Source organism: Fredinandcohnia quinoae (genome assembly GCF_022427965.1).
GTDB classification, from domain to species: domain Bacteria; phylum Bacillota; class Bacilli; order Bacillales; family Bacillaceae_L; genus Ferdinandcohnia; species Ferdinandcohnia quinoae.
On sequence record NZ_JAKTTI010000008.1, the window covers coordinates 57,672 to 115,342 of the forward strand.

General features: G+C 37.4%; 49 protein-coding genes (1 of these 49 only partly in view). 40 read left to right on the forward strand and 9 right to left on the reverse strand.

From position 1 onward, the window contains the following. The 6 genes from MJG50_RS07550 to MJG50_RS07575 form a co-directional block, all read left to right on the forward strand. Positions 1-882, forward strand: the 3' portion of a protein-coding gene (locus tag MJG50_RS07550; protein ID WP_240254221.1) for a rod shape-determining protein. Its footprint begins 120 nt before the window's first position; the window shows 882 of its 1,002 coding nt (coding positions 121-1,002); its start codon lies beyond the left edge, outside the window; the stop codon is at positions 880-882. A gap of 160 nt (positions 883-1,042) precedes the next feature. After that, on the forward strand, positions 1,043-1,870 hold the full coding sequence (locus MJG50_RS07555; RefSeq protein WP_240254222.1) for a flagellar hook-basal body protein: 828 nt from the start codon (positions 1,043-1,045) through the stop codon (positions 1,868-1,870). A 56-nt stretch (positions 1,871-1,926) separates the two neighbouring features. After that, positions 1,927-2,775: a flagellar hook-basal body protein gene (locus MJG50_RS07560; RefSeq protein WP_240254223.1), complete on the forward strand. Its 849-nt coding sequence runs from the start codon at positions 1,927-1,929 to the stop codon at positions 2,773-2,775. A 49-nt stretch (positions 2,776-2,824) separates the two neighbouring features. After that, positions 2,825-3,118 carry a DNA-directed RNA polymerase subunit beta gene (locus tag MJG50_RS07565; RefSeq protein ID WP_240254224.1) on the forward strand — a complete coding sequence of 98 codons (294 nt, stop codon included), beginning with the start codon at positions 2,825-2,827 and terminating at the stop codon, positions 3,116-3,118. 83 nt (positions 3,119-3,201) lie between these two features. Next, entirely contained in the window at positions 3,202-3,636 is a 435-nt protein-coding gene (gene fabZ, locus MJG50_RS07570; RefSeq protein WP_240254225.1) for a 3-hydroxyacyl-ACP dehydratase FabZ, read from the forward strand. Positions 3,637-3,785: 149 nt separating this feature from the next. Next, positions 3,786-4,145, forward strand: coding sequence for a hypothetical protein (locus MJG50_RS07575; protein ID WP_240254226.1), 360 nt, complete (start codon positions 3,786-3,788; stop codon positions 4,143-4,145). A 50-nt stretch (positions 4,146-4,195) separates the two neighbouring features. Here the strand turns inward: MJG50_RS07575 and MJG50_RS07580 are convergent, their stop codons facing one another. Together MJG50_RS07580 and MJG50_RS07585 are read right to left on the reverse strand one after the other, a co-directional pair. Beyond that, positions 4,196-4,636 (reverse strand): YwpF-like family protein, encoded by a 441-nt coding sequence (locus MJG50_RS07580; RefSeq protein ID WP_240254227.1) that lies wholly within the window; start codon positions 4,634-4,636, stop codon positions 4,196-4,198. A gap of 106 nt (positions 4,637-4,742) precedes the next feature. After that, a complete protein-coding gene (locus MJG50_RS07585) occupies positions 4,743-5,159 on the reverse strand; it encodes a helix-turn-helix domain-containing protein (protein ID WP_240254228.1) in 417 nt (138 codons plus the stop codon). A gap of 411 nt (positions 5,160-5,570) precedes the next feature. On the opposite strand from MJG50_RS07585, the gene MJG50_RS07590 reads away from it, so the two are divergent. The 3 genes from MJG50_RS07590 to MJG50_RS07600 all read left to right on the forward strand — a co-directional run bounded on the left by MJG50_RS07590 (position 5,571) and on the right by MJG50_RS07600 (position 6,973). Continuing rightward, entirely contained in the window at positions 5,571-6,086 is a 516-nt protein-coding gene (locus tag MJG50_RS07590; RefSeq protein WP_240254230.1) for a hypothetical protein, read from the forward strand. Positions 6,087-6,425: 339 nt separating this feature from the next. Beyond that, positions 6,426-6,767: a single-stranded DNA-binding protein gene (gene ssb, locus MJG50_RS07595; RefSeq protein ID WP_240254232.1), complete on the forward strand. Its 342-nt coding sequence runs from the start codon at positions 6,426-6,428 to the stop codon at positions 6,765-6,767. Positions 6,768-6,784: 17 nt separating this feature from the next. Next, positions 6,785-6,973 (forward strand): hypothetical protein, encoded by a 189-nt coding sequence (locus MJG50_RS07600; protein ID WP_240254234.1) that lies wholly within the window; start codon positions 6,785-6,787, stop codon positions 6,971-6,973. A gap of 297 nt (positions 6,974-7,270) precedes the next feature. Here MJG50_RS07600 and MJG50_RS22135 read toward each other — a convergent pair whose 3' ends face one another. Genes MJG50_RS22135 through MJG50_RS07610 form a run of 3 tightly spaced genes read right to left on the reverse strand, consistent with a single transcriptional unit; the run spans position 7,271 to position 11,832 of the window. Then, a complete protein-coding gene (locus tag MJG50_RS22135) occupies positions 7,271-7,399 on the reverse strand; it encodes a hypothetical protein (protein WP_275695536.1) in 129 nt (42 codons plus the stop codon). A gap of 22 nt (positions 7,400-7,421) precedes the next feature. Next, positions 7,422-10,178, reverse strand: a complete 2,757-nt coding sequence (locus tag MJG50_RS07605) for a DEAD/DEAH box helicase (protein ID WP_431307266.1) — start codon at positions 10,176-10,178, stop codon at positions 7,422-7,424. A gap of 28 nt (positions 10,179-10,206) precedes the next feature. Next, complete coding sequence (locus MJG50_RS07610) at positions 10,207-11,832, reverse strand: SWIM zinc finger family protein (protein WP_240254238.1); 1,626 nt, start codon at positions 11,830-11,832, stop codon at positions 10,207-10,209. A gap of 303 nt (positions 11,833-12,135) precedes the next feature. On the opposite strand from MJG50_RS07610, the gene MJG50_RS22445 reads away from it, so the two are divergent. The 3 genes from MJG50_RS22445 to MJG50_RS07620 all read left to right on the forward strand — a co-directional run bounded on the left by MJG50_RS22445 (position 12,136) and on the right by MJG50_RS07620 (position 14,987). After that, complete coding sequence (locus MJG50_RS22445; protein ID WP_490374914.1) at positions 12,136-12,237, forward strand: YwzD family small protein; 102 nt, start codon at positions 12,136-12,138, stop codon at positions 12,235-12,237. A 259-nt stretch (positions 12,238-12,496) separates the two neighbouring features. Further along, a complete protein-coding gene (locus MJG50_RS07615) occupies positions 12,497-14,362 on the forward strand; it encodes a GAF domain-containing sensor histidine kinase (protein WP_240254240.1) in 1,866 nt (621 codons plus the stop codon). Then, positions 14,337-14,987, forward strand: a complete 651-nt coding sequence (locus tag MJG50_RS07620) for a response regulator (protein ID WP_240254242.1) — start codon at positions 14,337-14,339, stop codon at positions 14,985-14,987. Before MJG50_RS07615 ends, MJG50_RS07620 begins: the two co-directional genes overlap by 26 nt. 175 nt (positions 14,988-15,162) lie before the next feature. Here the strand turns inward: MJG50_RS07620 and MJG50_RS07625 are convergent, their stop codons facing one another. Next, positions 15,163-15,624, reverse strand: a complete 462-nt coding sequence (locus MJG50_RS07625) for a hypothetical protein (RefSeq protein ID WP_240254244.1) — start codon at positions 15,622-15,624, stop codon at positions 15,163-15,165. A 545-nt stretch (positions 15,625-16,169) separates the two neighbouring features. Here MJG50_RS07625 and MJG50_RS07630 point away from each other — a divergent pair. Beyond that, the gene (locus MJG50_RS07630; protein ID WP_240254246.1) at positions 16,170-16,712 is read left to right on the forward strand and encodes a glycerol-3-phosphate responsive antiterminator; all 543 of its coding nucleotides are present in this window, start codon (positions 16,170-16,172) and stop codon (positions 16,710-16,712) included. Positions 16,713-16,788: 76 nt separating this feature from the next. On the opposite strand, the gene MJG50_RS07635 is transcribed toward MJG50_RS07630, so the two are convergent. Both MJG50_RS07635 and gloA2 read right to left on the reverse strand, forming a co-directional pair. Then, complete coding sequence (locus tag MJG50_RS07635; protein ID WP_240254248.1) at positions 16,789-19,524, reverse strand: EAL domain-containing protein; 2,736 nt, start codon at positions 19,522-19,524, stop codon at positions 16,789-16,791. Positions 19,525-19,701: 177 nt separating this feature from the next. Further along, positions 19,702-20,088, reverse strand: coding sequence for an SMU1112c/YaeR family gloxylase I-like metalloprotein (gene gloA2, locus MJG50_RS07640; protein WP_240254250.1), 387 nt, complete (start codon positions 20,086-20,088; stop codon positions 19,702-19,704). 482 nt (positions 20,089-20,570) lie between these two features. On the opposite strand from gloA2, the gene MJG50_RS07645 reads away from it, so the two are divergent. The 3 genes from MJG50_RS07645 (at position 20,571) to MJG50_RS07655 (ending at position 21,277) form a co-directional block, all read left to right on the forward strand. Continuing rightward, positions 20,571-20,789, forward strand: coding sequence for a DUF1659 domain-containing protein (locus MJG50_RS07645; protein WP_240254252.1), 219 nt, complete (start codon positions 20,571-20,573; stop codon positions 20,787-20,789). A gap of 34 nt (positions 20,790-20,823) precedes the next feature. Next, a complete protein-coding gene (locus tag MJG50_RS07650) occupies positions 20,824-21,042 on the forward strand; it encodes a DUF2922 domain-containing protein (RefSeq protein ID WP_240254254.1) in 219 nt (72 codons plus the stop codon). Between the two features lie 70 nt (positions 21,043-21,112). Then, positions 21,113-21,277 (forward strand): YvrJ family protein, encoded by a 165-nt coding sequence (locus tag MJG50_RS07655; RefSeq protein ID WP_240254256.1) that lies wholly within the window; start codon positions 21,113-21,115, stop codon positions 21,275-21,277. A 166-nt stretch (positions 21,278-21,443) separates the two neighbouring features. Here MJG50_RS07655 and MJG50_RS07660 read toward each other — a convergent pair whose 3' ends face one another. After that, a complete protein-coding gene (locus MJG50_RS07660; RefSeq protein WP_240254258.1) occupies positions 21,444-21,833 on the reverse strand; it encodes a VOC family protein in 390 nt (129 codons plus the stop codon). A gap of 119 nt (positions 21,834-21,952) precedes the next feature. On the opposite strand from MJG50_RS07660, the gene MJG50_RS07665 reads away from it, so the two are divergent. The 24 genes from MJG50_RS07665 (at position 21,953) to MJG50_RS07780 (ending at position 57,315) form a co-directional block, all read left to right on the forward strand. Next, on the forward strand, positions 21,953-26,266 hold the full coding sequence (locus MJG50_RS07665) for a LysM peptidoglycan-binding domain-containing protein (RefSeq protein WP_240254260.1): 4,314 nt from the start codon (positions 21,953-21,955) through the stop codon (positions 26,264-26,266). Positions 26,267-26,466: 200 nt separating this feature from the next. Beyond that, positions 26,467-26,871: a hypothetical protein gene (locus tag MJG50_RS07670; RefSeq protein ID WP_240254262.1), complete on the forward strand. Its 405-nt coding sequence runs from the start codon at positions 26,467-26,469 to the stop codon at positions 26,869-26,871. 167 nt (positions 26,872-27,038) lie between these two features. Beyond that, on the forward strand, positions 27,039-27,179 hold the full coding sequence (locus MJG50_RS07675; protein WP_240254264.1) for a YwzD family small protein: 141 nt from the start codon (positions 27,039-27,041) through the stop codon (positions 27,177-27,179). Between the two features lie 420 nt (positions 27,180-27,599). After that, positions 27,600-29,168 carry a glutathione ABC transporter substrate-binding protein gene (locus MJG50_RS07680; RefSeq protein WP_240254266.1) on the forward strand — a complete coding sequence of 523 codons (1,569 nt, stop codon included), beginning with the start codon at positions 27,600-27,602 and terminating at the stop codon, positions 29,166-29,168. Between the two features lie 80 nt (positions 29,169-29,248). Then, on the forward strand, positions 29,249-30,172 hold the full coding sequence (nikB, locus tag MJG50_RS07685; RefSeq protein ID WP_240254268.1) for a nickel ABC transporter permease: 924 nt from the start codon (positions 29,249-29,251) through the stop codon (positions 30,170-30,172). 12 nt (positions 30,173-30,184) lie between these two features. Next, positions 30,185-31,084 carry an ABC transporter permease gene (locus MJG50_RS07690; protein ID WP_240254270.1) on the forward strand — a complete coding sequence of 300 codons (900 nt, stop codon included), beginning with the start codon at positions 30,185-30,187 and terminating at the stop codon, positions 31,082-31,084. Between the two features lie 16 nt (positions 31,085-31,100). Continuing rightward, positions 31,101-32,090 (forward strand): ABC transporter ATP-binding protein, encoded by a 990-nt coding sequence (locus tag MJG50_RS07695; protein WP_240254271.1) that lies wholly within the window; start codon positions 31,101-31,103, stop codon positions 32,088-32,090. Continuing rightward, the gene (locus MJG50_RS07700; protein ID WP_345893219.1) at positions 32,083-33,051 is read left to right on the forward strand and encodes an ABC transporter ATP-binding protein; all 969 of its coding nucleotides are present in this window, start codon (positions 32,083-32,085) and stop codon (positions 33,049-33,051) included. The genes MJG50_RS07695 and MJG50_RS07700 overlap by 8 nt, the downstream gene beginning before the upstream one ends. A 34-nt stretch (positions 33,052-33,085) precedes the next feature. After that, the gene (locus MJG50_RS07705) at positions 33,086-33,958 is read left to right on the forward strand and encodes a sugar phosphate isomerase/epimerase family protein (protein WP_240254273.1); all 873 of its coding nucleotides are present in this window, start codon (positions 33,086-33,088) and stop codon (positions 33,956-33,958) included. Between the two features lie 30 nt (positions 33,959-33,988). Continuing rightward, the gene (locus MJG50_RS07710; RefSeq protein ID WP_240254275.1) at positions 33,989-35,047 is read left to right on the forward strand and encodes a Gfo/Idh/MocA family protein; all 1,059 of its coding nucleotides are present in this window, start codon (positions 33,989-33,991) and stop codon (positions 35,045-35,047) included. Positions 35,048-35,240: 193 nt separating this feature from the next. Beyond that, a complete protein-coding gene (locus tag MJG50_RS07715; RefSeq protein WP_240254277.1) occupies positions 35,241-36,395 on the forward strand; it encodes an ROK family transcriptional regulator in 1,155 nt (384 codons plus the stop codon). Between the two features lie 36 nt (positions 36,396-36,431). Then, on the forward strand, positions 36,432-37,457 hold the full coding sequence (locus tag MJG50_RS07720) for an asparaginase (RefSeq protein WP_240254279.1): 1,026 nt from the start codon (positions 36,432-36,434) through the stop codon (positions 37,455-37,457). Between the two features lie 192 nt (positions 37,458-37,649). Continuing rightward, entirely contained in the window at positions 37,650-38,591 is a 942-nt protein-coding gene (locus MJG50_RS07725) for an ROK family protein (protein WP_240254281.1), read from the forward strand. Then, positions 38,591-41,302 carry an alpha-mannosidase gene (locus tag MJG50_RS07730; RefSeq protein WP_240254283.1) on the forward strand — a complete coding sequence of 904 codons (2,712 nt, stop codon included), beginning with the start codon at positions 38,591-38,593 and terminating at the stop codon, positions 41,300-41,302. Before MJG50_RS07725 ends, MJG50_RS07730 begins: the two co-directional genes overlap by 1 nt. A gap of 5 nt (positions 41,303-41,307) precedes the next feature. Then, positions 41,308-42,636 (forward strand): glycoside hydrolase family 125 protein, encoded by a 1,329-nt coding sequence (locus MJG50_RS07735; protein WP_240254285.1) that lies wholly within the window; start codon positions 41,308-41,310, stop codon positions 42,634-42,636. 62 nt (positions 42,637-42,698) lie between these two features. Beyond that, entirely contained in the window at positions 42,699-45,356 is a 2,658-nt protein-coding gene (locus MJG50_RS07740) for an endo-beta-N-acetylglucosaminidase (RefSeq protein ID WP_240254287.1), read from the forward strand. 69 nt (positions 45,357-45,425) lie between these two features. Then, a complete protein-coding gene (locus MJG50_RS07745) occupies positions 45,426-46,070 on the forward strand; it encodes a YesL family protein (protein ID WP_240254289.1) in 645 nt (214 codons plus the stop codon). A gap of 56 nt (positions 46,071-46,126) precedes the next feature. Then, complete coding sequence (locus tag MJG50_RS07750) at positions 46,127-49,249, forward strand: alpha-mannosidase (RefSeq protein ID WP_240254291.1); 3,123 nt, start codon at positions 46,127-46,129, stop codon at positions 49,247-49,249. A gap of 92 nt (positions 49,250-49,341) precedes the next feature. After that, the gene (locus MJG50_RS07755; protein WP_240254292.1) at positions 49,342-51,162 is read left to right on the forward strand and encodes a sensor histidine kinase; all 1,821 of its coding nucleotides are present in this window, start codon (positions 49,342-49,344) and stop codon (positions 51,160-51,162) included. Next, the gene (locus MJG50_RS07760; protein ID WP_240254301.1) at positions 51,155-52,663 is read left to right on the forward strand and encodes a response regulator transcription factor; all 1,509 of its coding nucleotides are present in this window, start codon (positions 51,155-51,157) and stop codon (positions 52,661-52,663) included. The genes MJG50_RS07755 and MJG50_RS07760 overlap by 8 nt, the downstream gene beginning before the upstream one ends. A 214-nt stretch (positions 52,664-52,877) precedes the next feature. Beyond that, positions 52,878-53,759: an ABC transporter permease gene (locus MJG50_RS07765; RefSeq protein WP_240254325.1), complete on the forward strand. Its 882-nt coding sequence runs from the start codon at positions 52,878-52,880 to the stop codon at positions 53,757-53,759. 168 nt (positions 53,760-53,927) lie between these two features. Continuing rightward, complete coding sequence (locus tag MJG50_RS07770; RefSeq protein ID WP_240254327.1) at positions 53,928-54,782, forward strand: carbohydrate ABC transporter permease; 855 nt, start codon at positions 53,928-53,930, stop codon at positions 54,780-54,782. A gap of 37 nt (positions 54,783-54,819) precedes the next feature. Next, complete coding sequence (locus tag MJG50_RS07775; RefSeq protein ID WP_240254303.1) at positions 54,820-56,268, forward strand: ABC transporter substrate-binding protein; 1,449 nt, start codon at positions 54,820-54,822, stop codon at positions 56,266-56,268. 147 nt (positions 56,269-56,415) lie between these two features. Beyond that, positions 56,416-57,315, forward strand: coding sequence for an ROK family protein (locus MJG50_RS07780; protein WP_240254305.1), 900 nt, complete (start codon positions 56,416-56,418; stop codon positions 57,313-57,315). Positions 57,316-57,671: the final 356 nt, after the last annotated feature.

Sequence of the window (57,671 nt, forward strand, 5' to 3'; positions counted from 1 at the left end):
GTTCTAGCTGTTGGTGAAGAAGCTAGAAGAATGGTCGGACGTACACCGGGGAATATTGTCGCAATTCGACCACTTAAAGATGGAGTTATTGCAGATTTCGATGTTACTGAATCGATGTTAAAATATTTTATTAATAAGCTTAACGTAAAAGGATTTCTTTCTAAACCACGTATTCTTATTTGTTGCCCAACAAATATTACTTCTGTTGAGCAAAAGGCGATTAAGGAAGCTGCAGAAAAAAGTGGAGGAAAGAAAATATATTTAGAAGAAGAACCAAAGGTTGCTGCAATCGGTGCAGGAATGGATATTTTCCAACCAAGTGGAAATATGGTTGTTGATATTGGTGGGGGAACTACGGATATTGCTGTATTATCTATGGGTGATATCGTTACAGCATCCTCTATAAAAATGGCTGGAGACAAGTTTGACTCCGAGATATTGAACTATATTAAGCGCGAATACAAGCTACTGATTGGTGAGAGAACTGCTGAAGATATTAAAGTGAAAGTAGCAACTGTATTTCCGAATTCACGCCATGAGGAAATCGATATCCGTGGCCGAGATATGGTAACGGGTTTACCTCGTACACTAACGATTAAATCAGAGGAAATTGAGAAGGCACTACGTGAGCCGGTATATGCAATTGTACAAGCTTCAAAAGGAGTTCTTGAGAGAACACCTCCTGAGCTTTCCGCTGATATTATCGACCGTGGCGTCATTTTAACGGGTGGTGGTGCATTGTTACACGGAATGGATCAACTTCTTGCGGAAGAATTGCGAGTTCCTGTACTTATTGCAGAGAACCCAATGGAATGTGTAGCGGTTGGAACAGGTATCATGTTGGAAAATCTAGATAGATTACCACGTAGAAAGCTTGTATAAGGTATTTTTAAAATAAAAAGCTAAGGACCCCTATTCGAGGAGGTCCTTTAACAACATTTTCTAGATGAAAAAGCTGTAAGAAGCTTTTATAATAGAAGTAATAATGACTTGAATTGAGTGTGAAATGCTAAGGTGCATTTGAGATAATGAGGTGGTTTGATTGTTACGAGGTTTTTATTCTGCTGCTGCGGGGATGATTGCACAGCAAAGACGTACTGAAATGTTATCAAATAATATAGCGAATGCGAGTACACCAGGTTTCAAAGCAGATCAAGGTACTTTACGTGCTTTCCCTGAAATGCTTATGCAGAGAATGGAGGCAGTCAAGAGTGGTAGTAAACTTGCCACGTCTACTCCAATTGGGGGACTGAATACTGGCGTCTACATGCAAGAAACGATTCCATTGTACAAACAAGGTGATATTCGTGAAACCGGACGTAACACAGATATTGCATTAATCGATGGGAATTTGCCAATAAATGAGCAGACAAATAAACAAGGCTCATTATTTTTTACAGTGCAAAATGCTGACGGTGATGTTAGATATACGAGAAATGGTAATTTTACCATGGACCCAGCTGGGTACTTAACAACGAATGAAGGCTACTATGTTCTTGATGCTACTGGTAATCGTATTCCACTCCAAAGTGATCAATTTCAAGTTTCAGGAGATGGAACGATTGTTGAAAATGGAACACCTATTGCACGGATAAATATCGCTTATTCAGATAATCCGTATGAGCTTGTGAAGGAAGGCAATGGCCTGTATCGAACAAATGATAATAATGAACTTCCAGATGCGCTTGATGTCCCGGAAGTTAGTTACTCGATGAAACAAGGCTTCATTGAAGGTTCTAATGTAGATGTAGCGCAGTCAATGACAGATATGATGACGGCATACAGAGCATTTGAGGCCAATCAGAAAATTTTACAAGCATATGATAAAAGCATGGATAAAGCAGTTAACGAGATTGGTAGACTTCGATAATAGAGGGCTAGCTTCTAATGGCTAGACATAATGATTTTTGAGAAAGGGGGATGTGTATGCGTACGATGATTACCGCAACGAATACAATGAGCCAGCTACAAAAACAAATGGATACAATTGGTAATAACCTAGCGAATTTGAATACAACAGGTTATAAGCGCCGTGAAGTGAATTTTAGTGAACTCTTATATCAGCAATTTAACAATCAACCTTTTCCAGAACAAGAGGTAGGCAGACTGACTCCTAATGGAATAAGACAAGGAGTTGGTGCGAAACTTGGACATACAAATATTTCGATGACTCAAGGAAGTATTAAAACAACAGATCGCCCACTTGATATTGCATTTACAAAGGAAGGTCAATTCCTTCAAGTGATGGTAGAAGAAAATGGTGTCCAAACTCCACATTTTACTAGGGATGGTGCTCTTTATTTGTCCCCATTAGCAGATGGCTCTAATCAAGTTGGATTAGTGAACAGTAGTGGTAATCCGGTACTAGATGAAGATGGAGATCCAATTACCTTTTTTGATAATTTTAAAGAAGTGAATATATCACCAAATGGGGTTATATCTGTTATTCCGTCGCAAGCTGGACTTCCTAATCAGGTGTATAATCTTTCAGTTGTTGAAGTACATCGACCACAGCTTCTAGAATCTGTAGGCGGGAACTTATTTGCACTTCCAAATTTGAATGAATTAGGTGTGGCAGCAGATGAAGTATTTACCTCACTACAAGGTAACTTACGCGGGCAGGTTGGTATGCAACAGGGTGCACTAGAGCAATCTAACGTTGATATGTCCACTGAAATGTCTGATTTGCTAATGGCTCAACGTTCGTACCAATTTAATGCAAAATCCATTTCTATTTCGGATCAAATGATGGGACTTGTGAATGGTATACGTTAAAGCTTCCTTAGCCATTTGAAAATCTTTAACAGATAGGAGAATTCTCTCTATGACGAGTGATCTTAACAATACACAAGTGAAATCGCGCGCTGACTTTCGAAAAGCCCGCAAAGAAGAACAACCGGAGAAAAAGCAAAAAAGAAAGCGTGGCAGAAAAATTAGAATACGTATCTTACCAATATGGCTTCGGTTAATTATTGTTGCAATTCTTCTAGCGGCTAGCGTAATCGGTGGTGTAATTGTAGGCTACGGAGTTATAGGGGACGGCAAAACAAGTGATGCGCTGAATAAATCAACTTGGCAGCATATCATTGATTTGGTAAAGAAAGATACAAAAGAATAAATGAAGCAATGCCACAGTTTATTTGCTGTGGTTTTTTTCTATATTATAATAAAGGTAAGACATACATAGGAGGAAATTGGACAATGCTTGATATAAATGAAATCAAAGAAATCATTCCACATCGTTACCCATTTTTACTTGTTGACCGCATTCTTGAAATTGAAGAGGGAAAACGAGCTGTTGGGCTTAAAAACGTTTCAGCTAATGAGGAATTCTTCAATGGCCACTTCCCTGATTATCCAGTCATGCCAGGCGTATTAATCGTTGAGGCATTGGCACAGGTTGGTGCAGTTGCAATGCTGAAAAAGGATGAGAATAAAGGCCGTCTTGCATTCTTTGCCGGAATTGATAATTGTCGGTTCAAAAAGCAAGTGAAACCAGGTGACCAACTGCAACTTGAAGTTGAAATCATCCGACTACGCGGATCGCTAGGAAAAGGCAAGGGGATTGCAACTGTTGACGGTGAACTTGTCTGTGAAACGGAAATTATGTTTGCGCTAGGTGAAAAAACAGAATAATACCTTATGTAAAACCGGGCCGGCCAAATCGTCCCGGTTATTATCATCACCAAAAATAGTTAAGATAGATTTTTTAGTTTGGGGAAAGATAAGCAAAGACCGGCAAATGTGTGGGTCAAATCTGAAAAAAGAAGAAAGGAGTAATGGAATTGAATAACAAATGGTATCTAAAGTTAATGGGGTCGTTTCTTGCGATCATGCTAATTTCTGGATGTAACACAGATGACCAGGATCCACCACCAGAGGATGATGGAATAGAAACACCTGGGGATACGAATGATAATAATGACGATCTAGATGTTACACCAGAAGAGGATGTTGTCCCTGATGATGAGAATAATGATGGTGATCTAGATATCGGTAATGATAATGACAACAATAATGGTACTAATAATGGTACAAACGGTACTAATGGTACCAACGGAACAAATGGTACCATGAATCCTGGGACTGATACCGGTACTGGTACAGGAACAGATCTAAATAACGATGATGATGATAATAAATGATATGAAAAAGGCAGGGGTTTATAGCACCTGCCTTTTTCCATATGTAAAAATTACCGTTGACTAACTTTATTCTTCTTTTCCTGCATTTTTTGCCTAAATTCCACTAGTAGCCGCTCGCCATGGAATCCTTTTTCAATTAATTCATCTAGGACAATTTCAGCCATATTTGTTCTGCTTGAAACTAATGTTCCTTCAAACAAAATGCTAGCAGTGTTCTCCATCAATTTAATCATCCTCACTTTTCCGACCACTGAAGCCGGGTCGTTGGTTTCCTTTGTAATGGTAACTTGGAGATTGAGGGTTTCCTCTTTTTGAAGGTGTTTTTCAAATGAATCTTTATACACTTTATCTACGTATGCCTCTACAATCCAACGATTTTCTCCATCCTCTTTATTGATGATTAACCCATCAATAAGAGGTATGTTCTCGAATCGACTTGGTTGCTCATCTTGATGTAAAACTGCAAGTGAAACAAGCTTAAATGTCTTCATCATATCCCCTTCTCACACGCATTTATTCCGAAGCTTTTAGGAAGATTATAGCACAGTTGACTTTGTTTTCTACAGAAATAGTGAATTTCGGTAATTCTTATTATGATCAATGAGATAATGTTTGAATCGTATAAATGAGAACATTTTCAAGTTTCTTTCGATCACTAGGTTTGAAGGTAGAAAGCTCTTTTAGCACCTGTACCATACGTGGATTTTGAATTAAATAATCAATAACATCAGTAATTTCCTCATTACCCTCATTCAAGAAGGATTGATATTTCTGTTTAAATTCTAAAATATATGCCTGAGAAAAAATATTTACGCCGACAAGCTGGTCGAGTGTGACTTGAAAAAGATTACTTAATTGGAGGAGATCAATAATTGAAGGTGTTGTGTCCCCTGATTCCCATTTTGAAATATTTGAGCGGGAGATATTTAAATGCCCACTAAGCTCTTCTTGAGTCCAGCCATTTTTTTCTCGATAAAATTTAATATTTTTAGCTAAGGTTATCATACTCTCCATTGTGTCACCAACATTCTTATTTTTGATTTATGTTCAATCCCTTTGAACAATGATTATTAATAAAAATGGTATAGGAGCTATAAATAACTAAGTGTTCAAAATAGGAACAAAGACATAAAAGTTATATCAACGAACAAAAATAACCGAAATAGCGATAAATGAGCTAAAAATCATAAAAAGATGTGATGAATGTTACACATTATATGCATTGATATAGGTAGAAAAATTCATTTTATATATTACTATTGTGGAAATATAACTATTGATAAATATGTAAGGGAAATAAAGGGAAACAGAGATAATCATTGATAATCTACACAATTTGCCAATATTTGTTGAAATTTGCCTTTTCTTAATTTCCATTTAATTCCCTATACTATTGGTAGTTTGAATGAGAGAAGGGGGAAGCGAATGGAACCGTACTATTTATCTGAATTAAGTTATGATGAAGTCAATAAATATCGAAAGAGAGATTATAGGCCATTAACTTGGTATAAAGTAATAATCAAAGAATACTCTTCTGATTACACCACGACACCCTTCTATGATGTTCTTAACATGTCTGACAAAAGCCAGAACCCACAAAGTAATGATGTTAGTGAGGTGATGGATGTACAACTGCTATCCCTTTCTGCATTAGCGAATAGTGAAGTTCCAATTCATTTGAAATTTTTGAAAAGGGATAAACAAAACTTACTCATCCTAAAAATTAATCCTGTAAAATATTTTTTTTATATATCTTTGTTAGAATGGAATGAGAAACAACAGGAATATAAGAAGGTTAAAAAGGCAAGAGTAACTGAAAATAATATGGCCTCTTTGAATGACCCTTCTATTATTGACTTACTTCAACGGATTTATATAGGATTTGGAGGGAACTTAGGGTTCCTTATCATGCCACCTTATCGGAAAAAAGATTTAGTATAGCGTTGATAACCTCTACTTTGTAAAAGGTAGGGGTTTTAATTTGGATCTGTAGAAATTAATGATGATTAAAAAAATATTAAAAGTTGATTAAAATAGTCAGCATCTCAAATAAAGTAATCTAATAATCTCATTTCTTAATGGGAAAAAGGCAATTATTGTGGTGAAAAACTGCTCAAAACTAATTATTCCTGATTTTACCTTATTTTTTTGATGAAGTATGATAAGCATGACGGGTGATAAAGTAAAAACTTTCCATTCGTATAGTGCAACGGAGGTTATTCATCCAAATGTTTGGCGAATGCCAAGTAATCTAGCAATTTCAACAAAGGAGGAAGGAATATGATTAACCAAGTTATTTTGGTAGGAAGATTAACAAGGGATCCGGAATTACGTTATACCCAGGATGGGCAAGCAGTTGCAAATGTAACATTAGCGGTTAGTAGAAATTTCAAAAATGCAGGAGGAGAATTTGACGCTGATTTCGTAAATTGTACACTATGGCGAAAAACGGCAGAAAATACAGCAAATTATTGTAGAAAGGGATCCATTTTAGGAGTTACTGGACGAATTCAGACACGTAATTATCAAAACAATGATGGTAAACGAGTATATGTAACAGAGGTATTAGCCGATTCAGTAAAATTTATGGGTGGAAAGCCGCGCGAATTAGTAGAAAACTAATAAGGGGAGACATTCAGGTGAATAGTGAAGAACTAATAAGGTTTGAAGAAAAAATTAATAATCTAGCAAAAGGAATTGCGATGCACCTTGAAACACTTCAAGGACAAATCGGAGAAAAGTTTGAACAATATGATAAAAATTATACAGAAAAATTTATGAAAATTGACAGTTTATTAGAAGAAAAAGTTGTCCCAAGGGTTGAATAGAGTAAAACCTCCCCAGGAATAAACATCCCACTATCAACTACTCCTCGAAATAATTGATGCCGCAATGATCCTATCAAAATAAAGCCTCAATAGACAGAAGGATACCCCGAGATATTCTACATCATTCACCAATCATGGCTACAACATGGTTGGTGTTTTTTAGCTAACCAGAATTTCATCTGCGTCTTTGTCCTGAAGAACACTCCAATCGGTAGAGTTTCATTTATACTTTCATTATAGAACGAATGTTCGTAAAAATCAACAAAAAAGGGTAAAAGGGGATAGTCCCCTTTACCCCTATTTCTTCAACTTTTCTTCCACAAGCTGATAAAGCTTTTGCCATGGCTCTGTTTTGTCCTTGTGCTTCTCATCAGCGACAAATTTCTTTGTTCGCTTTTTCCTCTGACTAGCAATTTTTTCAGCCACGCGTTACAACTCCTTTCGTTACTTAGAATGACCCGAGTAGGTCTTTCAGTTCGGTTGTGGAGAGTTCAGTGATCCAGTTTTCACTTTGGATGATCTCATCATTAAGTGATTGTTTCTTTTCGAGCATTTCATCAATCTTTTCTTCTAGTGTCCCTGTGGAAATCAATTTATGCACGTGAACAAATCGCTTTTGACCAATTCGATAGGCACGGTCTGTCGCTTGATTTTCAACAGCGGGATTCCACCAACGATCATAGTGGATGACATGATTTGCTTCGGTGAGATTTAACCCTGTACCTCCAGCCTTCAGTGATAGGATTAGAATTGAGTACTTTCGATCTTGAAAGTTATCAATCATCTCGTCACGCTGTGCTTTTGAAACACTGCCATTTAAGAAAAGGACATCCTCGTTAAATCGATCAGCCAACGTATCGCGAATCATCTCACCCATTTGAATGTATTGGGTAAAAATCAAACAACTTTCATTCTGTTCACGTATATGATCAACAAGTTCAAGGAGCTTCTCCATTTTATTCGAACGTTCCCCGATATCCCTCGGTTGATCTTCCTTCAAATAAAGTGCTGGATGGTCGCAAACCTGTTTTAACTTACTGAGCATTTTTAAAATAAGACCTTTACGCTGTATGCCAGCAAGCTGCTCTACCTGCTCCAATGTATCCTTGACGAGCTGCTCATATAAGGACGCTTGCTCAACAGTTAAAGGACAATATTCCTTTTGCTCAAGCTTATCTGGTAAATTCAAGGCAACATCTTTATCGTTCTTTGTTCGTCTTAACAAGAATGGTCGAATCAAACGTTGAACCTCAGCAATTTTGTCCTCATCCCGATCCTTTTCGATCGGCGTTACATAGCGTTTTTGAAATTGCCCCAGACTCCCCAAATAACCACCATTAATATAATCAAAAATGGACCATAGCTCAGTTAAGCGATTTTCCATCGGTGTTCCAGTTAATGCAATATGGTGGTCCCCTTTTAACTTACGAATGGTGCGGGACTGCTTTGTTTGCGCGTTTTTAATATTTTGCGCTTCATCTAAACAGATTGTTCCCCAATCAAAAGTAGAAATTTCTTCTTCATCAAGATGAGATAATCCATATGATGTTAATACAATATCCGCGTTCGCTGCTTGTTGTGTAAATTCTTCTCCTTTATAACGTCCAGAACCGTAATGAAGGTGCACACGTAAAGTAGGCGAGAATTTCTCCAACTCCTTTTGCCAATTCCCTAATACCGAAGTTGGACAAATAATAAGTGCAGTCTTCGCACTACTTTCTTTAATAGCTAGAAAATAGGCAATCATTTGAATCGTCTTTCCAAGCCCCATATCATCAGCTAAACAAGCACCAAAGCCGAACCTTCGTAAAAATAATAACCAATCAACACCCTGCTGCTGATACGGTCTTAGTTCACCCTTAAAGCTTCCGGGAATAACTGCTTTCGGAATTTCTTTAACGTCTGTTAATTGGGTAATCATTTGTGATAGATGGCGGTTTAGCTCTATTTGAATCCCTGCAAACGGTCGTGAAGATTCCGTTTCTTCTTCTGAAGACTGTTCACTAAGAGCAAGCAGCTCCTGTTCTAACACATCTCGGACATGCAAGCCATCCTTGTTTGCCTTTTGTAAAATCGACTGTACCTGTTTAATAAACGCAGGGTCAAGCTTGATCCACCTACCACGAATGTTAACAAGTCTTCTTTGTTGATTCACAAGGTCGAGAAATTCCTCTTCCGATAAATCAACACCATTTGTCGAAAAGCGCCAATCAAAATTGATGAGCGATTGCAATCCAACGAATGACTGCCTTTTACCACCTACAGAGGTTTTTACCCTTGCTTTAACAGCGAGTTGAGCATCCTTTATCGCTTGCCACCATGCAGGTAGTAATATTTCGACACCAGCATCAACCAGGAGTGAACTAGCATCCGTTAAAAACTCCCACGCCTGCTGTTCTGTTAATTCATTTATTATTCCTTCTTCACCCTTTAGCCAAGGAACAAGCTTACACCACATTAGTTGGTCTTGCTCCACCTTTTCGGCAAACAGTTCCCACTTTTTCGGACATATCCCATGGTAGATGTGCGAATCATCTTGAACTTCTTTATTTCGCAAAATCGTTTCAAGCTTCCAAGTACCATTATCAAGTTCAGGCTCATCAATGCGTAAAACGACATCAAAAGGAGTAAGATCTTTTTTCCAGCCAATTCGTTCCAACCAATTATTTTCATCCACGACAGACGTGGTTGCAGTGCTTTTAATGAGTGGGAATGCTTCGACAACCTCATTCCAAATTTCAGATAATGAATGGTCACGCTCGAACCAGTCGGAAAGAGCAGCTGAGAACCAGTCTTGAGTTAAACCACTAATCTCTACTCCGATTGGTTTCCAGCCAAACCTACCTTGACTCCATTCATGAAAATCGGGCATGAATTGCCCTGATTCAATGTATGGTAGTAAGGGTGTTGCAATCTCTCGAAATGTGCCTGCAACTTCATCTAATTCGCATCGAAGCAATGAATTTTCAGGCGATTGAGCAAAAAAAGTAAATGCTTGCCATGGTGACAGCAGTAGTGCTGGAAGTTTATCAACCATTACCTCTTTGAGAAAGGTTCCGTAGAATGAAGCCTCATGCCATGCAAGTACATTTTGTTTCCATTCTTGTACATCAAGAGGGGTTCCTTGCTCATCTGTACACCAAATGTAAAACCCTTTTTCCTCATCCCAAACTGAATGGATGACGAGTGTATCTGTTAACATCATTTATCACCAACTTTTTCGCACTAGATCCTTATTCCTTCACAATTAATGAAGCCCGCAAAAGCTCCTCTTGAAAGGCACGCAGTCTTTTTTTTGATGCAGCAAGCGTCGTAATATACGACTCCCATACATCTTCCTTTTTTAATCGTTTGTACTGAGTACGGACCCTCTTCAAATATTTAACTGCCTTTTTATAACTAGCTCGATTTTTTAACTCAATTGCATTCATGATGGCATGATGGTAAAAAGGCAATAGGGCTTGGCGATCATTTTCCTCGACAAGCTTAATATCATAGCGATCACACTCACCAATTTCATAGCCAGCTAACATTTGAAGCTCGACCCATTTTCGATAATCCTCAGCCTCTATTAAATAATCCGAATACTCCATGTAGCTATAAGGGATCAGTTGTTTCATCGCAGCTACATAGGGTGAATCATCATGCTCTATTGCATATCCCGATATTTCTTTTAAGTATGAACGAGTCATACGTCTTCGTCCTTCATGATTTGGAATCCCGCTAATATATGGAGGAATATTTTTAAGAGTATACTCTATCCAAAGGCGCGCCCTTTTCCACTCCTTTGTATCAGTTAAATAACCAATCCACCAAAAACTATAGGGGACAACTTGATAACTTAGTTTTTCCATTGTAGCTATTGCGTTCATATCATCCTTTTGCAAAAAGTGTAGATGAGCAACAGCAATTTTTTCCTCATCTGAACAAATTTTTGAAGATTCACGTTCAGATAAATAGGTTTCTTCCTGTTCAACCAACTTCTTATGATGTAAGAGGGTTGCCCAAATTAGTCGATACATTTGCAGCCGTTCAAATTGAAATGGAGTATCGGTGGTGGTAAGTAAGCTATTCCTTATTGGTTCTATGCTTTCCTCGATAAGAGAGTCCAATGAAAATGGCAAGGAAACTCGATTCAATTGATTGCAATTTTCAAAAATAATGTCAGTAAAATTATGGAAATATGGTTTTACATATGTTTCGATTTGGTAATTTTTCAATTGTAAGTCGTTAATTAATTCGATTATTTTATTCATACAAAAAAGAGCAGAGTGTAGAAGAAATATCTTTTTTAACTCAACCGCAAGTGGTGCTTTCCTTTTTAGGACTTGAAAAAAGGAATGATAAATGGTTGAAAAAAAGAAATGATTTTTAGCTGGGTAACTCCTTTCGAATGTTGAAAATTCTTTGTTAAAAAAGTCAATCCAGCTTTGGAGTGAAATCTCTGTATATTCTTTCTGACGATCCTTAATTTTAGTAATTGCTAATGTTTTTGGAGTACTTATCATTGGTTTGTTTCCTGCTTTCCACTCCTCAAGCAACGAACCAATCCTGTCCACACTTGAATACATATAGAAGAATACAGCCATCTTGTGCCGACAGAAATCCTGAGAAGGGCATGTACAAGTACTCATATCTAAAAAATCAAGATCAAGTGTGACATCTACAGGGATGATATCCTGTACTCTACCATCAACCTTGTGGTCATTCTGGCTTACATTGTACACGCTTCCTTGGCGATATAGTAATAATCCCTTTTTTATTAAATTCCGATCTTCTTCAGTCTCATATGTAATAATGCTCTTCAACTTTTCAGCAAAATGAAGAACTAGTTCTTTAGATAGGTCATTATGGAGCAATGATCATCACCTCAAAGGTTATTCATATTAAAGCAGAGTCTATTTTTATCCATCCTTTTATTATAGCGCAAAATCGAAAAAAATCGGTTATAGAATAGAAGTTTTCATCAATTTCAAAATAATTTTTAAAAATATACGTTTAGACAGTCTCTTTTAGCAGGGACTTAACGTAATTCTATAGTAGTTGCTGTTCAGTGGTAATGATTACGTTAAAAAATTCGTCTTCGAGGTGAATAATACTTGGATTTAAAACATTCTAATAAAAATAATATCCAAATTGATTTGAATCAAATTCGAAAAATAATGATTCGGGCATATATGATAGGAGAAAACAGTACACAAATAAATACGAAACAATTCATTAACGATATAGCTAATGACATCAAAAACGTCCGAAGTAACTAATACAAATGTAGACCTCTCCTGAACAAGTAAATATACTACTTTTGTAATATAGAAATAATAATTTTGTTGCATGGAAAAAATGTAATAATTTTGACATAATTGTCACCACAAACATTTTCAAAAGTGTTTGTGAAGCCCGGTATTGGTCAGTGCTCATAAATCATTCGACCAGTCTGGGTATTTCTATACCAATAGGTTGTTATTTTTCCACGGTAAATATATGATTGATTTGACTGAATGTTATGAATAGGGGGAAGAGATGAATATTCCAGTTGTATCTTCTCAGAGGCGAGAGGATTATGCGAAGTATTATATGACCATCATTTCAGTAATTGGTTGGGGAATTATTATTGGCGCATTTTTTTATGTGGATAAGCCTAGCAATTTTACGGAGCTGTTGCTTTTAACGGTCTTTTTATTTATTTGTGAATTTTATCCTATACCAGTATTACGAGGATTCACAACTATTACCTTTCCGCTAATCTTTGTATTGTATATCATGTTTGGACTTTCATACCCGATCATCATATACGCGGGAGTTGTTGTCCTTGTAAATATCATCCATCATCGACCATTAAGGACATTAATATTCAATCCAGCCCAGTTAGCAATCAGCTTTTTCCTAGCAGAATTTTTTGTTTATCGTACAAATTTAGGTGGAATAACCGTTTTTCAATCAACAATAATTGAAGGTATTTCAGACTTCACACTTCTATTAATCTTATTTTATATATTCAATAATGTAATAGTTGATGTTGTTTTACTTCTTAGACCACAACCATTTACATTTGCTATTTGGAAAGAGAAAACATTAGTAGAGTTAAACAGTGCAATTTTTTCATTTATATATGGAATTATGATATTTATACTCGAAAATCAAAATTCCAATAGACTAGATGCATTTTATCTTTTTTTCTTTTTCTCACCATTGGTGGCACTATCCTTTTTAAATGCGGTCATTTCAAATTTAAAAATGGAGAAAAAACGATTAAATGCACTTTTCTCAATATCAACTGATGTAAATAAACGGATACATACAAATGATTGGATTGAAACGTTGAAAAAGGGCTTTGGTGAGGTGGTAAATGTTCAGGCAATCTTCTTATGGGTCAAGGAAAATGGCGAGTGGAAAATTCTCTATTCGGAGGGAAGAGTTAACCCCTTCGACAAGCTCTCCGGAGAAGCGCTAAATCGCTTTGATGGGAAGAAGGCGCCAATCGTATATCATGACCGAATTAAAAGATTAGGACCGATAGATGAATTTTTTAAAAAAGACATGAAATCCTTTGTTTATTCACCTCTTGTTGTTGAAAATGAAACAATCGGCATGCTTGTGGTAGGAAGAAGTCGAGTGAGAAGCTTTGAAGATGATGATATTCACTCAATTGCTACGCTGTCAAATCAGCTGGCGATTGCTGTTAAAACAAGAATCCTAATTGAAGAACAGGAAAAAAGATTAATTTTAGAAGAACGTAATCGAATTGCACGGGAAATCCATGATGGGGTCGCACAAACCTTGGCAGGTGCTATTATGAAGCTAGAAACTGCCAACCGAAAATTTAATAAAAGTCCAACAGAAACAAAAAGATTAGTAACTGACAGTATTTCAAAGCTCAGACAAAGTTTAAAAGAAGTACGGGAATCCATCTATGAGCTTCGTCCATATCCAACTGAACGGGTAGGACTGCCGGCAGCGATAAAAAAACGAATAGAAATCATAATAGGAGAATACAGTTTAGAAATTAGTTTCGATATACGAGGCAAAGAGGTGCCACTCAGTTCTATGGTGGAAAAGGAATTATTCGATATTTTTCAGGAATGCTTGCAAAATAGTATTAAGCATGCGAAAGCATCAAGGGTTGAAATTCTATTAAGCTATCAAAAGGAGCATATCATCTTAAAAATAAAAGATGATGGTGTAGGCTTTTCCCTGTTTCAAGCAATGATAAAAGCGCAAAACAATCCTCATTTTGGGATACTGAACATGAATGATGCCGCTGATAAAATTAATGCCTCACTCCAAATTGACAGCAAAGAAGGGGAAGGAACGGATATTTCATTAACCGTTCCGAAAATGGGACTTGAAGGGGGTAGTACTGATGATCAAGCTTATGTTGGTAGATGACCACGCTGTATTACGGGACGGATTGCGAAATATTTTAGAAATGGAAGATGATATCGAGGTTGTAGGGGAGGCTGTTTCAGGGGACGATGCATTGTTGAAAATTCCTACCTGCCAACCTGATGTAGTCTTAATGGATATTAATATGCCTCAAAAGAATGGGATCGAAGTAACAGGCATTTTGAAAAAGCAATTTCCGGCAATGAAAATTTTAGTGTTAACCATGCATAGTCATGATGAGTATTTTATGGCGGCGATTCGAGAAGGTGCGGACGGATATTTATTAAAAGATGCCCCTTCAGATCAGGTGGTTGAGGCAGTCCGCACAGTGGCAAGAGGCGAATCAGTGATCCATCCATCTATGACGAAAAAGCTTCTTAATTTCCATCAGCAACAAGAGCAAGCAAAGGACACAGCATTGACAGAACGTGAAAGGGAAGTCCTCCAATGTCTTGTAGAAGGTTTGAGCAATAAGGAAATAGCGGACAGATTATATATCAGTGATAAAACGGTAAAAATCCATGTGAGTAAGATTTTCAAAAAATTCGAAGTCAAGAGCCGCTCACAAGTAGTCATCTACGCCGTACAAAACCAACTCGTACCCTTAAACCCACCCAATGGAGCTTAATTGAAAGGCTGAGGCGCTTCGCCAACCCCGACAAGCAAATGTTCTGTTGCAAAAAAATCCGCTCTTCTACTTTTTTGCAACAGGTTAATTGATCTCGAGGGGTTAAGTGCCAAAGCTAGATGATGAATTGCCGGGTTGCCTGACACCATTGTGGACAGTGTGGATAAGTTTACATTCATTGATAGGACCAGAGTATGGTCCATTTCTTCTTCTCATGGGCAACAAATATATCCTGATGAATTGTAAATGTCCCAAAGGTGCTTTTGAAGGTTTGGGTAATGGGAACTTTATAAACCCCTTGTAGGGTTAATGCATTTTTATTCATCTTCCAAGTTTCTAATTCTTCAGCCTTACCGATTGTATACGTAAAGGTGTCCGTACCGAAATGCCCTACAAATACATGATTTCTTTGCTGGATATAATTACTTTTATCAAATTTCTCCTTCATTTGGGGGTGAAATAATTCCCATGAGCTACTGAAATCGGCATCCTGCTCATATTGGTAAAACGACTTTACAAGAGCCTCAGCTTCTGACTCTAGAGAAGTGTGGAATAGTGAAAAAAGAAAAATAACAAAAATAATAACTCCCACTGTTAGTAAAATCAATGGTATAGGTAAACTACGTCTTCTTCTCATAACTAAAAAAGTCCTCCTTAAGCTAGAATATAAGATATGGGTATGCAGAAGGGGAGTTGTCCTAGTACAAGAACCTAAAAGTTATAAAATTCATTAATTTCTACGCATTCAAAAAGTGGTAGATAATGAAAAATACCTAAACTTTATATTATTCGACAAAAAGTAAGTAATTCCTGTTGGGAAAGTTGACCTAAAAAAACACCAATATTTCATATAAAAAGGTGTCTATTTTCCCAATATACAAAATTGAAAGTACTTGATACTATATATATATGGTCGAAAATGAGAGTTACATGTCGAAAATAGATATGTGCTTTGATGATTGACTTACATGATTAGTTAAGGTAGGGGGAATATGGGGTTCTTACTACTAGTAACTATTATCAAAACCTGTAGAACTTTTTCTCTTTTTACCCTACTTGAATGAGTAGGGTCTTTTTTTATGAAAGTTTAAAATTTTGCGTTTAAATATCTAGCTCCAGCGCTTTTCTTGGTTTTCTATGGTATAACTAAGTGAAAGGCTAGACAAAGGACGTGAAAAATAAATGGAACAAAAAATACTACCAGCTTCGTCAAATATGAAGGAATTTGAGGCTTTTTTAGAAAGTAAATATGAAATCGGTGTTTTTCTAGAAATGCATATTGCTCAATTAAAAAATATTCAAGCATTGGCAGCAAGACATGGAAAGAAGATGATATATCACGTTGATATGATACATGGTATTAAAAGCGATGAGTATGCAGCAGAATATATTTGCCAGGAATTTAAACCATATGGATTAATTTCCACGAAATCTGGCGTAATTTTAAAAGCAAAACAAAAAGGTGTAATCGCGATTCAAAGGGTTTTTCTAATTGATACACATGCTCTCGAAAAGAGCTATAAATTAATTGAGCGGAATCGCCCGGACTATTTGGAAGTCCTCCCAGGGGCGATGCCTTGGATGATAAGGGAAGTAAAAGAACGACTAAAAACACCTTTATTTGCAGGTGGACTCATACGTACAAAGGAAGAGGTTGAGAATGCTCTTGAAGCGGGAGCAACTGCGATCACAACCTCAACTAGAGCACTATGGGAGCAATTTTAACAATGGGAGGTCAGGCATTACGTATATACGGTTTATAGTCAAACAAGGTCCTTTTTCGTATTATTAATGCCTGCCCCTATTTACTCAACCAAATTTGTTCGAATTCACTTTTTAAAAGTGGTTTGCTGAAAAAATAGCCCTGTCCATAATCGCAGCCTTCCTTAATTAGAAAATCAATTTGCTCTTGTTTTTCAATCCCTTCTGCCACAACCTTTACATTTAAGCGCTTCGCCATCGTAAGAATCATTTCAATAACTACTTTTGAATCCTTATCAAACCCACTTATGAATGAGCGGTCTATTTTTAAGTAGTCAATCGGCAATCGATGTAGAATACTGAGTGAACTATAACCAGTCCCGAAATCATCTAAGCTTATTTTAAGTCCAAGCTGTTTGAGCTTTTGGATCATATCCAGTGAATTTTCAAAATCAATCATTGCACTTTCTGTAATTTCAATATTCAATTTCTGTAAACAAACGCGTTTTCCTTTATTTGCGTAATCAATTAGATTATAAATATTTTGGCGACCAAATTGTTTTGCAGAGATATTTATCGAAATGCTAGGTAGCTCATAGCCACGATCCATCCAGTTGCGAAGCGATTCGAATACATCTTTTATAATCCATTCACCCACCTCTACAATCAGCCCTGTCTCCTCAAGTAATGGTATGAAAACATTCGGAGGCAACAACCCTTTTTTAGGATGGTTCCATCTTATTAATGCTTCAACTCCACTCAACTCACCTGTAAGTAAATGAACTTGTGGTTGATAGCACAGGAAAAACTGTTCCTTATCGATTGCAATTTTCAAATCTTCCTCCATCTGGAATCTTTCTTCAACCTCTGTTAAAAGTTGCGCTTGATAAAAGACACATTCATTATTAAACCGTTCCTTTGAGGTGTACATGGCAAGATCAGCTTTACGCAGTAATTCCTCAATATTTTCTCCATCTGAAGGATAATTGGCAACTCCGATACTTGTTGAAATTTGTAATGTATGGCCTTTGTATAAAATCGGCTTGCGAATTTCCAAAGCAATTTTTTCTGCAATTTCTTTAATAACAAGATGATCCGATTCTAGCAAAACGATTGTAAATTCATCGCCACCTATATGATAGGCAGTGTTTTGTAATGCCAGATTATTTAATCGAGTTGCAACCTCTTTTAACACTGCATCTCCAGCAAGATGCCCATATCGATCATTCGTTTTCTTAAAGGCGTTTAAGTCGAGAAACATCACACTAAAAGACTCATGTTGAGCTATTTTCTCAGTAAGATCATTCGTCAATTTTCGATGATTTGGCAGGTTAGTAAGGGAGTCATGGTATGCCATGAATTTAACCTTCTTTAATGATTGAACATGTTCGGTCACATCAATGACACTACATATAAAAGCAAGGTCATTATGAAAGGAGAACTGTGAAGAATGAACCTTTATATAGAAGTGCTCTCCATTTTTTTGTTTACCTTTCATTGAAAAATGTACGTATGTTTGATTATCCTGTATCCTTTTTGAAATTTTTTCTTTTAAATAAGGGTGATCTTCCTCTGCAACAATATCCCAATAAGTTAAGGTCTGCAGTTCCTCTGTACTATAGCCGAACATTTTACTCATCATTGCATTTGCATAAATAATATAATCATGTTGCTGGATAAAAACCCCAACAAAGTTTTCCTCTACGATTGAGCGATACTTGCTCTCGGCATTTTGGAGAGCAAGGATATTGCTTTTTATATCCGTGATATCTCTAAGAACAACATAGAATCCGATGACTTCACCGTCTATTTCAACTGGAATTACCTTCACATAAACATCGAGTACCCGGTTACTAGTCGTATATATGCGTATTTCACTTTCAATAATCTTTCCTTCGAGAGACTTAAGGAACTGGTCTGCCATAAAATTAAGATCTCCCTTATAAATAAGGTGTTTAAATGAGCCTCCGAGGACCTCTTCAATTTCAAAGCCTGATAATGCAGCAGCAGCTTCATTCATATTTAAAATATTTCCTTCAGTATCCAACATGAAAATTGCATCAGGATTAAGGTCATATAGTGATCGATAGTATCTTTCTTGATATTTGAGTTTTGTCATTTGTTTAATTAGCTTTTGTTGATAAAAATTACTTATAATTGTAGCAAAAACGAGAAATATCACACCTAAAACGATGAAGATAATCATTTGTTCCAAGTTTGCATCTTCGGGATGGTGATGTGCATGGTGTACGGCACCATTCATTGATATATAATGGATGGCTGTAAAAGAAAATCCAAGCCACCCACCGACTTTGATGCCGCTTTTGAAGCTAGGTGTTTGTCCCCACTCTTTTTTGAAAAATGTACAACAAAGTAAGCTGAAAATAAAGCCAATAAAAACAGCCAATAAAAACCATTTATTATTAAGAGACATCGATAAAGTATGATAGGAGTACATCCCCAAATAATGCATGGCGCTTATTCCAATTGTGAATGTAATACTAGCAGCTAATACTGAAATATTGGATCTCGTCAATATTAGCATTCCTAAAAAGCTAGTACATAAAATGATGATAAAGGATGCGACTAAAAAGCCGATATTAAAATGAAAAGTAGCAACGTTTTTGAGGGCTGCAATCCCGATAAAATGTGTTGTCCATATACCAATACCTAAAGTAATTGATGATAAAATGGTCCAAAAGTTTCTTCTGCGGCCATTACTCTTTCGAACAATATTTAATAGCATATCAAAACTAACAATAGACGAAGAAAAGGCAATAATAATGGAAAATAACAGATATGGAATGCGATAACTATTGATGTCAATTTGAAGCACGGAAACCACCTCAACCCGTAAGCAAAATCAGGAATAAGTATCCATACTAGTATGAACTACTTTATGAAAAATATATTCTATTATGGTGGCTTGGCGGAAAAGTATGTGCTTAGGTTCCAGGTGGGGCTGGCACCACGAATTACGTTAGTGTCATGTAGGGAAACCTTGATTTCTCAGTTATTTTTCATATAGTTCAATTGGCAGTCCATCAGGGTCAGTCAAAAAGGTATACTTCTTATTTGTAATAGGGTCAACTCGAATGTGTTCAACAGGTATACCATGTCCTGATATATCTTCAACTGCTTCTTCAATATTTTCTACTTCAAAAGCTAGATGACGTAACCCACATGCCTCAGGGAAGTTAATACGCTTTGGCGGAGCCGGGAATGAAAATAATTCAATCTGATAATCACCACCAATCGCCAAATCTAGCTTATACGAATCTCGCTCCTTCCGAAATGTTTCTCCAATAATCTGTAATCCTAGTATTGTCGTGTAAAAATGCTTTGATGCAGGATAGTCTGAGCAGATGATTGCAATATGATGAATTCTTTTTAACTTCATATAAAAACCTCCAATAGAAACGTATAAGATCAAGCGAAAGCGGGAAAGATGATTCATGTATTCCCCCTTTTTTATATCCTCCCTTGTGGAGGCTTTTTTTTGTTTATTTTTAAAAGATTAACATAAATAAATTTGTGTGCAAATATCATGGAAAGTGCGCGTGCAAATATGAGATAGAGCGTGCATATATTTGGTTGAGCGAGCATATATGTGGGGTAACGTGCAAATAATTGATTGAGCGAGCATATATGTGGGGTAGCGTGCAAATATTTGGTTGAGCAAGCATATATGTGGGGTAGCGTGCAAATAATTGATTGAGCGAGCATATATTGGTGAGATCGTGCAAATAAGAGATAGAGCGAGCATATCTTTGTGAAAACGCGCAAATAAGCAAATATCTCCGGGATTATAAAAAGTTTTTTATACAAATGCCCCTTTTTTTGACCTTCTCCCTATAACTAGGGTGAAAGGAGGTGAAAGAAATGGCACAAGCATTTATTAAAGATTCACAACTACGTTTAGTTTTCGAGGATGGCTTAGATGATAAAGGTAAAATGACCTTCAAAAACAAGAACTATAACAACATCAAGCCTACTGCAACTTCTGATGGTTTATACGCCGTGGCGGAAGCAATTGATGGACTTCAAAGCAGAGCACTCGTAAATGTTGAACGTAACGATTCACACTTACTATCGCAGTAATGGTATTTAAAAACGATGAAAGGAGGATGACCAAATGGCGAAAACATTAGAAATGCTATTCACAAACGAAGATGGAAAGTCAGCAACAATCTCGATCGAAAGCCCAATCGAGCCGGTTGATCCAGTAGCAGTATCAGCCGCTATGGACACGATTCTAACTGCAAATGTATTCTCGACTACAGGTGGAGATCTCGTTGGAAAACGAAGCGCTCGTATTGTAGAACGTAATGTAGAAGAACTCACAGTCAACTAACAAACGAAGGCCAGCTCTCTCATGAGGGTTGGTCTTTTAAAGTGATAACAATATGAAGGAGGTGTAGAGAATGGAACAGTGGTTGGCTATCATTCAGGAGGTAGGATTTCCGATTGTAGTCACTTTTTACTTGCTTCATCGAATTGAGACGAAGCTAGATTGTGTGATTGATGCAATTCAAATGAAGCCCTTGAATAGGAATGAAGAACCATACCAAACGAAAAAAACAGTATAACCGTAATAAAAAACACATGGGTTCTAATAGAATACCATGTGTTTTTGTTGATTGAATATTTAAAATAATAGATATATAATGCAAGTAAATGGTTTCGAGGAAGAGAGGAGCTGAACTCCATGATAGTAGCACTTTATCTCTGTGGTATCATAGTAAAGCTAAAGCCTTATCCTTTAGGTGCTACCAACTCCACCTTTATCCGATCTGGGTCCTCAAAATACACAGCATAGTGCCCCGTGCCACCCGCATATGGTGTTTGATCCTTATACAAAATGGATATCCCTTTTTCCTGTAATTTAATAATCATATTATCAACCTGTTTCTTCGACTTCGCATGAAAAGCCAAATGATTCAACCCAACCCTGCATCGATGGTATTCGACATCCGCAAAGCGTTCCTCGACCTGCACGAACACAAGATAGGTTTCACCATATCTCCAGCTCACGCCTGAGTCCCACTTTTGAAAAGCGACATATCCCAATTCCCCTAAAAACCACTCCCAAAATACAATCGATTTCTTCAAATCCGAAACATATATTTCGATATGATGCAGCATATATACAACCCCTTGTATAAAGATATTTACTATAGTATAGCCTACCATTTCCGAAAAAAGGAATGAATGGGAAATAACGAGGGAAGCTATGAGCAGAAAAAATATGTCGAGGTGCTTTTATGGATATTCAAAAATACGAATTAACTGAACATAATGGTGACTACACATTGGTCATTTATATTGAACCTGAAACAATGGAATTTTCAACAGAACTAGGTGATATTCCAAAACAGAAAAATGAGCTGCAAACTCAAATATTTGAGCTCATGAAAGAGAAATTCCCACATGTCCCGATTCGTATGGCAAAGGTTGTTGTGGGGTCGCTACTCTTAACCACCTTGTATTTTGGAGCAACAGCTTCAATTGCATCTGCTCAAACCAATACAACCCAAGCTGTTACAAGTACCCAAGTCGATATGTACACAGTTAAGGCGGGTGATACACTATATACAATCTCAAAACGGTTTAATGTATCTACTGTATCACTCAAAACTGTCAATCAATTAACATCCGACACTATTTATATTGGTCAACAGCTTAAGCTTCCGTATTTTACATATACCGTCACAGCGGGTGACACACTTTATAGCATTGCCAAACGGTACAATACAACGGTCACCCAAATTCGAAGCATTAATCAATTTTCGTCCGATATTTTAAAAATAGGACAAACGTTGAGGATTCCTCAAACTGGAGCTTTAACTGAAATCATAAAACCAACTGACACCCAGCCTGTACCAGCACCAGAACTATCCAACCAATCAATAAATGCAACCTATACCGTTCTTCCGGGTGACACTCTCTATTCGATTGCCCAGAAAAATGAAACAACTGTCGCTACTATTAAGTCATTGAACAATCTACAAACTGATAGTATTTTTATCGGTCAAATCCTAGCAATCTCTGGCCTCAATTTAGACACGATTGCACCAAGTGCACCAACTTTTATCAATCCAGCATTGATCAATAATCAATCCGTGCTTGCCTATCCTGTAAAAGGAGAGGCTGAACCTGGTTCAGCAATCCAAATCACTTTCTCAGATGGGATTCATGCACCGATGACAAAGAATGTTACTGTCGATACAAATGGTGGATTCAATACAAACGTAGACCTTTCGAAGCTCAATGACGGCAAGATTACGATTACTGCGACTGCCACTGATGCCGCAAAAAATATCAGTAAATTGACAAGTACAACAGTGGTAAAAGATACACAAACAGCAGAACCTGTTCTTAATAATAACCAAATGATTACAAATCAAAATGCAAATAACTATACGTTCTTTGGTCTTGCTGACCCAGGAAGCACAATCAAACTCACGATATCAGATGGTGTTAATCCTGAAATAACGACAGAGGCAATAACGAATGAAGCTGGTGAATTCCGTACAAATATGGATATTCGAACGCTTAACGATGGGCAACTCACAATTACCGCACAAGCTACTGATCAGGTTGGTAATAGAAGTACTGCTACCAAAGCATTAATTCAAAAGGAAACAATGCTAGCACCGCCCGTCATTCGTAATCCTGAAATGATTAATAGCCAAACAGCGACAACGTATAGTATTTCAGGAAAAGCACAACCGGGGACAGCTGTTGATATCACAGTTTCGGATGGAATTAATCCCGATGTGATTGCTTCGACGATAACGAATGAGAATGGTGAATTCCATGCAAGTGTGGATGTAAGCACCCTTTTAGACACAAGCTTAACAATTTCTGCATTCCAGACGAGTAATGCGGGAATTACAAGTAATAGTAGCTATACAACAATTGAAAAGGATACAACAAGCCCAACCGTACCGATCATGCATAACAATAATGTTATATATAGTAAAAATCAATTAGCTTATAACCTAGTCGGTACCGCAGAAAAAAACGCTGAGCTTCGTATCCGTATTTTTAATACGAGCGGGCAATCAAAGGTTATCACCGGTGTTGTCGATGATAATGGTGTTTTCAATCTTCCGGTCGACCTTTCCATGTTCAATGAAGGTGATGTGACCTTCGAGCTGACACAAGTTGATCAGGCTGGAAACATCAGTCAAGTGACAACTAAAACACTAATAAAAGATACGGTTGGCCCAACGATGTTTAATCTTGATCAACTAACAAGTATTTATAACGGTAATGTGAATAATTATCAAATCAGGGGTAAGGCAGAACCTCATACAACAATTGATATTGTGATATCAGATGGGACAAATATGATTAAAGAATCGGTGGAAGCCGATGAAGAAGGTTGGTTTGAGCTTCAATCAGACTTGAGTGGATTAAAAGATGGTACAATCACTTACTCTTTTACTGGAACTGACAGTGCAGGGAATACGAGCAAACTTGCACCTACAGCGACCATAAAAGATACCACAGCACCTGCTGAGGCAGTCATAACCTTACCGCCATTTGTGAATCTGCTTAATCAAAATAATTACGTGGTGAATGGGGCAAGCGTTGAAGAAGGAGCTGCTGTAATAATGGTCGTGAGCGACGGTATAACAAAGGTTACAAAAATGACAAGGGTAGTCAATGGTACCTTTACGACGACCTTAGATCTATCTGGTTTGGTGGATGGCCCATTAACCTTTGAAGTCACTCAAACAGATCGAGCAGGAAATACGAGTATTGTCCAAGCATCAACCATTGAAAAAGATACCATCGTTGAAAATACAATCGCTTCTAAAAATGGTTTTCGATATGAGAACCTTCAATATATTTATACGGTGATGGGAACAGCTGAGGAAAATGCAAAAATCGAGGTCGAACTTTTGAATAAGGATGGTTCTACAATTGTAACTAGACTCGCAAATGTGGATGAAAGTGGCTTTTATTCGATTGATATATATGTGGATAACATCGACAATGTTAGTTCTGCAACTGTAACACAAACAGACCGAGCAGGAAATCAAAGTGAGCTTACATCTGTTCAACTAAATCAATACTCCATTGCAAAAGGGGATACCCTGTACTCGATTGCAAAACGCTACAATACCACTGCTGACGCACTGATGTCGATGAATCATTTATCAAATGATTTGATCCAACCAGGGCAGGTCTTGCGCATGCCAATTACTGCAAGTGAGGTCATTAATCTCGGTTATATGTATTTCGGTAACACAAAGGAATATATAAACACAGTCAGTTCGACTGGTCATACAGTGAATATCGTGTCACCAACATATTTTGATATTAATCCTGATGGAACTTTGAAGCTAACTTATCAGGTTGATCAGAATTTTATCAATACGATGCATCACCAAGGCATTCGTGTTGTGCCGTTCTTAAGCAATCATTGGGATCGTGATATCGGGCGAGCCCTTTTACAAAATAAAGAGCTTGCTGCTAGACAAATTGCAGATGCTGTGGCGCGTTATGACCTTGATGGGGTCAATGTTGATATCGAAAATGTTACTGATGCAGATCGGTCTAATTATACTGAATTTGTCCGATTATTACGTTCACTTATTCCAGCTACAAAAGAGGTTTCAGCTGCAGTTGCTGCAAATCCAAATGGATGGGATACAGGGTGGCATGGTTCCTATGACTACACAAATCTCGCAAAGTACGCTGATTATTTAATGATCATGACCTATGATGAAAGCTATACAGGTGGTCCAGCAGGTCCTGTTGCAAGTGCCTCTTGGGTTGAAAAATCAATTCAATACGCAATTAACCAAAATGTGCCGCGCGACAAAATTGTTATCGGTATCGCCCAATATGGGCGGTATTGGATTTCTGGTCAAAGCTATGGCGGATTTGGAATTTCAAATATACAGGTGGAGAGTATGATTGACAAATACAATGGTGTCGTTGAATTTGACCCAATTAGCAAATCACCGAAGGCAACCATTACCATTAAGGCTGGAGACCCAGTAACTGTTGTATCGGGTACAACCCTTGGCCCTGGAACATACACCATCTGGTATGAGAACGAAGAATCGATTCGCCATAAACTAGAACTTGTCAGTAAGTATAATATTCGAGGTGTCGGAAACTGGAGTCTTGGCCAAGAAACAAGCAATGTCTGGAACAGCTACGCCACCACCCTTCCAACACAAGTATCAGTATCATCAAAAACAGTTTCAGGCACTAATGTAAATACTGTGGATAGTGTGGATAACCTAAACAATACTGCTACACAACAATTCAAGACATATACCGTTGTTTCAGGTGATTCCTTATGGGCAATCGCCACCCGAAATAATACAACTGTGAATGCAATTAAGGAAGTTAACGGCTTAATATCTGATAGTGTAAACATTGGTCAAGTATTAAAAATTCCAGTAACCGTTAAAACTTACACAGTCGTTGCTGGTGATACACTATACGGAATTGCAACACGCAATCACACAACCGTCTCAACGATAAAAACTGCTAATAACCTAACAACAGATGTATTAACGATTGGTCAACTATTAAAAATCCCACTCTAGCGTAACCAATCCACAATGGTATCATTACCATTGTGGATATTGTGGATTAGATAGGTGAGTTTGCAAAGTTAGCTATTAAACCACTATTTTAATAATCCTAGTAGTTTTACAAAAAGTGCAGAAAATTTTTAAAAAATAGAGGATTTTTTCATAATCTAGTAGAATTTGTATTAAGAGTTAAAAATAAGGAGGGATAGTTAATGAAAAAGTACGTAACAGCTTTATGTAGTAGCTTCTTAGTAATTTTAATGTTGGTTGCTCCTGGTAATACAGCTCTAGCACATGAAGGCAGTGGTGATGGGGATGATTGTGGGTGTGGAGTAACGTATGTTAAGGGAGCCGAGAAAAATAAGATTGTGGCAAATATCCTGAAAAGCAAGGAATTCAAAGAACAGAAAAAGATCCTTAAATCAGAAGGCTATAATTGGCTTGGCGCTAACAAAATTGTCGTTGTGAAAAAGCCTGTATATGATGAAACTGGAAAGTTACTAGTTTCATATACAATAGCCGCTGTACCTTTCGAAAATAAAGACGGATCAATACTAGTAGCAGGGTTTACCGATGGAATATTCATGGGAGTTCAACCTGGCCCAATTCCATTTTAATTTCAATTATATGATATCAACACCCCTATGATTAAATGGTAGGGGTCTTTCTATTTGTAATCGACATTTGTCGTCACCAAAATGTAACAGATATTATGCTTGCCTTTTTTAAAAAAGAGTGTAAAATTGGTTACAAAATGGAAAATAAATATTGGTAGGTAAATCATATGAATTTTCAAATAGAAAGTGATCAATTTTTAAAGATTATGCTAGATATTCAAAAAAAGGTAGAAGCTGCAACAACAATTACGACTGAAGATGTCATGCAAGATTTAATTCTAAAATTAAGAGAATGTCAAATTGGATAATTGAATAGATTAATAAAAACAGAGATGATGTCTCTGTTTTTTTTTATGCCATTTTTATAAAATTTATATTTTTCAAAAAAATATATTGAAAGCGCTATCCAAAGAAGTTATAATAACTTTAATTTTAGAATAGTGTTCTAATGAAGTACTTATATTTTTGCAGTTGAATATTTTTTTAGTCAATTAATTTCACCATTGGAGCAATTAATATCAAAATCACATGTTTAATTGTCTAATTTCATTCAAAATTTGATAATTAATAACACCACGAATGAAATAGCTAAGCGGATTTAAAATTACTCTTCTACCAAAATGATAATTGAAGGAAGGTAATTCTAATCATAATCATTCAGGAATGTAGCAATGAAATCTGTACCATCAAGACCAAAATGCCTGAAAAAATTAAAAGGGGGAAATCAGTTGAGAAAGGTGCATTTTTGGAAAACATTGTTGTTGGTTGTAGTTTCAGCGGTTTTGTTTGTTGGATGTTCAAGCAATGAAAGTGGTGGAAAAAAAGAAAACAATGGGAATAAAGCAGAGAATGAAATGGTGATTGCAGTTAATGAAAATTTCATTTCAATGGACCCGCACAATACTGGTGATACAAATTCAAACTCAGTCCAGTCTGCGATGCTTGAAGGCCTTTTAGGTTCAGATGAAGAGGGAAAGATTGTTAACCAATTAGCGGAAGATTATAGCGTAAGTGATGATGCATTATCATACACATTTAAGTTGCGCCAAGATGTAAAGTTTCATGATGGGGAGCTGTTTAATGCAAATGCAGTTAAGGCTAATTTTGAAAGAATTATGAATGATGATAGCCTACGCTTGAATAGTCGTGGTTTTAACCTTATTTCAAATATTGAGATTATCAATGATTATGAAATGAAGATAACCCTTAAAGAGCCATATAGTGGGATGCTAACAAGATTTGTATCAGCAAAAATCCTTAGTCCAAAGCTTATCGAAGCTGGTAGTGATGAAATTGGGAAAAATCCTGTAGGCACAGGTCCATTTGAATTTGTTGAATGGGTTCAAGGAGACCATTTGACGGTGGAACGCTTTGATGATTACTGGAGTAAGAAAGATAGAGTGGAGAAAATTACCTATAAACCAGTTCCGGAAAATGGATCACGTGTCGCCATGTTAAAAACGGGTGAAGCACATGTAATCTATCCGTTACCGAATCAAAACATAAAGGAGCTAGAGGGAAATAATGATGTTGAAGTACAGAAAATTCCTTCTACAATTGCTCGTTATGTTTCGATTAATACGATGAAGGAACCTTTTAATGATCCACGTGTTCGACAAGCAATGAACTATGCGGTCAGTAAAGACGCTTTTATTAGTGTGGTAAATGCCGGGTATGGATTACCATTAGACTCCATAATTCCAAGTAAAACACTTCATTATTCGAAACAAGACGTGTATGAACAAAATATCGAAAAGGCAAAAGAGTTATTAAAAGAAGCGGGATTTGAAAATGGTTTCCAAGCAGAAATCTGGGGTAATACAAACTCCGACACAATGAAAGGAATGCAATTTGTCCAGCAACAATTGAAGGATATCGGGATAGAAGTTGAGATTAAGTCGATGGAAGAAGGAACTTTGTCAGATGAGATTTATGGACCTCAAACACCAGAAGAAGCAAAGGTGCAAATGTGGTATGTAAGCTGGTCAGCTTATCCTTCAGATACAACAAATGCGACAAAACCATTATTCTATAGCGGTTCATTTCCACCTAATGGGGCAAATACTGCATATTACAAAAATGACCAAGTAGATGGATGGATTGAGGAAGTTAATAAAACAGTAGATGCAAGTAAGCAGGCATCTATCTATAGTGATATTCAATCAACAATCTATAAGGATGCTCCATGGATTTTTCTTGGTGTAGATGAAATATTAGCAGGTCAAAGATCCAATGTTGAAGGCGTATTTATATCACCTGATGGTGGAATTAAAGTCACAGACGCGAACCTGAAATAAAAGGTTTACTTCATATAAAAGAGGCGGAGGGACGGCACTTCCTGATGCTTCTTTCCTTCTTAAGAAAGGGGTTATAAAATGTGCTCCAAGATATTGTAAAGCGAATCCTTGAGATGATTCCAATTTTATTTATTGTATCAGTATTAATCTTCTTTTTTACTCACTTAATTCCAGGGGATCCAGCACGACTTGTTGCAGGAAAAGACGCCTCATTAGAAGAGGTATCAATTATTAGAGCGGAGCTTGGCCTCGATAAGCCTATCTGGGAACAATATATTACCTATATGAGCAATTTACTGCAAGGAGATTTAGGTACCTCATTAAAAACAGGTCTACCGGTTGTTGACATGTTTGCTGACCGATTTATGCCGTCCATCTATTTAACAGTACTCAGTATGGGCTGGGCATTAGTTATAGGGTTGCTAATTGGAACCATATCTGCAGTTTTTAAAAATAAATGGCCTGATTATTTTGGGATGGTTACTGCTGTGTCAGGAATCTCATTACCTGGGTTTTGGTTAGGTTTGCTTCTTATTCAAATTTTTTCAGTTCAATTAGGATGGTTTCCGACAGGAGGGGCAGAGACTTGGAAAAGCTATGTTCTGCCTTCACTAACATTGGGTGCAGGGATAATGTCTATGCTCGCTCGCTTTACGAGATCATCATTACTAGAAACGCTTAAGGCAGATTTTATTCGAACGGGAAGGGCAAAAGGGCTAAGAGAGGCAGTTGTTATCCCAAAACATGCATTACGGAATTCATTAATTCCTGTTGTTACGATAGCAGGTCTCCAATTCGGCTTCTTATTAGGGGGATCTGTAGTAGTAGAAACGGTCTTTAGCTTCCCTGGTATGGGCCGTTTATTAATAGATTCCATCTCTTTTAGAGATTATCCAGTTATTCAAGCAGAATTATTACTTTTCTCGATTGAATTTATTTTAGTCAATTTGTTCGTTGATATTCTATACAGTTTTCTCAATCCGAAAATTCGCTATGTAGCATAAGGGAGGGTAGACATGGAAGTAACGAAGGTAGCCAATCAAAACAATACAGTTATTTCAAAAAAAAGAAAGTATTCACCGCTTAAGGAATTTTGGAGGAGCTGGAGAAGACAAAAGACGGCATTTTGGGCTAGTTTTTTTATCCTTTTGCTAATTGTTATTGCTATAGTTGGCCCATATATTGCCCCCTTTGACCCGTACGAACCAGACTATAATTCAATTTTACAAGAGCCTAGTAAAGAGCATATTGCGGGTACAGATGAGTATGGTCGTGATATTTTCAGTCGATTACTTGTCGGTGCAAGGATTTCATTAAGTGTTAGCTTTTTATCAGTCATATTGGGAGCAGTTGGTGGTACTATTTTGGGTCTGATAAGTGGTTATTTTGGAGGATGGCTAGACCGCATCATTATGAGGTCAAGTGATGTAATGTTTGCCTTTCCAGATTTATTGCTTGCGATTGCGATTGTAGCAATCTTAGGTCCGGGTTTGAATAATGTCGTCATAGCTGTTTCGGTATTTAGTATCCCGTCTTTTGCAAGATTGGTAAGGGGTGCAACTCTAGAAGGAAAGGAAACGGTCTTTGTAGAAGCAGCAAAATTAATGGGTGCCTCTCACTTTCGGATTATGTTTAAACATATTTTACCTGAAACATTAGGTAGTTTAATTGTTTTTATTTCGATGAGAATCGGAACTGCTATTTTAGCTGCATCTAGCTTAAGTTTTCTTGGTTTAGGAGCGAGTCCAGAAACTCCAGATTGGGGTGCGATGCTAAGTCTTGGTCGCGATTATCTTGGTACCTCTTCACATGTAGTTATGATGCCGGGTATCGCTATTTTTATTACAGTATTGGCATTCAACATTGTCGGAGATGGTTTACGGGATGTATTGGATCCGAAAACGAAGAATGAGTAAAGGGAGTTTTTAGAGGATGGAGAAGCTACTACAGGTAGAAAAGCTCGAGACTGTATTCACAAAGGATAAACAAAAAATTAAAGTCTTGCATGGTGTCAATTTTTACATAAGAAGAGGCGAGGTTCTAGGACTTGTTGGTGAATCTGGAAGCGGAAAAAGTATTACATCCCTATCAATTATGAAACTTTTTAAAGGGACTAGTGGTGAAATAAGTAATGGTAAAATTCAATTTAATAACGAGGATTTAGCAACAAAATCGGAAGCAGAAATGAGGAAAATTCGCGGTAAACAAATGGCGATGATCTTTCAAGAGCCAATGACTTCTTTAAATCCAGTGATGAAAATTGGTGAACAATTACTTGAACCAATTCGACTTCATCTAGGATTTAAAGAAAAACAAGCTAAAGATCACGCAATTACGATTCTAAAAAAAGTTGGCATCCCACGCGCGGAGGAAATTATGAATGAGTTTCCACACCAGTTGTCGGGTGGCATGCGTCAACGGATAATGATTGCAATGGCAATATCCTGCAGCCCTCAGCTATTAATAGCCGATGAGCCAACAACAGCATTAGATGTAACAATTCAAGCCCAAATTTTGGACCTGATGAAGCAGCTTAAGCAAGAGGAAAACATGTCCGTCTTAATGATTACTCATGATTTAGGTGTTGTCGCGGAAATGTGTGACCGAGTCGTAGTGATGTATGCCGGGAAAGTTGTTGAAGAAGCAGACGTTTTTGAGTTATTTGAAAGCCCAAAGCACCCTTATACAAAAGGATTAATTGGCTCAGTTCCAAAGCTTGGGCAAAAAAAAGATAAGCTTGACTCAATAAAAGGCAATGTACCTGACCCTAGTAGTTTACCAAAGGGATGTAAATTTGCCCCAAGATGTGATGTGGCAATGCCGATTTGTTTCGTAGATGAACCACAAGAAATAAGATTGGAAAATAATCGTGCATGCAGCTGCTGGCTATATAATGAAGAGAGGAGGGACACTTGTGTCTAATACTCTTGTGAAAGTATCTGGGCTAAATAAGTCATTTTCGATTCCTGATGGGATGTTTGGAAAAAAGAAAATGTTGAAGGCAGTTCATGATGTTTCGTTCGCAATTCCCGAAGGAAAGACATTCAGTCTAGTCGGTGAAAGTGGTTGTGGGAAATCAACAACTGGAAGATTAATTTCTCGATTACTTTTACCTAGCGAAGGGGAAATCTGGATTGATGGCGAAGAAATCTCTAAAAGAAAAGAATCACAATTAAAAGCGATGAGAAAAAAGGTGCAAATGATTTTTCAAGATCCATATGCATCGTTGAACCCTCGAATGAAGATTCGAGATATTGTCGGAGAACCGCTTGTTATTCATACGAAACTATCAAAAGTAGAGCGAAATAAGGCGGTATCTGAAATGTTAGAAGTTGTGGGATTAAGTGAATACCACGCGGATCAGTATGCACATGAATTCAGCGGCGGGCAACGACAACGGATTGGAATCGCGAGAGCGCTCATTATGAAACCACAACTCATTATTGCAGATGAACCGGTATCCGCTTTAGATGTATCTATACAATCACAAATATTAAATCTATTGAAAGATTTACAATCAGAATTCCATTTAACCTATTTATTTATTTCTCATGATTTAAGTGTTGTTGAGCATATTAGTGATCATATTGGAGTTATGTATTTGGGGACAATTGTAGAATCTGGGCCAAAGGAGGTTATTTTTACTAATCCAACACATCCATACACGAAAGCATTACTATCCTCGATACCAATCCCCGACCCAAGATTAAGAAGGGAACGAATTGTATTACAGGGTGATTTGCCAAGTCCGGTCAATCCCCCACCAGGATGCAGATTCCATACGCGTTGCCCGGTTGCGATGGATATTTGTAAAGTTACAGAACCACCTGTGAAAAAAGTAATAACGGCAGATCATCTAGTAGCTTGTCATTTAATAGAATAGAAAACTACAAAAATATAGATTGGAGTGGCTGATGATGAAGGTTGGATTAAGTACATATAGCTTAGTAGGAGAATTAAGAGAGGGCAGGATGACGGTTTTAGATGTCATTCAATGGGTTGCCGATAATGGTGGAGAACATGTGGAGCTTGTCCCATATGGGTTTGAGGTTGTAGATAATATTGAATTAGCTGACCAAATCAAAGAGAAGGCAAAATCAATTGGTATTGAATTATCGGCATATTCTCTGCCTGCAAACTTTGTTCAAGAATCGGACGAAGCTTTTGATGCTGAGGTCGAACGACTCAAAAAACATATAGATATCGTCAATCGCTTAGGAATTAAGATAATGCGTCATGATGTGACTGCTTTTACGTTAAAACCAGAAGAGAAGACCATTCATTATTTTGAAGAACATTTTTCGAAATTTGTGAAGGGAAGTCAATTACTAGCGGATTATGCGGCACAATTTGGGATTACCACAACCATTGAAAATCACGGCTTTAATGTTCAATCAAGTGATCGGGTCCAACGGGTGATTCATGCGGTAAACAGGGAAAACTTTAAAACAACACTTGATGTCGGGAACTTCCTTTGTATTGATGAAGATCCACTTGTTGGGGTGAAGAAAAATTTGAAATATGCTGCAACCGTCCATTTTAAAGACTTCTACATTCGTCCATACTACGAAAATCCAGGAGATGGTGTATGGTTCCGAACGGTTAATGAAAATTACTTGCGTGGAGCGATTGTCGGTCATGGGGACTTGAAGATCCGTGAGATTATGAAGATAGTGAAACACTCTGGATATGATGGCTATTTAACAGTTGAATTTGAAGGAATGGAAGATAGCAAGGTTGGATCAAAAATTGGCATGGATAATGTGCGGAGATTATGGGATGAAGTGTAGATAATCTAAAACTTGAGAGGATTGAGTCAATTGAGTAGTTTACGAGTTTGTGTAATTGGAACGGGATCTATTTCGGATCTGCATTTTCAATCATATGTAAATAATCCGGACGTGATCTTACATGGTGTCTATGATTTTTCAAAAGAAAGAGCGGAGGAGAAGGCGAGAAAATATGGGGTCAACCGAGTTTTCGGAAGCTTAGAGGAAGTGTACAATGACCCTGAGATTGATGCAGTAAGTATTTGCACATGGAATAACACTCATGCAGAAATTTCAATTGGTGCCCTAAAGGGTGGCAAACATGTATTGGTGGAGAAGCCACTTTCGATGAATGTAGCTGAAGCATTAGAGGTAGAGGAAGCCGTGCGTAAATATAAGAAGACATTACAAGTTGGTTTTGTTAGAAGATTTGCGACTAATACGAAAGTATTAAAAGCTTTTATCGATAATGGAAAGCTAGGCGAGATCTATTATGCGAAAGCCTCGTGTTTACGACGTTTAGGGAATCCTGGTGGCTGGTTTGCAGATAAAGAACGTTCTGGTGGTGGTCCATTAATTGACCTCGGAGTTCATATTATCGATATTTGTTGGTACTTAATGGGGCGTCCTAAAGTTAAATCAATCTCTGCAAATACCTATCATACATTAGGAAATCGGGGAAACATTGAGAATTTAAGCTTTTATAAAACAGCAGACTATGAAAAAGGAAAGAATACTGTTGAGGATATGGCAAATGCTCTCATTACTTTTGAGAATGGAGCTTCCTTAATGGTTGATGTATCTTTTACACTACATGCTAAAAAGGATGAAATTCAAGTAAAACTATTTGGATCAAAGGGTGGTGCGGAATTGGAACCAGAGCTGTTGTTAATTAGTGAGGAAAATAACACTATTTTAAATATCCAGCCGCAAATTGACCATTTAACGTTTGACTTTGCTAATGCATTTCAAAACGAAATTGATTCATTTGTCACAAGCTGTTTAACAGGTACCAATCCAATTGCACCAGTAGAAGATGGTGTAGAAATCATGAAAATTTTAGCTGGCATCTATGAAGCATCAAATAAGAGAGGTGTCGTCAACTTTTAAAAAATTCAAACAATAATTGTAGTATAATAATAATTAAAAAGTCCTAGATTGCTATATATGAACCTGAAAGAGAATCAATGAAAGGGATTCTCTTTTGGGGGTGTGTGTTAAAGGATGATGTAGACTTTTTACCGAAGAAAGCCAACATGATTCTTTAAATAGTGAAAAAAATAATCAAAAGAAGGTAAATACAATGGAGAAACAAGATCAGCTGTTAATGAAAAAGCAAAATAAAAACTTAGTTCTTGATATTATTAAAAATAAATCTCCAATATCAAGAATGGAAATATCAAAAATTACTGGAATGAGCCCAACATCGATCACAAGAATTGTACATGAATTACATGAACAAGGCTTTGTAAGAGAGACGGAGCTTGTTACATCCGGTGTTGGTAGAAAGGCTACATTACTTGATGTATATGACGATGTTCTGTATACAATTGGGGTAGAAATTGATCGATTAATTGTTAAGGTAGGCATTGTAAATTACATTGGGGAAATCATTTCATTCGAAAGCATGACTAGAGATGTGACGGAAAACTATTCAGACACGCTTGAAAAACTAAATAATTGTATAAAAGAACTAATGACAGAAAAAGATATCCGCACTGAGAAAATTCTCGGTATTGCAGTTGGTTTACCAGGCTTTATTGATTATAAAAATGGAATTGTAAAAGTTTCTGACCAGCTAGGATGGAAAAATGCAAATCTAGCAAATGATTTGAAAAAACATACAGGTTTCGAAGTGATTGTCGATAATGAACTAAAAATGAAAATAGTCGCAGAAAATTTCATGGGAATGGCGAAGGACTCCTTGAATGCTGTACTAGTAGGAATTGGCTCTGGAATTGGTTCTGCACTAATTCTTAACGGTGAAATATACCGTGGGGAATCAAATAATGCGGGGGAAATTGGACATACAGTAATTGATCCAACTGGGAATGTGTGCAGCTGTGGGAAAATAGGCTGTCTAGCAACCTATATATCTGAAGCTGCAATCCTTGCCGATAGCCGAAAGGTAAAGGACGTGCAATCAATCGATGATGTATTCGATTCGTATCGGAATGGTGAGTCATGGGCAATCAATATATTGGATCGAACTTCAACGTATATCGCTTTAGCCATTAGCAATATATTATGTTTGTATAATCCAGAAGTCATTATTTTAAGTGGAAATACAATCAAAAAGTTTCCAGAGATAAAGGAAGCAATTGAAAAGAAATGCGATCTATATATATGGGAACCATTAAAAGAAAAGGTGAAAATTGTTTACTCAATGTTCACTGACCGTGGGGTTGTACTTGGTGCTGCCATCCAAGCCCAAAATACATTACTTGATTTAGAATAGAAGACAATTTTCTTAGCAGCGAGGAGAGGGAGAAGCTTGGATTTATTACCGTTAGTAGAAGAAACAAGAGCAGGAATAGTTGAGAACATTCACATAGGAATGATTTGTGGGGTAAATAATCGATTGGAAACACAATTCCATCTTGGAGATGATAGTCACTATACCTTTTTTCGATCGGCCTCCAAACCAATACAAGCTATACCCATTTTTTTAACGAATAGTATCGATAAATATAATTTAACTAAGGAAGAAGCAGCCTTGTTCACTGCATCGCATAGAGGGGAAGCTTATCATATAGCTGCACTTGAGTCATTGTTAAAAAAATGTCCTGTAACAGAAGCAGATCTCTATTGCCCGGCTTCATACCCATTAAATGCGAGACCAAAAGAGGAAATGATCCGAAATGGATTGGAAAAGAGGAGACTTTACCATAATTGCTCAGGGAAACATATTGGTTTTATTACCGCTTGTCGAGAATTGGGCTACCCAGTGGAAGGCTATTGGGAGGTGGAGCATCCACTTCAGCAACACATCATGCAGATTCTATCCATATTATCTGAAGTACCAGTTTCAAAGATTACAGTTGGATTGGATGGCTGTGGTGTACCAGTTTTTGCGATTCCCTTGAAGAGTATGGCAATCACATACTTAAAATTAGCGTGCCCTGAATTGATTACCGATCCGCAAATTAAAAATGCTGTCATCAAGATGACAACCATCATGAATGCGAGCCCATTAATGATTGCGTCAGAGCGCTTCATTTGCTCTACTCTACTGGAGGATCAAAATATAGTCGCAAAAGGTGGTGCACAAGGCGTCTACTGCTTCGGATTGAAGGAGGAAAGACTTGGCTTTGCATTAAAAGTATTAAATGGTTCTGAAGAAGTCTGGCCTAATATCGTAGCCTCAATCCTTGAACAAATCGGATATTGTAATAAAGAAACAATTGCGAGATTAAGAGCGTTAAAGCCTTCGGTTGTCCGGAATGATTCCGGTGTTGAAGTTGGGACGATTAATGAAGTGTTTTCACTTTTTAACACGTATGAGGACAGTTTTGGATAAATTGAATGGTTTTAGACATAAGCCCGAATGCATTGTGTGCGTTCGGGTTGTTTTATGGTAATAGAAATCCAAAAAAAATGGATTAATTTTAGATTAGATGGAATAACTTTATCACTTTCTTTGGATTGGTTGACTCTTGACCAGCTGAAACATATCGTTAATATGAGGAAAAGTGGAAGAAGGAGAATAAATATGAGACTCTCAATCGGAATTGACATTGGTGGAACAAAAATAGCGATGGGTGCTGTACAAGAAGATGGAAATATACTCAGAAAACATGAATTTCCTACAGATGTTGCGAGAGGCCCGGAATATGCAACAAAACAAATAATTGCATACACGACAAAGCTTATTGAAGAATTCCCGAATATAATAGGAATCGGAATTGGCTGCCCTGGCCCATTGGATTCAAAAAAGGGTATTGTACGAAATCCACCAAATCTCAAGTCTTGGCATGGCTATCCACTCGTACAAAATATTGATAGCGCTTTCCATTTGCCGATACGGCTTTTAAATGATGCAGATGCAGCAGCATTTGGCGAGTATTATTTTACATATCGAAAAACATTCAAACATGTCCTCTTTGTGACAGTGAGCACTGGCATTGGTGGAGGAATTATTATAAATGGATCACTGTATGAAGGTGCTTTATCAGGAGCGGGTGAGCTTGGTCATAGTGTTGTAGCTCCTAACGGCCCAATTTGCGGATGTGGGAAAAGAGGTTGCTTAGAAGCATTAGCTTCAGGAATGGCCCTACAGCGTATTTGGATGCAACAGCTGGCTAGTGCTGAAATACCATTTGACCCGCAATGGGACACAAGAGATTTGTTTACCCAAGCTGAGAGAAATGAACCTATTGCTGTAGAAGTGATTGATCAGGCAACAACGAATCTTTCGTTAGGGCTCAGTCAAGCCATTCAAACCTTGAATCCAGAGCTGCTCATTCTTGGTGGCGGTGTCATCATCGGTCAGCCGGCATTTTATGAAAAGGTTTGTGAGAAATTGCCTCATTACCTATTAGACCAACATAAACAGCACCTTGTGATTGAAAAAGCAAGCTATGGGACAATGGCGGGAGTAATCGGAGCTGCAGCTACAATCCTGTCGAATGATTGTGAAATGGAGGAAACATGATGGAACTGAAAACAACAGCACATATTATTTCCCATTCACATTGGGATAGAGAGTGGTATATGCCCTTTGAAAAACATCGTTACCACTTAGTAAAATTAATCGATACACTCATAGACCTCTTCGAAAAAGGGGAGAACTTTCAGAGTTTCCATTTGGATGGACAAACGATTATCTTGGAAGATTATTTACAAATAAGACCTTCAAAAAAGGAAACCATTAAGAAGCTGATTCAAGAGAAAAAACTTCATATTGGCCCTTGGTATGTCTTACAGGATGCATTTCTAACAAGTTCAGAGGCCAATGTTCGAAATATGCAGTATGGATTACAAGATGCGAAGGAATATGGAACTGTCTCAATGCTCGGATACTTTCCAGATACCTTCGGTGTATACGGGCAGGCACCACAATTGCTTAAGCAAGCTGGCATTAACACGGCGGCATTCGGAAGAGGTGTGAAACCAACAGGATTCAATAATATGGTGAGTGACGCGAAAACCTTTGAATCCCCCTACTCTGAGTTAAAGTGGCAATCTCCCGATGGATCCACCGTTTTAGGCATATTATTTGCGAATTGGTATTCAAATGGAAATGAGATACCTGTTGATCCAGTCGAAGCGAAGAAATATTGGGAAACAAAGCTTCAGGATGCTAAAAAATATTCTTCAACCCCTCATTTATTATTCATGAATGGCTGTGATCATCAGCCGGTTCAGGTCAATATTGCAGAGGCCATCAAGGTAGCAGAAGAACTATTTCCCAATGTTATGTTTGTACATTCAAATTTCGATGATTATATGGAGATACTTCAGCAATCCTTACCAGCCCAGCTCCAAACGATTACCGGAGAACTTCGTAACCAGCGTACCGATGGTTGGTCGACTCTCGTAAATACAGCGTCTGCTCGGATTTATTTAAAGCAGATGAACCAAGAGTGTCAAACACTATTGGAAAAGGTTGCTGAGCCTCTATCTGTTTTTTCATATTTTCTCGGTCATGAATACCCGCGGGATTACTTACGTTATGCTTGGAAAATGCTAATGGAAAATCACACACATGACAGTATATGTGGCTGCAGTGTCGATGAAGTACATCGCGAAATGGTAACGAGATTTGAGAAGGTTCACCAAACTGCCTCCATGATTATTGAGGAAAAGGCAAATCAAATCATATCTCATATTTCAACGAATCATGCCAAAGAAGGTGCTATCCCTGTTGTTGTATTCAATACATCTGGTAATACAAGGGATGTAGTTGTTGAGAAAGATATTGAGCTTGAAAAAATCTTTTTTGCTGAAATGCCATTTTCAGAGATTCCAGAACATCTTCGTTCAAAGCCGCTTCCTGCTCTGAAGCTTGTTGATTGCAATGGCACTGAATATGTATGTGAAACGAAGGAAGGCGACGTCCGTTTCGGATATGATTTACCGGATGATGGCTTTCGACGTCCATATTTTACGAGAATAGTTAAATTAACATTTTTAGCAGAGGAGCTTCCTTGTTTTGGTTATAAAACATATTTTCTAACGACTACGACAAAGCCAAGTGAAAATCGCTCACAATCGATTTTAAAAAATGCACGTGAACTGGAAAATGAGTATGTCCATGTTACTGTTCATGAAAATGGTTCTTATACAGTAAAAGACAAGCAAACAGGGAATATATTCAATAATCTAGGAATCTATGATAATAGTGGCGATATTGGGAATGAATATATGTATAGAAAGCCAAATGGTGAAGTTCCGCTGACTACAAAAGATTTACAAGCACAAATAAAGGTGCTTGAAGACAGTTCAATTCGTTCAATCCTTGAAATTGTTCATGAGTGGGATATCCCAAAAGAAGCAGATGAACAGTTGAAGGATGAAAAGGAAAAGTTAGTATGGCATAAGGATCGAAAATCAGGTCGTTCATCTGAGATGATAACAATTCGTCTAACAACACTTCTTCAGCTAGATAAAAATGCAAAAGGTCCAACTGTTAAGGTCTCAATAGATAATCAAGCAAAAGACCATCGTCTTCGAGTTCTATTTCCGACCGAACTGAAAACAAAGGAGCATGTGGCTGATAGTGTTTTTGAAGTAGCGAAACGACCGAATACACCAGAACGTGAATGGGAGAACCCGAGCTTTGATCATCATCAACAGGCATTTGTTAGTATGTCTGATGGAAAGTATGGGCTGACCATTGCAAATAAAGGCTTACAGGAGTACGAAATCCTTGATCAAGAGCATACAATAGCGGTTACGATTTTACGATCAACCTCTGAGCTAGGCGATTGGGGCTTCTTCCCGACAGACGATGCACAATGTCTTGGTACAAATCACGCTGAGTGGATGGTCATTCCTCATCGAGGAACAGTTGTCGAATCAGGGGCATTCAAGGATGCATATAGCTTTCAAATTCCTGTTACTGCTGTTCAAACAGATGTACATGATGGAACTCTACCGGTTGAAAAAACTTTCTTTACATGGGAGGGTGAAGCATTAGCAATCTCTTCTATGAAGCTGGCTGAGGAAAGAAATGATGTCATTGTACGCTGGTTCAATACATCTGAGAAAGAAACAACACTTATTGCTCTACCCGGAAAAGGTAAAAATGGATACAAATCGTCCATTATTGAGGACATAAACCAACAATTTGAAAGCGCTCAATTACAAGAAAAAGTACTACCGTTTGAGATTATTAGCCTAGGCTGGCAAGTGGAGGAGTGAATGAAATGAGCAGTGAGAAAACAATACCACAATCACTTACACGATTAATTGACGAGGTGAAGGAGCATTTTCCTGAAGATCAAAAGCTTCAGGAAATGTTTGAACAATGCTTTGTCAATACATATGAGACAACATTAATGCCGCAGGAAGATGGAACGACATTTGTCATTACAGGTGATATTCCTGCAATGTGGCTCCGGGATTCAGCAGCACAGGTTCGACCTTATTTGCTTGCAGCTGAAGAGGATGAAGAGATGGCAAAGTTAATTGAAGGTGTTGTTCGCCGTCAAATGAACTATATTCTTCAAGATCCATATGCGAATGCATTCAATGAAACGTCAAATGGAAAAGGACATCAAGCTGATATTACGGACATGTCGCCAATTATTTGGGAGCGAAAATATGAAATCGATTCACTTTGTTATCCGATTCAGCTTTCCTATCTTTTATGGAAATCAACAGGAAAAACAACGCATTTTGATGAGACATTCAGTCAAGCATTAACGAAGATTTTACATGTTTGGCGAGTAGAGCAGAATCATGAGGAAGAGTCCCCGTATAGCTTTGAGAGATTGGATGTAAGACAATCGGATACGTTGAATAGAAACGGGAAAGGATCAAAAACAGTTAAAACTGGCATGACCTGGAGTGGTTTTAGACCAAGTGATGATGCTTGTCTATATGGGTACTTAGTGCCTGCTAATATGTTTGCAGTTGTTGTGTTAGGCTATGCAACTGAGATTAGTAGAGATATTTTAAAAGATGAAAATCTAGCGACTCAATGTGATCAATTAGCTTTTGAAATAAAAGCAGGAATTGAAGAATTTGCAGTACTTGAGCATCCAATCTATGGAGATATGTACGTATATGAAACAGATGGCATGGGCAGATACAATCTGATGGATGATGCGAACGTTCCAAGTCTATTGGCATCCCCTTACTTGGGCTGGTGTCAGTTTGACGATAAAACATATTTGAATACACGCAGCTTTTTATTAAGCAGAGATAACCCTTACTACTATGAAGGCAAAGCGGCAAATGGAATTGGGAGTCCCCATACACCGGATCACTATATATGGCATATTGCATTAGCAATTGAGGGGATGACAACGACTGATACTGCTGAAAAGATGAGAATTCTGGAGGTGATGAAGCAAACAGATGGTGGAACAGGCTTTATGCATGAAGGCTTTAACACAGATCAACCTGAGGAATTCACACGTGAATGGTTTTCCTGGGCAAATTCCATGTTCAGTGAATTTGTCTTAAGTCTTTGTGGATTAGCTGTAAAAGGAAGTCCACTACATAAGAGATTGCAAGAAACGAACATCTAAGAAAAAAACATACACATCTTGGTTATTACAAAAAAAATTTAATAACAAGGGGTGGAATATTGTTGAAGATTAGAAACGGTTTTATCACAGTTCTCTTTGGTTTGCTTTGTATCTTTTTGCTCCCTAGCATTGGCTTAGCCAAACAACCGGAATCATCGTACTGGTATCCAGATGCATTATTGAATTGGAGTCCAGAAAATGACCCAGATGCAGTATACAACAAGAGCACAGTTCCGTTAGCAGAGAGGGAAGTCCTTTTCAATGTGAATGAAACGGCACAGTCTGAAGCAAAATTGGTGGCTTTATCCGCATTGAATCCAAACACAAGCGGAGTACCGTCTCAAGGTGGGAATAAGTTCTTCGCAAACACATTCAGCTATTGGCAGTACGTAGATCTAATGGTGTATTGGGCTGGATCTGCTGGTGAGGGAATCATTACTCCTCCAAGTGCAGATGTCATTGATGCCTCCCATAAAAATGGTGTTCCGATTTTAGGGAATGTATTTTTTCCTCCAAAGGTTTATGGAGGCCAAGCGGAATGGGTTAATCAAATGCTTACACAGCGTGAGGATGGGTCCTTTCCTGCAGCGGATAAATTGTTAGAGGTTGCTGAGTATTATGGCTTTGATGGCTGGTTCATCAACCAAGAAACAGAAGGTGGAAATGCAGCAACAGCTCAGAAGATGAAAGAGTTTTTAAAATATCTTCAAGATCATAAAAAAGAGAACATGCACATCATGTGGTATGACTCAATGGTAGAGAACGGTTCAATCAGTTGGCAAAATCATCTGACTGATCAAAATAAAATGTTCCTTCAAGAAGGCAATGAAAGAATTTCAGATAGTATGTTTTTAAATTTCTGGTGGACAAATCAACAATCCTCTCAAAATAAAGCATTAGAAGTTGGAAGGAGCCCATATGACCTATATGCAGGGATTGATGTAGAGGCAAATGGCACAAATACAAGTGTTCGCTGGAATGGTCTATTCCCAGAAGGACAGAAACCATTAACGTCTATGGGAATCTATCGACCTGATTGGGCGTTTAAAACAGCAAACTCAAACGAAGAATTCTATCAAAAGGAACAGGAATTCTGGACTGGAAAAGCGGGAGACCCTCGAAAAACGAATGAAAACGGAAACTGGAAAGGGCTTGCCCATTACTTTAGCGCTAAGACAACAATTCAAGAGCTTCCATTCATCACGCATTTTAATACAGGTAGTGGGAAGTTTTTTGCAGTGGATGGTGAAATCAAAAGTAAAAGTGAATGGAATAATCGTAGTTTACAAGATATTTTACCAACATGGCGTTGGGTAAAGGATAGCAAAGGGAAAGCTCTTGATGTAGATTTTGATTGGGATACTGCCTATTTTGGAGGTAGTTCACTGAAGATCTCAGGGAAACTTTCAAAGGAAAATGCAACCCATGTAAAGCTCTATAAAACAAAGCTTCCAGTTGAGAAGGATACGGAAATTTCAATTACCTATAAAACAGATGCAAAAAAGCCGAACATGAAGATAGGTGTTAGCTTTCTTAATCAACCTGATCAATTTGTCTTTTTTGATGTGAAGAAGAAGAGTAAAAATCAGTGGACGGAAGAAACGATTAAGCTACACAAATATAAAGGAAAAGAAATTGCGACAATCTCATTATTCTTTGAAAGCAATGAAGAACTGGCCGATTATCAAATCAATATCGGTGAGCTGAAGGTCACAAAGAAGAATGCTGACAAGAAAGCTCCTAAAGCGGTGACAAATGTTCTGGCGAAGAACACAAGCTTTACTGAAGGATTATATGCAGATGTAGAAGTAGCTTGGGAACCAGTAGCCGGGGATGTTCTGCATTATGAAATCTATCGAAGTCTTCCAAATGGTGAAAAGGAGTTTATCGGGGCGGTTCCGAATCATGCATACTATTTGTCAGATTTACGGAGAAGTGGGAAGGAAACAAAAACAACCCTAGAAATTGTCACAGTCAATCAGGAATATATAAGAAGTAAGGCAACACGTGTAACTTTCGAATGGCCGCCATATCCACAACCAAAGGGAGAGTTTAGCGTAAGTCAAACAGTTGCTGCACCTGGTGAGGAAATTCAATTTTTTAATAAATCCTCTGAAGCGACAGAAGAGGTTGAATGGCAGTTTGAAGGAGGATCTCCTTCTGTAAGTAATGAGAATAACCCGGTTGTTACGTATGACAAGGAAGGCGTATACTCCGTAACCTTGATTGCTAAAAACAGTGAAGGTGAGCATGTCGTTACGAAAGAAGGGTTTATTACAATTGACAAGGATGCAAAGAATATTACGAATGTCGCCTTGAACAAATCAGCAACAGCAAGCGGTCAATGTGCCTCATCTGAAGGTCCAAAATATGCGATTGATGGTATCGTCACCGATAATAGCAAGTGGTGTGCAATTGGAGCGAATCATTGGCTAATGGTTGATTTCGGTGAGGCATTCACCCTGTCAAAATTTGTGATCAAGCATGCAGAAGCTGGCGGTGAACCAGGAGCATTCAATACGAAGGCATTTACAATTGAGGTTAGTATGGATGGCGAAATTTGGACAAATGCAGTTACTGTTACAGATAATACTGCAGCCATTTCAGAACATTCGATACCAACAACCGAGGCTCGTTATATTCGTCTTGCTGTTCAGCAGCCAACACAAGGTGGAGATCAAGCAACAAGGATTTTTGAAGTAGAAGCATACGGATATTAAGAAACGATAAAAGTGGAAAGGGGATATTTTCTCCTTTCCTTTTACCATAAACATAGGGGATGAATGAACATGGGGAAGATGCTTCAGGAAGCAAGTGAATGGATTGTTCGTTTAGTGTGGACGAATTTGCTATGGTTTGGTTTTATGATAGCTGGCTTGGGTGTTTTTGGCTTTATGCCAGCGACTGTTGCGCTATTTGCTGTAACAAGGAAGTGGAAGCTAAAAGATTTTGATGCTTCTATTTTGAAGACATTTAAAGAAACATATCGGAAAGAATTTCTGCGTTCTAATTTGATTGGGCTCATTTTTGCACTAATTGGCTTTCTATTATATGTAGACCTAAAAATTGCAGAAGGGATGCAAGGTACCTTTTCCATTGTTCTCTATGTGTTTATTGGTTTTATTATTCTTTTATATGTAAACACAATCGTTCATTTCTTCCCAATCTATGTGCATTATCAATACTCAATGAAGGAATATATCAAACAATCATTTATCATCTCACTCATAAGTCCAACATCTTCACTGCTTATTGTGATCGGTTTGTTCTTTATTGGGTATTTAATTATGAATATGCCGGGTCTAATCCCGTTTGTAATAGGGGTTTTGCCTGCATATTGGATTATGAATGTAAGCTTAAAAAGATTTCTTGCACTTGAAAAACAACACGCAATCGTTCACACCGAAATGCAAATGGAAGAAAGCATAAGGTGAAACATCAAGCAGTGGACGAAAATGAGAGAATAACTAGATAAAGCGGGGTACTAGACATGTTTTTGATGGATCGAAAATTAGAAGCTAGAGTTCAAGAGTTAGCACAGTATCGTTATCGTGATGGAATCGAAATCCTAGCGTTTCTTACAACTGAGGATGAGGGGTTAGTAGGAACGTATCCTCCTGAAGTGAAGGGCGATTCGAAGCTTCAGCAAGGGGATCAATGGACAGGTAGGGACCGATATCTATGGCTTCACGCAGCTGTACAAATTCCAGCGCAGTGGAAGGATCAAAAAGTAGTGGGTCTATTTGATTTTGGTCGAACCGGTGGGGGAAACAACTCTGGATTTGAATCGTTATTATTTCTTAATGGCAAGCCATTTCAAGGGGTAGACTCGAACCATCAAGAGGTTTTCTTTCCCCCTGCAACAGTAGGAAGCACAGTTCAACTAGACTTCAGATTATGGTCAGGTCTTGAGGGTGGTGGAGAACCGAGAGAACAAACGTATACACTTGAGACGTCTAGATTATGCTGGTTAGATGAAGCAGTGGATGATCTTTACTATACGTCACTTGCAGCATGGCAAACAATTAAGGAGCTTGGGGATGAACGTCCAGAAAAGCATGAGATTATCAAAGCATTGAATCAAGCCTTCATGGAACTTGATTGGAGTAAACCAGGTGATGACAATTTCTATGATAGCTGTAAAATAGCAGGAACAATACTACATGAGATGCTCAATGAGATTGAAAAGCATCACCCTGTAACAATCCATTGTGTGGGTCACACCCATATTGACGTTGCATGGCTATGGCAATTAAAGCATACTCGGGAAAAAGCGGCACGATCCTTTTCAACGGTATTACGTTTAATGGAGCAATATCCAGAATACTATTTCCTGCAAACACAGCCTCAGCTCTATGAATACATAAAACATGATTATCCGGAAATCTATGAAAATATAAAAAAACGTGTTAAAGAAGGCCGCTGGGAGTCAGAAGGTGGAATGTGGCTTGAAGCAGATTGTAATATACCAAGTGGCGAATCGCTTGTAAGGCAAATTCTGTACGGGAAAGCATTTTTCAAAAGAGAGTTTGAAATCGATTGCCAGTACTTATGGCTGCCAGACGTATTCGGTTATAGCTGGGCACTACCGCAAATTCTAAAAAAGTCTGGTATTGATACATTCATGACAACGAAAATAAGCTGGAATCAGTACAATCGGATGCCACATGATACGTTCAAGTGGAGAGGGATTGACGGAACTGAAATAGTAACTCATTTCATAACAACTCCTGAACCTTGGAACTCCCCTGACTCATGGTTCTATACGTATAATGGACTAATTACGGCAAAAACGGTTAATGGGGCATGGAATTCATACAGGAATAAGGACATCAATCAGGATTTATTGCTTTCCTATGGATATGGGGATGGAGGTGGAGGGGTCAATCGGGAAATGATTGAGCTTCGCCGCAGATTCGAGAATATGCCGGGACTCCCACAAGTTAAAACAACAACGGCTGGCGATTTCTTTAAGAAACTACATGAGAATATTGAAAAGACGAATGAGTATGTGCACACATGGGATGGGGAGCTATACCTTGAATACCATCGGGGGACATATACGAGCCAAGCCTATACAAAGCGAATGAACCGAAAGCTTGAGCTAGGCTATAGGGAATCTGAATGGTTATCTGTTTGGAATTCATTACGATCATCCTGGGGGAAATATCCACAGCAAAATCTTGATGAGGGCTGGAAGATTATTTTACGAAATCAATTCCACGATATTATCCCAGGTTCATCTATTAAGGAAGTTTACGAGGATGCTAGGGTGGAGTATGAACAAGCAGAGGAAATTCACCACGAGATTGTAAAAGAAAACCTCAAGGATCTGATTGAACCAAAATCGAATACGTACACCGTTTTTAATGCTGCAAATTGGGAGGATCAACAAAGCCTTATCATCCCATACGATAATGAAAATAATTCGACTGGAAAATGGTCAACCATGCAAGGTCAGATATTAAATAGTCAACAAACTGAACAAGGGTGGCTTATTGAAATAGAGAAATTATCGTCTTTCGGAGTCGTTGAAATACAGTTTGAAAAACAACAGACATCATACAGCGAGATACCATTTACGTATCATGAAAAAAGTCTCGAAACACCTTATTATCTCATTGAATGGAATGATGCACTCCAAATCACTCGTCTATATGATAAGGAAGCAAAACGTGAAGTGCTCAACAATCAGAACAAAGGGAATATCCTCCAAATGTTTGAAGATAAGCCATTGGCACATGATGCGTGGGATATTGATTTGTATTACCAAGAAAAAATGGAAGAGGTTAATGACGTTCTTTCAAGTGAAATTGTTGAAAAGGGAACTCTACAAACTGTCATTCGTACGAAGTGGCAATATGGTAGATCGATTATTGAGCAGGATATGGTGTTGTATGCTCATAATCGTCGGATTGATTTTAAGACGAGGGTCGATTGGCATGAACAGCGTAAGCTTTTAAAAGTAGCCTTCCCTGTTGATATTCGTACAACTGAGGCGACCTATGATATCCAATTTGGGAATGTGAAGAGACCGACACATTGGAATACTAGCTGGGATATGGCTCGCTTTGAAACAGTTGGGCACCAATGGGCTGACCTATCAGAAACGGGCTATGGCGTAAGCGTATTAAATGATTGTAAATATGGGTATGACATTAAGGATCAAACGATACGATTATCTTTATTAAAAGCGGCCATTTATCCAGATCCAACCGCAGATCAAGGTGAGCATGTATTTACGTATTCCTTACTACCTCACATCGGAGATTGGAGAACTGGGGATACCGTTAAACAAGCATGGTATGTGAACAATCCTTTAAAGGCTGTTAAAGGTAGTTTTATACCGAAAGATACATCCTTCATGAAGGTTCATAATGAACATGTTAAAGTGGATGCTATTAAGAAAAAAGAAGATGAGAATGCTGTCATTATCCGACTTCATGAATATGAAGGCCGTAGAGGTCAAGTTTCAATTGAATTTCCTGAGAAGGTCAAAAGTTGGTCAGAAACAAATCTATTGGAACAACTCGAAGGATCCATTCAAACTGGTGAACTTACATTTGAAATAAATCCATATGAAATAAAAACGCTGCTTATCCATTTTTCTTGATAAAATATAAACAGAAGGAATCTATCGGAAGAACATCTAATAATGATTTTTCGATAGATTCATTTTAAGTATTTGGCACCGGAGGACGAAGGATGTTCACTCGAAAAAGGAAGAAGCGTCTATCAAATAAAGTATTTAGTAAAATTTTGGTCTACTATTCTGCAACAATCCTTTTAACGATGTTTGTTTTAATGTTTGTACTTGTGAGCTATTATACAGAGGTTATTATTCAGAGGGAGATGGATGCAAGTACACGGACACTAGAGCGGATTGAAGCGAATCTAAACCAAAAAGAAGAATATGTTAAAAATGTTATGCAGGAGCTTTATTTAAAGTCAGATCTCATTTTTTATGATATCACCTATGCACTGCAAAATGATTATAGTACATATTTATCTTATCGATTAGATAAATACAGCGAAAGTCCTTCATTTGTATCATATAATCTAGATACATTTTTCCAAGCCTATTTTACTCAAGATCCCGATATTAATGCTGTTAGTTTGAAAAGCTCTAACCCAGGAACAGAGTATATCTTTGTCAATAATCATCACAGATGGAATCAATTTCTTAGTAAAAACGAAAAATCTGAAATACAGGATCGCTTGGGCCTAGCTCCAGAAGATATGAAAATCCTAAAAGTAAAGTGGGAGCAAGAACGGCAGATATATAACAATATTCAAATCTCACGTTCGATTAATGACCCGGTTAATCTGAAGGAAATCGGAAAGCTAACGGTGTTCTATGATACCGAAAGTATCCAAGACTTGCTTCAATTGCGAAGATCCCAATATAAAGGGTCAGTTCATATTATTGGCAGAGATGGCTCACAGCTATATTCATCTACACATTCTTCAATACCTACTCTTCTAAAAGACATTCCATTTGAAACGAAATTTTCAAAGGAGAAATGGAAGGGAAAGAATTATTATATTAATACAATAGCAGATGACCAAATGGGTTATGTATATGTCGGATTCATTCCAGAACAAGAAATCAAGAAAGTCACAATTGTTCATAGATATATGTTTCTAGCAACAATGTTACTATCCATAATCGCGATAGCGGTTACGTATATTTTGATGAGATCCTATTCTAAAAGAATTAATAAAATTGATAACGCTATTCATGAGGTTAGGGATGGAAATTTAAAAATTAGAATACCAGCTAGCAAACAAAGTGATGAACTAACGACAATATCAGAGAGCTTCAATGATATGCTGGATGATCTTAATAAGTATATAAAGGATGTGTATGTGTTAAATATTCAACAAAGAGAAGCAGAAATGAAAGCGCTTCAGTCCCAAATCCAGCCACATTTTCTCTATAACACTTTAGAAGCGATTCGGATGAAGGCAATAGCGGATGGATCAAAAACAACTAGCAATATGATTTATAGCTTAGGACAATTGTTTCGTTATTCCTTAAGTAGCAAAGAAGTGGTCCGTGTTGCTGATGAAATTGAACACGTGAGAGAATATATTAGTCTTATTCAAATTCGTTATCCAAATCGTCTACATGTTTCCTACGAAATTCCTGAAAAATATTTAGAAGAAAAAATCCTAAAATTCACCCTTCAACCACTTGTTGAAAATTATTTGATTCATGGATTCCGTAAAGAAACAAATCAAAATGAGTTAGTTATTCGTGTCCAAAGAAAACAGCAGGATATTAAATTAATTGTAAAAGACAATGGGTGTGGGATAACGTCCACGAGGCTCGTCCAAATTCAGGAAAAATTACAAGAAGGAACAATGACTTCTGAAGGATCAATTGGATTAAGCAATGTTCATCAAAGACTGCAATTAAAATATGGACTTGATTATGGGCTACAAATTACGAGTATTGAGGGAGAAGGAACAACTGTAGTCATTAAGATACCAGCTGCTAGGAGGGGATTGCCACATGTATAATGTCTTTCTTGTTGATGACGAACCATTTATTATTGAAGGCATGAAAGCACTCGTTCCATGGGAAGATTACGGACTAAAGGTAGTCGGTGAAGCATCAAACGGACTAGAAGCACTTGAAAAGCTAGAAAACTGTCATATTGATATTTTATTAACGGATATAATGATGCCGAAGATGGATGGTTTACAGCTGATTAGTAGGTTAAGAGAACAGAATCCAAGTACCAAATGTATCGTCTTATCTGGTTATCAAGAGTTTAAATATGTGAAAAAGGGAATGGAGCTCGGAATCGAGAATTATCTCCTTAAGCCAGTCAACGAACAAGAACTTTTCTCCACGTTAATGAATAGCATTGAGAAGCTTGATAAATCTACTGAGGATGAGGAAGCATATACGATTTTAAGGGATAACACGATTTGGCGTAGTTTGAATCAAGATATAGATGAGAAAGAATGGCGCGAGAGACTGGATTTATACCATCTGGAATTTGATTGCCAAAACATAACAGTCGTACTGATGCAAATCGCAAATCAAGCAGAAGTTCAACAGGTTTCATCCATTCGTAAAAAAATTGAGAAGGTATTTCACTCTGTATGCATTACCAATCCAGATGGTGAGCTAATACTGATTCTCTCGTTCAAGGATCAAGATGATCTGATGAAAAAGCTAAATGAAGTAGATCAGCTAGTGGCTACAACGATTTCATGTAAGTATCATATTAGTGTTGGTTCAATTGTTCGTTCAACAATCGAGATGTATAAAAGTTATCAGCATGCGAAAGAGTTATCAAGCTATCGTTTGGTGCATGTCGATAGCGGTCTTATAACGGATGAATTAGCTGCACAATTCACTGATCCATTTGTATCGACCTCTTACTTATTGGATGATCTCAAAAGGTATATTATCGGGTCAGATAAGGAAAAAGCGATTAAATGGATTAGAGGTGCCTTTGATCAAATAGATGAGTCAAAGCGAAAAATTGCTCCAACAAGCATCAGGGGTTTTGCGATTGATATCATTACGTCATTACAAAAAGAAGTAACATTAAATACAACTGATCAAACTGTAGATATTGTAAAACAAATTTTAGAGGCTCATTCAATGGAAAGGCTTGTTGCGATTTTAATTGGCTTTTTCAATGAAATCCTGACTAAATTAGAGGAAAAGTCACAGCAACGAAGTCCAATCATTCAAAGTGTCGTTCAATATATTCAAGAGCATTATCATGAGGAGCTATCATTGAAGACATTAAGCTATAGGTTTCATATTAACTCCATCTATTTAGGACAGCTTTTTCAAAAGGAAACTGGTCTAGTATTCTCAGAGTATATTAACCACCTAAGACTTGAGAAAGCGAAGCAATTGTTACGAGAGACCCATTTGAAGGCAGGAATCATTGGAAAGCAGGTAGGATATGCGGATTCAGCCTATTTTTATAAACAGTTTAAGAAAGTAGTAGGTATCACACCATCTGCATGGAGAACAATGAATATAAGCTCCTAAAATCCCGTTAATCGGGATTTTTCTACGTTATAAGTGACCCCGTTCAATGGAATGTTTAATTAGTACAGTAAATCTAAATATTGTTAACTTTATACCTTTTAGACTTTTACTTATGATAAATATGTAAGGGTTTTCAATATTAGAGAGGAGGGGCTTTGTGGGTCGTATTAAAAATTTCTTCCATGATGTATACAAAAATCGTGTTTGGCTCCTCATGGTTTTACCAGGAACCATCTGGCTTTTACTATTTTCATATCTACCGATGTTTGGTACGGTCATTGCCTTTAAAAACTTCCGCTATGATCCGAATGGGTTTTTCTCAAGCATTGTGAACAGTGAGTGGGTAGGATTTGAGAACTTCAAATTTTTGTTTAATACAAATGATGCATGGGTTATTACAAGAAATACGGTATTGTATAATTTAGTTTTTATCATAGTTGGTTTGATACTAGCCGTTTTTGTTGCAATCGTTCTTAGTGAGCTTGCGAATAAAAGACTGTCCAAAATCTATCAAACTGGAATGCTATTTCCTCATTTTTTATCATGGGTAGTTGTTAGTTATTTCGTATTTACATTTCTAAGTGTGGATCGTGGCTTACTCAATAATATGCTGGAATGGTTTGGAATCGATGCGATTTCCTGGTATAACGAAGCGAAATATTGGCCATTTATTATCGTACTAACAAGTATGTGGAAGGGCGTTGGGTATGGAAGCATCGTATACTTAGCGGCAATTGTAGGGATTGATCGAAACTATTACGAAGCAGCAATGATTGATGGTGCGAACAAGTGGCAACAGATTCGCAATATTACGATTCCGATGATTACGCCACTCATTATTATTTTGACCATCTTAAATGTTGGAAAAATATTTAGCGCTGATTTCGGTCTATTCTACCAGGTACCTAGGGATTCTGGTCCGCTATACTCAGTTACAAACGTAATTGATACATATGTATACCGAGGCTTAACAACTATGGGTGACATTAGTATGAGTACAGCAGCGGGTCTTTATCAATCGATTGTCGGATTTACCTTAGTTATGCTAACGAACTATCTTGTTCGGAAGGTTGATAAAGAATATGCTTTATTTTAAAGAAAAGGGAGGGGAGCCGCGGTTTCGTGGCACATGACAATGACAACAAATCTAAATAGCTCCCAGCCTACTCCTCATAATGGGAAAATGGTGAATCAACTGAACACCAAAAAGAGACGTACAAGAAAATATACACCTCATGGTTTAAGCGGTTTTCCTAATCTTTTAATGAATGTCATATTAGGTTCATTCGCCATTATGTGTATTTTTCCTTTTATATATGTCATTATTATTTCTTTATCAGATGAGGAAACATTAGCAAGAAATGGCTATCAGCTTATACCTGAAGTATGGAGTACGGAAGCCTATCAGTATTTATGGAATATGAAGGATCAATTGTTTCAATCCTATACGATCACGATTTTAATAACGGTAATTGGAACGATTGTAAGTGTTCTTATGATTTCAATGTATGCTTATGCCATATCAAGAAGGCAATTTAAATATCGTGGTTTTTTTACCTTCATTGCTTTCTTTACAATGCTTTTCAGTGGAGGATTAGTTCCTTTTTATATCGTAGCGACACAGCTATTGCATTTGCGTAACTCAATATGGGCATTGATTTTACCACTTGCTATGAATGCATTTTACATCTTGATTATGAGAACCTTCTTTCAAAGATCTGTTCCTGAATCAATATTAGAATCGGCACGAATTGATGGAGCTAGTGAACTCCGTATCTTTGTTCAAATTGTTATTCCATTATCATTACCAGGAATTGCGACAATTGCTTTATTTAGTACATTAGGCTACTGGAATGATTGGTTTAATGCGCTATTATTCATTGATGAACCACAATTAATACCGCTGCAATCTTTACTGATGAAAATAGAGAATAATATCGAATTTTTACGACAGAATACGCTAACTGGCGGCTTACAAAATGAAATATTAAAAGCAATACCTCAAGATGCTGCAAAAATGGCTATGGTTGTTATTTCTACATTACCGATAGCAATCGCTTATCCATTTTTCCAAAAATATTTTGTAAGGGGGTTAACGATTGGCGGAGTGAAGGAATAAAAAATATGCAGATAAATACAAGGGAGGAATTACGAAAATGAGAAAAAAATTTGCTTTTTTCCTAGTTTTATTATTAAGTTTGACGACATTTCTAGTTGCTTGCAAGGATAATAGTTCTGACAAGGCAAGCAATGATGCAAAGGATAAGCCATATGAAATTGTATGGTACACAATTGGAACACCTCAAAAGGATACAGATAAAGTTTTTGAAGAGGTAAGTAAGTATACGAAGGAAAAAATCAATGCAACTGTAAAATTAAAGCAAATCGATTGGGGCGATTATGATCAAAAGATGCAAGTCATGATTGCTTCTGGAGAATCATTTGATATTGCCTATACGGCTGGTGGTAACTATGTATTAAATGCTCAAAAAGGAGCGTTCAAAGATCTTAATGAACTTCTTGATTCACATGGCAAAGAATTAAAGGCTGCTCTTGACCCTGCTTTCCTTGAAGGTGCAAAAATTGATGGTAAGCTTTATGGTATTCCTTCAAACAAAGAAGTGGGTCAGCAAAGTGTATATGTCTTCAATAAAAATCTAGTAGATAAACATAATATGGATATTTCAAGTGTGAATTCATTACAAGACTTAGAACCACTATTAAAAACAGTAAAAGAAAATGAACCAAACTTTACACCTATCGCAACATTTAAACCATATTTGCCGTTCGATTATGTGTTAGAAGATGAAATGCCATTTGCTTTCCCACTGGATGGCGATACAGGTAAAGTTGTTAATATTTATGAAACAGATGTAATGATGGAAACATTAAAAACAATGCATGAATACTATAAAGCAGGTTACATCAAGGCTGATGCAGCAACAAGTACAGATCCATGGCCATTAGAAGTAGAGAACTGGTTCGTCCGTAAAGAAATGTACCAACCAACAGCTGAACTATTATGGTCTCGTGGAGCAGGATATGATGTAGCGGTACAACCGATGCATGATCCGATTACGTTCAACAGTTCAGTTACAGGAGCAATTCAAGCAATTTCAGCAACATCAAAAAATCCAGAAAAAGCAATGGAATTTTTAAATCTATTAAATACAGATCCATATCTTCGTAACCTAGTTGACAAAGGGATTGAAGGTACGCACTACGAGGAGCTTGATAACGGTAAGATCAAAGACCTTCCAGCTCGTGTAGATGGATATAATATGCCTAGCTACTCTTTAGGTAACCACTTCATTCTTAAATTATACGAAAATGATCCAGAAGATAAATGGGAAAAGTTCAAGGAATTCAATGATGCTTCAACACCAGCACCGACTTTAGGATTCTACTTTGATACAAATCCTGTACGTACAGAGATTGCAGCAATTGCGAACGTATCCCAAGAATTCGCACCTGCGTTATTAACTGGTAGTGTGGATCCAGAAGAATATTTACCAAAAGCAAATAAAAAATTCAAGGAAGCAGGACTTGATAAAGTATTAGAAGAAATCCAAAAGCAATATGATGATTGGAAGAAAAACAATTAATAAGAAGATTGAAGGTAAAGTCGGGAAGATCATTTCCGACTTGCTTTCATTTAAAAGACCAGGAAGTAGTAAATTTTGTGCATTTCTTCGGGTAATGATTTACAAATTTAGTAGAGAACTATGGTTTTTAAGGAGGAGGAGTGTCAATTGAACAAGTATTTAGTCTATGACATTGGTGGGACGTCCATAAAGTATTCGATTATGGATGAACAGGCAAATGTAATTGAAAGTTCTTCAACTCCGACACCAGAGCAAGGAAAAGGGGCAATTTTTAAACTGATTTTAGATATTGCTGATTCCCACAAACAAAAGTGGGAGTTAGACGGAGTTGCTTTCAGTGTACCAGCTGCTGTAGACGTAGCGAGCGGGTATGTCTACTATGCAGGTCAAATAACAGACTTTATCGGTAAAAATTTGAAAGCAGAGCTTGTTTCGATTGGGCTGCCCATTGAATTTGAAAATGATGCGAACTGTGCAACATTAGCGGAAAAATGGCAAGGACATGCAAAGGAATGCAATAGTTTTATTTGCATGACTATCGGTACAGGAATAGGTGGAGGGATCTTTTTAGATGGTGATTTAAGACGTGGGAAAAATAGTATGGCTGGAGAAGTAGGACTGATGATCTTGAATACTACCAAATCGTTAGAAACACTTCTTGACACAGATTCGTTCAGTAGGGTTGGATCTACTTGGAATCTATTACATCGTGTCTATGAAAAGACTGGGATTCGACTAACAGGTATCGAGTTATTTGAAAGGTATAGACAAAATGATGAATATATAATAAAAGAAGTAGATGAATTTTTTAATTCCATCGCAATTGGAACTGCAAACCTAATCCACACACTAGCACCTGAAAAGGTTTTATTTGGTGGCGGAATAAGTGAACAACCAGAATTTACAGAACATATTATTAAAAGACTAAAAAGAATTCGACCAGAAATACTCACTATTGCCGAAATAGAAGCCTGTAAATTCGGAAATGCCGCCGGACAAATAGGCGCGCTTTACCATTTTCAAAACATGCAGAAGAATGATAAGTAGTGTTGTGAACAAATAGAAGGGAACCTAATATTAACTAAAAAGAAGTACCAACCATAGGTGCTTCTTTTTTATCTATTAAGATTAAAAATTAGCATAGGTTTTTGAAAAAAATAGGACATTTTACTTGAAATGATTTAATCTCAGTTGTTATAATAATCCTCGTGTGTAAAAACCTGTAATATAATTTCAGATGAGGTGTAAGAAAAATGAGGGAATTTGATGGAAGATATTGTAATGTTTATCATAACATAGATAGAAGTTTTTCCCCGATTAATAGCCTTGCGATAATAACCCAAAGACTAAACCTCACTAACTTTTTCAAGGAAGAACAAATAAAAGTCGATACCGTTTTCATG

What these genes read in the sequence shown, in the direction of transcription:
- MJG50_RS07560 (WP_240254223.1), top strand. Translation starts at nt 1,927, where the DNA reads ATGCGTACGATGATTACCGCAACGAATACAATGAGCCAGCTACAAAAA.
- MJG50_RS07565 (WP_240254224.1), top strand. Translation starts at nt 2,825, where the DNA reads ATGACGAGTGATCTTAACAATACACAAGTGAAATCGCGCGCTGACTTT.
- fabZ (WP_240254225.1), top strand. Translation starts at nt 3,202, where the DNA reads ATGCTTGATATAAATGAAATCAAAGAAATCATTCCACATCGTTACCCA.
- MJG50_RS07580 (WP_240254227.1), bottom strand. Translation starts at nt 4,636, where the DNA reads ATGAAGACATTTAAGCTTGTTTCACTTGCAGTTTTACATCAAGATGAG.
- MJG50_RS07585 (WP_240254228.1), bottom strand. Translation starts at nt 5,159, where the DNA reads ATGGAGAGTATGATAACCTTAGCTAAAAATATTAAATTTTATCGAGAA.
- MJG50_RS07590 (WP_240254230.1), top strand. Translation starts at nt 5,571, where the DNA reads ATGGAACCGTACTATTTATCTGAATTAAGTTATGATGAAGTCAATAAA.
- ssb (WP_240254232.1), top strand. Translation starts at nt 6,426, where the DNA reads ATGATTAACCAAGTTATTTTGGTAGGAAGATTAACAAGGGATCCGGAA.
- MJG50_RS07605 (WP_431307266.1), bottom strand. Translation starts at nt 10,178, where the DNA reads ATGATGTTAACAGATACACTCGTCATCCATTCAGTTTGGGATGAGGAA.
- MJG50_RS22445 (WP_490374914.1), top strand. Translation starts at nt 12,136, where the DNA reads ATGATTCGGGCATATATGATAGGAGAAAACAGTACACAAATAAATACG.
- MJG50_RS07615 (WP_240254240.1), top strand. Translation starts at nt 12,497, where the DNA reads ATGAATATTCCAGTTGTATCTTCTCAGAGGCGAGAGGATTATGCGAAG.
- MJG50_RS07620 (WP_240254242.1), top strand. Translation starts at nt 14,337, where the DNA reads ATGATCAAGCTTATGTTGGTAGATGACCACGCTGTATTACGGGACGGA.
- MJG50_RS07625 (WP_240254244.1), bottom strand. Translation starts at nt 15,624, where the DNA reads ATGAGAAGAAGACGTAGTTTACCTATACCATTGATTTTACTAACAGTG.
- MJG50_RS07630 (WP_240254246.1), top strand. Translation starts at nt 16,170, where the DNA reads ATGGAACAAAAAATACTACCAGCTTCGTCAAATATGAAGGAATTTGAG.
- gloA2 (WP_240254250.1), bottom strand. Translation starts at nt 20,088, where the DNA reads ATGAAGTTAAAAAGAATTCATCATATTGCAATCATCTGCTCAGACTAT.
- MJG50_RS07645 (WP_240254252.1), top strand. Translation starts at nt 20,571, where the DNA reads ATGGCACAAGCATTTATTAAAGATTCACAACTACGTTTAGTTTTCGAG.
- MJG50_RS07650 (WP_240254254.1), top strand. Translation starts at nt 20,824, where the DNA reads ATGGCGAAAACATTAGAAATGCTATTCACAAACGAAGATGGAAAGTCA.
- MJG50_RS07655 (WP_240254256.1), top strand. Translation starts at nt 21,113, where the DNA reads ATGGAACAGTGGTTGGCTATCATTCAGGAGGTAGGATTTCCGATTGTA.
- MJG50_RS07660 (WP_240254258.1), bottom strand. Translation starts at nt 21,833, where the DNA reads ATGCTGCATCATATCGAAATATATGTTTCGGATTTGAAGAAATCGATT.
- MJG50_RS07665 (WP_240254260.1), top strand. Translation starts at nt 21,953, where the DNA reads ATGGATATTCAAAAATACGAATTAACTGAACATAATGGTGACTACACA.
- MJG50_RS07670 (WP_240254262.1), top strand. Translation starts at nt 26,467, where the DNA reads ATGAAAAAGTACGTAACAGCTTTATGTAGTAGCTTCTTAGTAATTTTA.
- MJG50_RS07675 (WP_240254264.1), top strand. Translation starts at nt 27,039, where the DNA reads ATGAATTTTCAAATAGAAAGTGATCAATTTTTAAAGATTATGCTAGAT.
- MJG50_RS07690 (WP_240254270.1), top strand. Translation starts at nt 30,185, where the DNA reads ATGGAAGTAACGAAGGTAGCCAATCAAAACAATACAGTTATTTCAAAA.
- MJG50_RS07695 (WP_240254271.1), top strand. Translation starts at nt 31,101, where the DNA reads ATGGAGAAGCTACTACAGGTAGAAAAGCTCGAGACTGTATTCACAAAG.
- MJG50_RS07705 (WP_240254273.1), top strand. Translation starts at nt 33,086, where the DNA reads ATGAAGGTTGGATTAAGTACATATAGCTTAGTAGGAGAATTAAGAGAG.
- MJG50_RS07715 (WP_240254277.1), top strand. Translation starts at nt 35,241, where the DNA reads ATGGAGAAACAAGATCAGCTGTTAATGAAAAAGCAAAATAAAAACTTA.
- MJG50_RS07725 (WP_240254281.1), top strand. Translation starts at nt 37,650, where the DNA reads ATGAGACTCTCAATCGGAATTGACATTGGTGGAACAAAAATAGCGATG.
- MJG50_RS07730 (WP_240254283.1), top strand. Translation starts at nt 38,591, where the DNA reads ATGGAACTGAAAACAACAGCACATATTATTTCCCATTCACATTGGGAT.
- MJG50_RS07735 (WP_240254285.1), top strand. Translation starts at nt 41,308, where the DNA reads ATGAGCAGTGAGAAAACAATACCACAATCACTTACACGATTAATTGAC.
- MJG50_RS07745 (WP_240254289.1), top strand. Translation starts at nt 45,426, where the DNA reads ATGGGGAAGATGCTTCAGGAAGCAAGTGAATGGATTGTTCGTTTAGTG.
- MJG50_RS07750 (WP_240254291.1), top strand. Translation starts at nt 46,127, where the DNA reads ATGTTTTTGATGGATCGAAAATTAGAAGCTAGAGTTCAAGAGTTAGCA.
- MJG50_RS07755 (WP_240254292.1), top strand. Translation starts at nt 49,342, where the DNA reads ATGTTCACTCGAAAAAGGAAGAAGCGTCTATCAAATAAAGTATTTAGT.
- MJG50_RS07760 (WP_240254301.1), top strand. Translation starts at nt 51,155, where the DNA reads ATGTATAATGTCTTTCTTGTTGATGACGAACCATTTATTATTGAAGGC.
- MJG50_RS07765 (WP_240254325.1), top strand. Translation starts at nt 52,878, where the DNA reads ATGGTTTTACCAGGAACCATCTGGCTTTTACTATTTTCATATCTACCG.
- MJG50_RS07770 (WP_240254327.1), top strand. Translation starts at nt 53,928, where the DNA reads ATGAATGTCATATTAGGTTCATTCGCCATTATGTGTATTTTTCCTTTT.
- MJG50_RS07775 (WP_240254303.1), top strand. Translation starts at nt 54,820, where the DNA reads ATGAGAAAAAAATTTGCTTTTTTCCTAGTTTTATTATTAAGTTTGACG.